The following is a 55994-nucleotide window of genomic DNA, read 5'->3' on the forward strand; positions in this document are numbered from 1 at the left end:
GTGCTGACCAATAAGCCGACCTCGATCAAGACCGTGATACAAAATCCGCTGCCTCTGCCGCGCGACGTGATGGCGCAGGACTTTGTCGAGCTGCGCGAACATGTGACCGATCTGATCAAATGGTGGTAACAAAGGAGGAAGCCGCGTGAAAACGATCTTTATTCTCTGCGATACGCTCAACCGCCGCATGCTTTCGGCCTACGGCGGGGACGATCCGGCCATGACGCCCAATATCGACCGGCTGGCCCGCCGGTCGGTCGTGTTTGACAGCCACTGGTGCGGCTCCGCGCCTTGCATGCCCGCCCGCCGCGACATCATGACAGGGCGGCTGAATTTTCTGGAAAAGCCTTGGGGCGCAATGGAGCCGTTCGATCAGTCGCTGCAAAGCGTGCTGAGCGCGGAAAAGAACATACACACCCAAATGTTTTCCGACCATGCGCATTACGTCATTCCCGGCGGCGAGAACTATACCAAGGGCTTTACCGCGTGGGAGGTCAACCGCGGGCAGGAGGGCGACCCTGTTTGGACGCGCCCGTGTGAAAGCGGCATCCGGCCGGATACGCCGCCCGCGGGTTTCAAGGGCACGTGGTCGGAGGCGGAGCGCGAAAACCGCTCCCGCTTCCGCACCGAGTATGATTATCCGAGTGTTAAAACCATGTGGCACGCCGCCGAATGGCTGGAGGACAACCATGGGGCGGATAACTTTTTCCTATGGGTAGAAGCGTTCGACCCGCACGAGCCATACGATTGCCCGAAATATTATCTGGATCTGTACGAGAAGGAGGGGGACTATGATGGGCCGGACTACACGCACCCCTCCTATGCGCCCAATGAGTTCACGCCGGAGGAGACCGCGCATTTGCGCCGCCGCTGCAAGGCGCTGACCACGATGACCGACCGGCACCTCGGTGAGATACTCGACGTGCTCGACCGGCACGATCTGTGGAAGGACACCATGGTCGTGCTGACAACCGATCACGGCTATCATTTGGGCGAGCACGGCTTCATGGCCAAAAACTATATGGCGCCCTATAACGAGGTGTTTCACATCCCGCTGCTGATCGCGGCGCCGGGCGTGTCGCCCGGCCGGTGCGGCGCGGTGACGCAAAATATCGACGTGATGCCCACGGTGATGGAGTACTTCGGCATTTCAGGGCAGACGCTGCAATACCCGCTGCATGGCCGCAGCTTGCTGCCGCTGCTGCGTCGACAGGCCGAAGCCGTGCGGGACGGCGCGCTGTACGGCTATTTCGGCAAGCAGGTCGCGTGGACGGACGGAAAATATACCTATTTCCGCGCCGCAAAGGATAAGCAAAATCAGCCCCTATACGTATACACCGCCATGCCGACCGTGCTGCGGCAGACCTACGGCGCGAACGACGCGGTTCAGGTTGCGGATTACGGCAGGATCGAAATGGGGCGTTTCTTATCATGGACGGATTACCCGGTCTACCGTTTCCCGGCGGATATCATCCATTGGGGCAACGCTTCGCAGGAATTTGTCGGCCGCTCGCCGTATAATGAGCAAACGCTATTGTTCGATATCGAAGCGGATTATGCGCAGGAACGTCCCGTCAAGGACGCGTCGCTGGAGGCTGAAATGGCGCAAAAGCTGCGCGCCTGTCTGGCCGCGCACGACGCGCCGCCCGAACAATATGAACGGCTGGGGCTGTAACGATGCCGAAAAACATTTTGCTGCTGATGACCGACCAGCAGCGCGCGGACTACGTCGGTTATGCGCCGGGCGGCAAAGCAGTCATGCCGAACCTCGACCGGATTGCGCGCGAGGGCGGCTGGTTCTCCGGCTGCCAGACGGTAAACCCGATCTGCACGCCCGCGCGCACTTCGCTGATTACCGGGCGGTACAGCCGTCAGATCGGCACGCTGACCATGTCGGGCGATCTGTTCCCCCAGATCCCCACGGTGATGCAGGCGCTGCAAAAGGCGGGCTATGTGACGTATGGGATCGGAAAATTCCACTATACGCAAACGCACCCGTGGAACACGCCGCGCGGCATGGGCATGCCGCTTTATGCGATGCGGGAACAGATGAAGGCGTACGGGTATGACTTTGTATGGGAAACGGGCGGCAAGCAGCAGCTGGATAAATGCTATGACCACTATGCCAAATACTTGGATGATAAGGGCTTATTGGACGCGGTGCGCGATTTTATGACCGCGTGCGGCGGCGCCAACGGCGATACCGCCGACCACAATTACGACAAGGCGCTGCCTTGGGCGTTTGAGGAAGCGGATTATGTGGACGTGGTGACCGGCCGCGTCGCGGCCGAGCGGCTGCGCGAGCACGACCCAGCCAAACCGTTTTTTATGAAGGCGTCCTTTTGCGGGCCGCATAAGCCCTACGAAGCGCCGCAGCGGTACCTCGACCTATTTCCCATACAGCGGGAGGACGATTTTCTTCTGCCCGATGGGCAGTCGCTGACCGGCGCGCAGAAGGAAGCGCTGTGGAGACAGCGCCGCGCGGCGCGGGCGATGCTCCGGCTGATCGACGATCAGATCGGTATGCTGCTGGCCATATTGGAGGAGCGGGATATGCTGGAGGATACGCTCCTCCTGTTTACCTCGGACCACGGCGATATGCTGGGCGACCACTTCATGCTGCAAAAGGGCGTGCCGTGGAGGCAAGCGCTGAACGTCCCGCTGGCGATCCGCTTGCCGGGCGCAGCGCCTATGGGCGAGAACACAGCGCCGGTGGAGCTGAGCGATCTCGCGGCGACGATGCTCGACTACGCGGGCCTTGCGCCCACACAGGCGCTCAGCCGAAGCTGGCCCGCCTATAACGATATCATCCCGAGCCGCTCGCTGCTGCCGGTTTTGCGCGGTGAAACAAACGCGGTGCGCGCGTTCGCTTTTTCCGAATGTGATTTTACCGAGGAACGCGCGCCCGGCGTGACGGCTGAAGCGGTGATGCGCAGCCGAGGCGGGCGCGGCCGCTCAAACGCGTGGCAGTGTATTACCACCCATGGAAGCAAATATATCAAGTATCTGGGTTACCGGCTGGGCGAAGCGCCTGCCGAAGAGTTTTACGATCTGCTGCTCGACCCGGACGAAACGATAAACCGTATCGCGGACCCCGCGTATCGCGCGCCGGTCGACGAGGCGCGGCAGCGCCTGCAATACATGGTCGACCACTATCCGCCCGCGCAAAAAACGTGGGCCGAAGGTTTCTTACCCTGTTAAGCTTACCTCTTCTTCTTCTTTTTCTTTCTATTCGGGCAAAGCCCCGGCGGACCAAACGGTCCGCCGGGGCTTTGCGGGTTTTCGCACGCTTAACGCGGGGCGTTCGCGGCGCGCTGGGCAAGCACGCGGCGGGCCGCGTCCATAAATTCGGTTTCACGGGCGGAGAAAAAGGCGCGTATGGCGTCGCAGTAAAAATTTAGCGGCGCGCCGCCATCGGCCGGCGCGACACGGTCCCGGCGGCAGCCGTTGCGGCAAAGCGCGCCCCAGCGGCATGCACGGCACTGTTCTGGAATGGGGTGGGACGCGTTAAGAAAACGCCGGGCCGTTTCACAGGCGGCGAGCTCGGCCAGCGGACGCTCGCCCAGCGTGCCCAGCCGCCACTCGTCATATACATAGAAATCGCACGGATAAACGCCGCCGTCGCCCTCCACCACGAATTGGATGCTGCACTTGCCGCACATGGTGCATACCTCGGGCGCTTCGCCCAGCGCGAGCAGCAGCCAGTTATCCAAATGGCGGATGCTGACATAGTCGCCGCGCAGCAGATCGGCGTACCACAGATCAAAAATACGGATCAGGAAATGACCGTACTCCTTGACGGATAGATGGTAGGGTTCGCTGCCGCGCTCCCGCTCGAGCGGCTCCAAGCAGGGAATAAACTGTAAGTACCGAAAGCCTTGCTTGCGATAAAAACGGTAGATTTTTTCGATCGCCCGCGCGTTGCCGCCGGTGACGACGCAAAGCACATTATAATCCACCCCGTGCTGCTTGAGCAGCCGGGCGGCGCGCATGACGCGGCTCCATGTGCCCTTGCCCTCCGCGTCGATACGGTTGCGGTCGTGGATTTCCGCCGGGCCGTCCAGCGAAAGGCCGACAAGAAAATGCTCGTCATGCAGGAATTTCACCCATTCCTCGTCGATCGCCAATCCGTTAGTCTGCAAAGCGTTGGAAACGGCAAGCCCTGGCCTTGCATACTTTTTTTGAAGCTTGACCGCCTTTTGATAAAATGGCAGACCGGCAAGCGTGGGTTCGCCGCCTTGAAACGCAAAGGAACACAAGCCGTCGGCATATGCCATACCGCTTTGGATCAGGTGCTCGAGCGCTTCGTCCGACAGCATGCCTTCAAACGCGGTGTCTCTCGCGCTGGCGATCGCGTGATAAAAGCAGTACTTGCACCGCATGTTGCACGCGGAGGAGCTGGGCTTGGCCAGCAAATTGACCGGAGGCATAGAAGCACCCGCCTTTCCAATATCCTATTATGATCATTATAAACGAAAACGCGCCTTGCCACAAGCGCGGGGTTTGTCAGCCAGTCATAAAACCGCGCGGCCATGGCATATCCTTTGGCAGAGGATGTATTTCCAAGGGGGTATTGTTTTGGAACTCGGTTATCGGCGCGTAATCACGCAAGCGATATGCGCGGTGCTTATTCTGTGCGGGCTGATCGGCGCGGGCAGACTGTGGGATGGCCGCGCGCAAATGGCGTTTGGAGAAGCGGATGGGGTGCGCCTGCCGATCCTGATGTATCACAGTATATTAAAGGACGGCGCGCGGCAGGGCAAATATGTGCTGCATCCGGATGCGCTGGCGTCCGATCTGGACTATTTGAAAAAAGAGGGCTATGAGACCATCACTGTGAACGATCTGCTCGCCTATGTGGGGGAGGGAACGCCGCTGCCCGACAAGCCGGTCATGATCACCTTTGACGATGGGTATTATAACAACTATGTCTATGCCTATCCGCTGTTGCAGGAGCGCGGCATGCGCGCGGTGGTTTCGATCATCGGCAGCCAGACCGCGCTGTATACGGAGAACGGACAGGAAAACGCCTATTGGTCCCATCTGAAGCTGACGCACCTCGGTGAGATGGACGATGTGTTTGAGGTGCAGAACCACTCTTGGAATTTGCACGAATACGGCGAGCGGCGCGGCTGTTTGCGCCGCCGCGGCGAGGATCAGGTGGGTTACGCCAGCTTTCTGCGGCAGGATACCGAGGCGACCCAGCAACTGCTGATCGAGGCCGGACTGCCCGAACCGACCTGCTATACCTATCCCTTTGGCGCGTGTTCGGACGAGAGCGAGAAGGTCCTAAAGGATATGGGCTTTCAGTGCACGCTGGGCTGCGAGGAACGGGTGAACACCGTGACGCGGGACCCGGATTGCCTTTACGAAATGGGCCGCTTCAACCGCCCGGCCGGCGTGAGCACGGATACCTTTATGGAAAAGCTGAAAAAGGAGTGAGCGGAATGGAGTGTATGCGGTTTTCCGAGCTGCACTGCCGCGAAGTGATTAACTTGTGCGACGGCGCGCGGCTGGGCGAGGTTTGCGACCTGATCTTTGACCCCGCGTGCGGCAGCATCACCGCGATCGTCGTGCCCGGACGCGGCGGGCTGCTCAGCATGTTCAGCAGGGAAGACTGCGTGATCCCCTGGAACTGCATCGAAACCATGGGCGAGGATTATATCCTTGTCCGCTGGCGCGAAGGCCCGCCGCCGCGGCCGAGACATTAAAACCGATGGATAGCGCAGGGCGCGAAGCCGCGATAAGCGGTCTTCGCGCCCTTTTTATACCTGTAAAAAACTGCACAAAAACAGTGAAAAAGGGGGAGCATACCGTAATAATAGACAAGTTTCGGCACCTGAAACACAGCAATCCTACAAAAAGCGGGAAAAAGAAAAATAACTGTTGCCAAACAGAAATATCGGTGATATATTACAAATATAGAACAGATATAAATATAACGCAACACACAAATAAAGGAGGAATTGCATTGATGAGACCGGCACTGAATGGCGCGACAGCGATGAAATACCCGCTGGAAACCGAGATACCCGCGGCTGCCGCCGCCGGCTTTGAGGGGCTCGAGCTGTGGTGGGACAAGGTAGTGTCCTTTATGGAAGCGCACACGGCAAAGGAACTGAAAACGCTTTTGGAGGAAAACCGGATCAAAGCGATCGGCATTTGCCCGTTTGCGTTTTCTCCGTTCCGGGAGACCGCGCAGTGCCGGGCCGATATCGCGCGCGGCCTAGAGATCGCTTCCGTGATCGGCTGCGATATGCTGACCATTTGTCCCTACGGCAGGCCGATCGAGATGAGCAAGGAAAAGGCGCGGCAGGCCTACGCCGAGGAGCTGCGCGTGCTGACCGCGATGGCGGCGGAGCACGGCGTGCGTCTGGCGATCGAACCGATCAGCGGCCACACGCTGATTCCCGGCCCGCTGGAAACGCTCGACCTGATCGGGCGGGCGGGCAATCCCGATAACCTTGGCACGCTGGTCGATACCTTTCACTATTCGCGCACGGGCGTGGATGTGGAAACGGTGCGCGAGATCCCGCTGGACAAGCTGTTCATCGTCCATGTGAACGACAGCGAGGCGGGCGAGGGCGAAAGTCTGGCCGATCCGGACCGCCTATATCCGACCGAAGGCGTACTCGACCTCGCGGGCTATATGGAGAACCTGCGCGCGACCGGCTACGACGGCTACCTGTCGGTCGAGGTGTTCCGCCGCTCTTATTGGGAAGAGCCGATCGAGACCATATGCGACAGAGCGATGAAGAGCTACAAGGCCATTTGCGCGCTGTAAAAAAGGAAAAACCGCCGGGCGAGGCACCGGCGCTATAAAAAAGGAGGAAATGTCATGTTCTTAGGAGGCACTACCTGGGTGTTCAGATGGACGCCGCCATACGAGGGAGCCATCGATCAGATTGCCATGCTCGGCTGGAAGGGCGTGGAGTTGACCGTGTGGAGCGAAGAAGCCATGCAATACTACACCCCGGAAAAGAACAGAGAGCTGCGCCGCCAGATCGCGGACCGCGGCATGGAGCTGACCGGCGTGTTCTTCGGGATGAGCGGTTCGTCCGACGCGGAGGCCGCCAAACGCGACGAGTTTGTGGAATTTTTCAAGCGCGCGACCGATATCGGCAATCAGCTCGGTTCGCCCAAGATGATCATCTGCGCGCCCCCACCGTTTGAATTTGCCTACCCCAAGGAAATGGGCCGCCCGAATATCCAGACCTTCTCGCTTGATATCCCCAAGGGGCTGGACTTTGACCGCAACTATGAAGACTTCATCTGCTCGGTCCGCAAGCTGGCGGATGTGTGCGAGGAACTGGACAACCGTCTGGCCTTCGAGCCGCATCCCCACCGCTACATGAAGAACGCCGATTCCATGCTGCGCATTCTGGAGCATGTCGGCTCCGACCGGGTCGGCATGAACATCGATCCCAGCCACCTGTTCCCGATGGGCGAAATGCCCGATCAGGTCGCGTACCGGTTGGTGGGCCATGTGTTCGGCGTGCATGTTTCGGATAACGACGGCCTGACCAACGGCCATTGGCGGCCGGGCAAGGGCAAGATCGACTGGAACGCGTTCTTCCGCGCGCTGAAGGCCATCGGCTATGACGGCAACATCACCGTGGAGCTGGAGGACGTGCCCGGCGCGGCCGGTCTGCCGTCCAGCCCGTTCGAGCCGGTTGACCCGCTGGCCAAGCCCGCCAACGCCGATCCCGTGCGTATTGCGAAGGAGTACAAGCTGACCGAGCAGTTCTTAAAGCAGATCTGCCGGGAAGAGGGCCTGACGCTCGTATAACTACTGAATAATTTAGGAGGAGATAACATGGTCTATTCGGCTGCCGTATGGGCGTTTGACTGGGCGCCCCCTTATGAAAACGCGATCGCATCGATCGCAAAAACCGGATGCAAGGGCGTGGAACTGCGCATTCGCACCCGCGAAGAGCTTGCACAGTATTATACCGACGAACGCGTGAGCGCGCTGAAAGCGCAGCTTGCACAAACCGGACTGGCGCTGACCGCGCTGAACGTAACGCCGCAGGGCGCTTCCAGCGTGGATAAGAGCGAGCGGGAACAGGCTGTCCGCGATTTTCGCCGGGCGGCGGACATTGCCGAAGCGCTCGGCGCCAAGCTCATCACGGTCGCGGCGTCCTATCCGTTCGATGTGGAGATCATCGACGAGCACTACAAGCCCAGCATGCAGGTCTGGGAGGTAAAGCTGCCGGACAATCCCGATTTTGCACAAAACTACGAGGATTATCTCGATACGCTGCATCAGTTCGCCGCCGTCTGCCGCGAAAAGGGCATGAAGCTGGCGATCGAGAACCAGCCCACCTCTTGGGCGCGCAATACGGACGCCGTGCTGCGCCTGCTTGAAAAGCTGGGCGAGGACAATGTGGGCGTGACCTATGATGTGGCCAATCTGACGATGGTGGGCGAGCTGGCTGAAATTTTTGCTTACCGCGTCAACAAACATATTTTCAATGTGCAGCTGGCCGATAACCACGGCCTGAGCAACGTGCACTGGCGGCCGGGCAAGGGCAAGAACGATTTCAACGCTCTCATGCGCGCGCTGGCCGACGTGGGCTACGACGGCCCCTATTGTCTGGAACTGGGCGACGCCAAGGGCGCGGCCCGCAATCCGGCGGCTTGGTATGAGCCGTTCGGCGATCACGACACGCTGGTACATGAGCATGAGCTCGCGATCGCGGAGATGGAGCGCGTGTGTCGGGAGGAAGGTGTATGAATTACACCATCCGTCCGCTGAACACGGGACACCAGTATCTGGATAAGGGCGACTACGCCACCTTCCGGAACGGCCACGGGACCATTCTCGATTTGCCGGTGTTCGCATTCCTGATCGAAGGCGGCGGAAAAAAATATCTGGTCGATACCGGCATGGCGGACACCGAGCGTTCGGTGAAATACCATCATGACGGCTTGCAGGAGGAGGGACGGGCGATCGACGCGCTGCTCGCGGCGGAAGGCATCGCGCCCCGCGACATCGACGCGATCCTGTTCACGCATCTGCACTGGGACCATTGCTCCAATCTGGAGAAGTTCCCGGACGCCGCGCTGTACGCCAGCCGGATCGAATATGAGTTTGCGAACGACCCGCTGCCCTTCTACTGGGCTTCCTACGAATACCCGGCGGCGACCGGGCTGACGCCGCCCTTCGCGGGCCGGACGTTCACGCTGCTGGACGGCGAGACCGAGGTGTTCGAGGGCATCCGCATGATCCCCACGCCGGGGCATTCCCCGGGACACATGGCGGTATCCGTGCAGACGGAAAACGGCGTTTACTATCTGGTGGGCGACCTGATGTTCCTCCGGGACAATATGCGTCCGGAGCCGCAAAAGGGCTGGCCGATCACGCCGCCCGGCCGTTTTTGCAACATGATCGATTTGTGGCACAGCATCGAACTGGTGATGGAGCGCGCGGAGGATACCGACCATGTGCTGATGACGCACGATACCTATCATCTTGGCGTTGCGCAATACCCCTAAACTTACCTGTTTTTCATTCTCTTTCTCATTCTTCTCTGCCCATTTGGGGCAAACTCTCCCACACCGGCGCTTTGGCCGGGGCGGCGCAAACCGCCCCGGCCGGAGTGGGCCGCGAAACTTAGAAAACAATGGCTTTCAGCCAATCAAATATCGATTCACCCACGGGATAAATGGAGGAGTGCATTATGAAGGGCCTAGTCATCAACGCGGATCGTTCGATCGAATGGATCGATGTTTCCGAGCCCCAGCTCAAGCCCGGCCACGTAATCTTGGATGTCGCCGGCTGCGGCATCTGCGGATCGGACATGCACGTGGTGCGCGGCGCGGAAAGCACTTGGCGCTTTCCGATCTTGTTCGGCCATGAGTTTGCCGGTACGATCGCCGAAATGGCGGACGACGTGACCGGCTTTCAGGTGGGCGACGCGGTCACGGTGGAGACCATGACCTATTGCGGCAAGTGCGATATGTGCGAGCAGGGCCGCTTTAATCTCTGTCCGAACGCCGAGCTGTACGGCGCGGAGCTGCCGGGCGGCTTTGCCGCAAGGGTTTCGGTGGACGCGCGTTACCTGATCCGCGTGCCTAAGGGCGTTTCCGCGCTGGAGGCCGCGATCTCCGAGCCGCTCGCGACCGTGATTCACGGCTTTAACCGCCTGCGGCAGAAAACGTTCCAAAACGTGGTGATCTTCGGCGCAGGCGCGATCGGCCTGCTGGCCGCGTCCATTGCGATTTCCCGCTCCAAGAACGTCGCCGTGGTGGATGTGGTGCCCGGCCGCCTGCAAACGGCAAAGGAGATCGGCGCGACGATCACGGTCGATTCCCGCACGGCGGACGTCGAGGCGGCGGTGATGGAAATGACCGGCGGCAAAAAGGTCGATCTTTGCGTCGACTGCGCGGGCATTTCGGCGGTGCGCGAACAGGCGTTCCGCGTGATCAGCCCGGGCGCCGAGCTGCTGTTTATCGCCATGGGTCATGATTTTACCGAAGTGAATTTCCGCCAGCTGGTGAGCCGCGAGCTGACCGCGTACGGCTGTCAGTGCCATTACATGTCCGACTTTGAGCAGGCGCTGGAAGCGCTGCGGGACGGCGTGGTGCGGTTTGACAAGCTGGTGACGACATATCCGCTTTCGGAGGGCCGCGCGGTGTTCGAGGCTGTGCGCGGCGGCGAGGACAAGGGCATCAAGGTGGTGCTGGTACCCGAGAAAGGGGTGTAGGGATGTGAACAAGGTTGCTGTGCTGGCAACGCTCGATACCAAATACGAGGAGGCCGCGTATCTGCGCGATCTGATCGAGCAGAACGAGTGCGAGACCGTGCTGATCGATTGCAGCCTGCGGCCCTCCGGCGGTATCATGGCCAATATCCGGGCGGAAGAGCTGCTGGAGGAAGCCGGCTTCAGCGCGGCGGCGTTCGCCCGCCTCGGCAAGGATGAGGCGATCGCTGAAATGCAGCAGGCGCTGCGCGGCAAGCTGCTCAGCATGCATGAAAACGGCGGGCTGGACGGCGTGATCTCGGTCGGCGGCGTGCAGGGCACGGTCATCGCGACCGCGGCCATGCAGGCGCTGCCGGTGGGCGTGCCAAAGTACATGGTATCCACCGTGGCGAACGGCAACGCGGTATTCGGGCCCTTTGTCGGCGTGTCGGATATGGCGATCATGCATTCCGTGGTGGATATCGCGGGGCTGAACTTCGTTTTGCGCAAGGTGCTGCATGAGGCGGCGGGCGCGATCTGCGGCATGGTCAAGCTGCGCTCCAACGAAAAAAGCTCGGGCAACGTGGTGGGCATCACCATGGCCGGGGTGACGACGGCGTGCGCGACGCAGCTCAAGCAGGCGCTTGAGCGCCGGGGCTACGAGGTGCTGGTATTCCACTGCAACGGCGTGGGCGCGCATGTGATGGAAAATTTGGTCGCGGCGGGCGATATTTCGTATGTGATCGATCTATCCCCGCACGATATCATGGACGGCCTTTGCGAGGGGCTGATGCCGCATTACGAGGATCGGCTGCGCCCCGTGGTGCGGGCGGGCATTCCGCTTCTGTTCATTCCGGGCAGCATGGATTTTATCCTGTTCAACGGGGTGGACAAGGTGCCGGCGGACAAGCGGGACCGGGCGTACTTTAAGCACAATTCGATCCACACGCATGTGCGCGCCAGCGGCGAGGAGCTGCGGGCGGCCGGGCGGTTCGTCGGCGAGCGCCTTGCGGACGCGGGCGAACAGGTGCGCGTGCTGATCCCGGCGCGCGGCTTCAGTCAGCAAAACTGCGAGGGCTGCGCGCTGTACGATCCCGAGGCGGACGCGGGCTTTTTAGCGGGCCTAAAGGACAGCGGCGGCGATCTCGCGGTGGAAACCGTGCAGGCGCATATCAACGACGAAGCGTTTGCCGCGCGCTGCATGGAAGCGTTTGAGGAGTTGGCCGCGCGGCGCGAGACCCCGGCCGCACTGGGAAGCGCATAAAAAGGGAGGCGATGCGCGTTGAAAGAACAGACGAATACGAGGGAACCGATCCTGATGCTCCGTGGCATACGGAAATCCTTTGCGAACGTCGAGGTGCTGCACGGCGTCGATTTTGACCTGCTTCCCGGCGAGGTGCACGCGCTGATGGGCGAAAACGGCGCGGGCAAGTCGACGCTGGCAAAGATCATATCCGGCGTATACACCAAGGACGCGGGCGAGTACACGATCGAGGGCGAGGTGGTCGACTTTAAGACCACCAGAGAAGCGATCGATCACAACATTTCCATCATGCATCAGGAGTTCAACCTGATCCCGGCGTTCAATGTAGCGGATAACATTTTTCTAAGCAACGAGCATATGAAAGGCCCGTTCGTCGATGAGAACGAGCTGATGGAGCGCGCGAAGGAGCTGGCCGAACAGGTCAAGCTGACCGTGCCCCTGACCCGACTGGTGCGCAACCTGACCGTCGCGCAGCAGCAGCTGGTGGAAATATCCAAGTGCCTGTCCGTGAGCAGCAAGGTGGTCATCATGGACGAGCCCACCGCGCCGCTTTCCATAGACGAAACGGAAAAGCTTTTCTCCCTGATCACCGAGCTGAAAAGCAAAGGGATCGCGATCATCTACATCTCCCACCGCATGGATGAAATCTTCCGCATTTCCGACCGCGTCACCGTCATGCGCGACGGCGAGCGGGTCGGCACCTATCTGACGCGCGAATTGACGCGCGACAGCCTGATCCAGCACATGGTGGGCCGCGATCTGTCCGGCATGTACACCCATACGCCGATGACCGTGTCGGACGAGGTCATGCTCCGCGTGACCGGGCTAAACTGCAAGGCCAAGCGGCTGCGCGATATTTCCTTTGAACTGCACCGGGGCGAGGTGCTCGGTTTTTCCGGCCTTGTCGGCGCGGGCCGCACCGAGCTGATGGAATGCGTGTTCGGCCTGCAACGGTTTGAAAGCGGCGAGATCGAGCTCAAGGGCCGGCAGATCAAACGGCCGAAGATCAGCCAGATGATGAAGCTGGGCATGGGCTATGTGCCGGAGGACCGCAAGAAAAACGGCATCATCACCAAAATGAACGTGCGCGAAAACCTGACCCTCGCATGCCTGAAAAAATGCGTGCGCGCGGGGCTTTTGTCGAAAAAACGCGAACTTGACATCACGCAGGACGTGGTGAAAAAGCTGAACGTGCGCTGCGCGCGGTATACGCAAAAGCTGGTCAACCTTTCCGGCGGCAACCAGCAGAAAATCTCAGTGGGCAAGTGGCTGTCCTCCGATATGGACATCCTCATTCTGGACGAGCCGACGCGCGGCGTCGACGTGGGCGCCAAGGCGGAGATCTACAAGATCATGAGCGATATCTGCAACAGCGGTATCTCGATCATCATGATATCGAGCGAAATGCCCGAGATCATCGGCATGTGCAACCGCGTGCTGGTCATGTGCGAGGGCCGCATCACGGGCGAACTGCAAAAGGATGAATTAAACGAATTTGAAATTATGAAGCTGGCCGTCACCCGCGAGACCGTGTCGCAGGAACCGACGGCGCAGCAGGCGTAAAAGGGGAGGGCTCCATGAAACAGAAAATTGCTAAATTTAAAGTGAGGGATATCGGGGCCTTGCTGAGCATCGGACCGATCCTCAGCCTGATTGTGCTCTGCCTCATCGTGGGCTCGCTTTCCGATAAATTCTTCACCGTTTTGAACCTGATCAACGTGGTCAAGCAAATTTCCTGCTATGCCGTGCTCGGTATCGGCATGACGTTTGTCATCGTCGGCGGCGGCATCGACCTGTCGGTCGGCTCGCAGGTCGGCCTGTGGGCGGTCGTTTCCTCGCTGATCGCGGTGAACACCGGTTCGGTGGCGCTGGCGGTCGCGGTCATTCTGGTGCTTGGCGCGCTCGTCGGTTTGACGCAGGGCTGGGTCATCGCAACGCTCAGCCTGCCGCCCTTTATCGTCACCATGGCGGCGCAGATGGTGCTGCGCGGCTTTGTCACCGCGCTGACCAACGGCCAGCCGGTCACCGGATTGCCCGATGGGCTGCGTTGGTTCGGCATCGGCCATGCGTTCGGCATTTCCGCGCCGATCTTCATCTGTATCGTCCTGTTTTTGATCGGCCATATCATCCTGACCAAGACCCGTACCGGCCGTTATATCTTTGCCTTGGGCTCCAACCCGCAGGCGACCAAGGTCACGGGCATCAATACCGTCAAGTATCAGGTGATCACCTACGTGGTCGCGGGCGTTTGCGCGGCGATTGCCAGCCTGATCCTGACCGGCCGTCTGGGCTCCGCTTTAAGCAACGGCGGCATCAATTACGAGGGCGACGCGATCGCGGCCACCGTGGTCGGCGGCACCAGCATGTCGGGCGGCGAGGGCAACCTGCTCGGTACCTTTATCGGCGCGGCGATCATGGGCGTGATCCGCAACGGCCTGAACCTGCTTCAGGTGCAGGCGGCGTGGCAGGATGTGGCCGTGGGCGCGGTCATCCTGTTCTCCGTGATACTCGATCAGCTGCGCGTGCGGCGCAAAGAGTGATAAACATACCATGACAGACTGATGGGGAAGGGGGAAAGATGCAAGAGCCAGCGCGGGAAAAGAAAACAAAGCAGAATTAAAAGGAGGAGAATTATGAAACGCAATAGGATTCTGGCGATACTGATGGCGATGAGCATGCTGCTTTTGGCTGCGTGCGGAGGTGGCAAAACGGGCGACGCGCCCGACGCCGCGGACCCGCAGAGCGAGGCGGGCGCGTCCGCCGAGGGAAGCGGCGATTACACAATCGCTTACATCACCCAGACGGTGACCAACCAGTATTGGGATACCGTGGTAAAGGGCTTTGAAGCGCAGTGCAAGGAACTGGGCGTCAAGTATATCACCTACGACTCCAACGCGGACGCGGGCACCCAGCTGACGCAGATCGAGGACTGCATCAGCATGGGCGTGGACGCGATCCTTCTTTCGCCGATCGACGACGAATCCGCCTCCGCCATGATCGATATGGTCAAGGAAGCCGGTATTCCGATCTTTATCGTCGATATCGGCGCCAAGGACGAGGTCGACTGCGTGATCATTTCGGATAACTACGGCGCAGGCAAAATGCTGGGCGAGTACGCCTATGAAAAACGCGGCGACGATCTGAAGACCGTGGTCATCTCCACCCCGCCCGGCGTGCTGCTGACCGAGCAGCGCAGAACCGGCTATACGGATTTCTTCGACGAGAAAAAGCTGCCTTACGACATGCTGACGCTTAAGCTCAACTATGACCGCGCGGACGTGCTCAAGATGGCGGAGGACTCCATCACCACGTTCAAGGACATGAACACCGTGTTCGCGCCGAACGACGACGCGGCGATGGGCGTGATCGAGGCGCTCAAGGCGGCGGGCCTGACCGATGTGGACGTGTACGGCTTCGACGCGACCGACGAAGGCCTTGCGGCGATCGAGGCGGGCACGTTGACCGCGACGATCGCGCAGCAGCCCTATCTGTTCGGCGTGGAAGCGGTCAACGAGGCCCTCAAATGCATCAAGGGAGAGGACTTTAAAAAGAACGTCGACATGCCCTGTCTGGTGATCAATAAGGATAATTTGGAAGAGTACAGAGCCTCGCTCAAGTAAGCGAAAACACGCACTGGATCAAGAGCGGACGGCGGCATGGAACGACCGTGCCGCCGCCCTAAAATAAACTACTAAAAATATCCTAATAACATAGCAACTGTGATATAATACTCCTATATCATGCACATTTCAGCGCGATGCGCGTGAGGCATCGGGATAGGAGAAAGCATTATGCGAAAAGAAACTTTAGCCGAAAAGGCTTATCGAAGCATTAAGGATTGGATTTTATCGGGAGAAGTCGCGTTCGGCGCGTCGATCGATCAGCAGGGGCTGGCCGAGCGGTTTGGGTTTTCCAGCATCACGCCCATCCGTGAAGCGCTCATTTTGCTGCAAAAGGACAATTTGGTCGATATCATCCCGCGGAAAGGCGTGTTTGTATCGCGCATGTCGCTTGAAGCGGTGCTCGAAAACTTTCAGCTGCGCGAGATCTTGGAACCGACCGTTTTGTCAGCGACGGCCGCCAGCGTTCCTGCCGAGGTGCGGGAAAAGTATCGCGCGCTCTATCTGGATTGGACGCAAAACCCAGCCGGCTTTTCCATGCACGAATACCTAAAGGCGGACTGTGCGTTCCATCTGGCGCTTTTGGAGCCGCTGCGCAACAAGAGCCTAAACAAAATTCTGGAAACCATTTACGAGGAAAACACCAGATACCGCCTGCTCAGCCTGAAAGAGCGCAACTTTGGCGGCTCGATGCAGGAGCACCTGCAAATTTTGGATGCGCTGGACGCGGGCGACACGGCGGGCGCGGTGGCGTGCCTGCGGGTGCACCTGCAAAACTCGAAAACCGCCCTGTTCCACGCGAACATGGCGATGCCCTATTAAAATCCGTTTGCTTAAGAAATAACACGCCGCAAAACCGGCGTTTTTGAACCGAGCGGCGCCATAAGGGAGACAGCGTTTTTTTCCTTCCTAACCCCTCCCCTTGTAGGGGGAGGATAAGCGCGCGGAAAGGAAGTGTGCCATGGGGCGGTATGAATCGATTTGGAGCGACCTGACGATCGCGGCGCACCGCGCCTACACGCGCTGGTTACAGGCGGGCAGCGGCGGCAACCTGAGCGCGCGCCTGCCGGATGGGCGGGGGATGATCGTAAAATCCTCCGGCGGTTCGTTTGGCGATTGCGGCACGTGCGGCGAGGGGTGGACGGCAATCAGCTTTGACGGCCGGCCGCTGTCCAGCGGCGCGGCGAAGCCGACGCGCGAATGGCGGCTGCACGCCGCCCTGCTGGAAGCGCTGCCGGACGTGGGCGCGGTCGTGCATTGCCACAGCCCGTGGGCGGTCGCGTGGAGCGCGGGACATGCCGAAATACCGGCCGCGACTTGGCAGAGCGGCTTAAAGCTGGGCGGCGCGGTGCCGGTGCTCGATTGCAAGGCGGCCGTGGTGCCGCCCGAAGAGCTGGGCCGGGTGCGCGGATTGTTTTTGGATATCCCCGGTCTGTCCGCGTTTATTCTGCGCGGGCACGGACTGGTCGCGGTGGGCAAGACCGCGGTGGAAGCCGAGCACACGGCCGAGCTGGTCGAGGAGACCGCCAAGGTCTGTGTGCTGCAAGCGCTGCTGCGGGCCGCGGAACAGAAAAAGGAGGAGGACTATGCGCTTTGATCATTTGCCCTTTGGACGGAGCGAGTCGCTTGGCGAGCCTTCGGTGATCGCCACCTATGCGGCCGATCAGCTCGACTGGGCTTCGGCGCTCGAACGGGCGGGGCGGTTCGCGGTCGGGCAGACCGTGGGTACCTGGATCAGCGTGCCCGGCGTTTCGGACGATATGGTGACGCATTATCAAGGCCGCGTGCTCGGCGTGTACGATGCCGGCCCGGCTGAGGCGCCGTCGTTCTTGCTGCGTATCGCGTTCCCGGCGGCCAATTTCGGCGGCAGCCTGACCATGCTGCTCACCGCGCTGCTGGGCAACGATGTATCAACGGCGCTGCGCGACAGACTGATCGATCTTGAACTCGCCTGCGGCGCGGACAAGCTGTTTGAAGGCCCCCGGCAGGGGATGGACGAGCTGCGCCGTCTTACCGGCGTGACGGGCCGGCCGCTGGTGCTGAACATGATCAAGCCGTGCGCGGGCTTTTCCCCAAAAGAGGGCGCGGGGCTGTTCTATCAGGCGGCCATGGGCGGCATCGATCTGATCAAGGACGACGAACTGCTGGCTTCGCCGGATTACAACGATGTGCGGGCGCGGTTCGCCGCTTACCATGGAGCGGCGCGGGCGGTGTACGAAAAAACCGGCCGCGAGACGCTGTACTTACCCAATATTTCGGGCGCGCCCACACAGATGCTGGACAACGCCGCGGCGCTTGTCGAAGCGGGGGCGAAGGCATGCCTTGTCAATTTCGTATTCGGCGGGCTGGACGCGCTGGGCGAGCTGGCGCGACGCTTTGGGGATAAGCTGTTCATCATGGCGCACTACGCGGGCGTGGGCGCGTTTTGTTCGCGCGCCTGCGGCGTGTCGAACGCGGTATTTCTGGGGCTGCTGCCCCGGCTGGCCGGGGCGCACGCGGTCATGACCATGACCCCGCCGCCGGGCGACGCTTACGCCCGCTATGATTTTCGCAAGACCGTGCAGGCGCAGCGTCTGCCGCTGGGCGGCCTGCGCCCGGTGGTGACGGCGGTGGGCGGCGGCGTGACGCCGTGCAGTCAGGCCGCCTACCAGCGCGAGCTGGGGCCGGACTGCATCATCGGCATTGGCGGCGCGGTGCAGGGGCATCCCATGGGCACTACCGAGGGGGCGCGCGCCGCGATGGCAGCCGTACAGGCGACGGCGGACGGCGTGCCGCTCGCCGAGGCGGCTCAACGCTGCGAAGCCCTTGGCCGCGCGATGGACCTATGGGGCGCGCCGGAGGGGCGGGCATGAAGGCCGGCGTACTGCTTTCCGGCGTTTCGCGCGACCCGGCGTGCGCGCTGCGGCAGATCCGGAAGGATGGCTTTGCCTATGCGGAGATCCAATACGCGTGGGGCGCGGAGGACGGCGACCGGACGGACGAGCAGGAGCGAACGCTAAAGCGCTTGTTTGCCGAAAACGGCGTGACCTGCACGGCGATTCTGCGCAATTTGTTCAGCGGCCTGCGCTTGAGCCAGACCGGGCCGGACAGTCCTGCGTTTCTAAACGAGCTTTCGCATCTGCGCGGTGCGATCCGTTTGGCGCGTTATCACGGCTGCGGGCTGGTGCGCATCAATTCGTTTGACAAGCAAAACGTGCTGTTCGGTTATGGCGGCGCGGAAAATCATCTGGCGGACGGGGGCGCGTGGCGCGCGTACCTGCGCCTGATGGAGCCGGTGTGCCGGATCGCCGAGGACGAGGGTATCGACCTGATGGTGGAAACCGGGACAAACGGCGTGCTGCATACGGCGGCGCTGGCGCGGCGCGCGGCGGACGAGCTGAAAAGCCGCCGCTTCCGCATTCTGTGGGACCCGGCCAACTGCCTGTACAGCGGGGAAGAACCGCTTCGCGCCTATGCGTGCATCCGCGAAAGCGTGGCGGAGATTCACATCAAGGATTTGCGCTGCCGCCGCGCGTTGGCCGAAGTGACGTATTGTCCGTTGGGGCGCGGTCTGATGGCGCCGTGGCTGGACGAGCTGGCCGCGGCTTTGCGGCAGGACCGGTTCGGGGGCGCGGTGATTTTGGAAAATCAGGTCACGCCGCCCGGCAAGACCGAGCTGGACGGATACCATAGCAGCGCGGCCCTGTTCCGCGAGCTGTTTGGAGAGCCGGAAGGAGGGAAAACCATATGACGAATCCGGTCGTAAATATAGCGGTTGTCAATTTTAAAACAGTCTGGGGCGATAAAAACGCGAATTTGGAGCGAATCTGCGCCTATGCCGAGCAAGCGGCTTTGTGCGGGGCCGACATCATCGTGCTGCCCGAATTGGCCCTGACCGGTTACGATGACGAAGCGGACAAGCCGCTGCATCAAAAAATGCAGACCCTGCTCGCCGAGACGATTCCGGGCCCGGCGACCGATCGGGTAAGCGAGATCGCAAAGCGTACGGGCGCCTACATCCTGTTCGGCATGCCCGAGGTGGATCGGGACGATCCGTCCGTCACGCGCAATTCCGCCGCGATCTGCCTGCCGGACGGCGGCGTGCGCTCCTTCCGCAAGGTCCATATGCCGGCGGGCGAGGCGAGCTGGGCGCGACGGGGGGACGAACCGCTGTTCCTCGACACGCCGTTCGGCGTGATCGGCGTCGGCATTTGCTACGACAGCTACAAATTCCCCGAGCTGGTGCGCATGACCAAGGCGCGCGGCGGCCAGCTTTTCATCAACGTCACCGCGCTGCCTTTTGAGGATATCCTGCCGAATGTGAACCGGGAGGATCTGGAGAGCATGGCGCTGGCGGACAGCATTTATCTGGCGAGCGCCAATCTGGTCGGCCTAGACCTTTACAAGCACTTTATGGGCGGCAGCAGCGTGCTGGGGCCGGGCGAAACGGTGGGTGAAACAGCGTATTACGCGGGCTATCCCTTTGGCGATCCCGCGGGCCAGCAGCCCGGCGTGTTCCTCGCGGCGATCGACCTTTCGCTGGCGGAAAGCGAATGCTGCCATACGCGCCGCCTATTCACGGCGGGACCGGAAGGACAAGCGCCGGGCTGGCGGCCCGCGATCTATCGGGAAATGTGCGATACGGTGCTCAACGATCCGGATTGGCAAAGGAGGGTGCGAGCGCATTGAAGCAGATCATTACGCTGGCGGCGGTGGGCCTGCCCGCCTGCCATGAAAATACAGCCGGACGCATGGCGGGCTTTGTGCGCGCGGCGGCCCGGCAGGGCGCGGAGCTTGCGCTTTTCCCCGTCGTTTCGCTGGATGAAAAAGACGTGCGGGCGGTTGCGCGCGCGGCGGCGGAGCATGGCGTTTACGCGGCCTTTGGGCTGGAAACGGGCGGCGCGGTCTGTTCGCCGTCGGGCGATATTTGGCGCGGCACCGGCCTCTGGCAAAGTCCGTGGGGACCGGCGGCGCTGCTGACCGGCGCGGAGCCGGACGAAGCGCAGGCGCTTAACGCGCTGCGGCAGGGGGCGCGGCTGCTGCTTTGCCCCCTGCGCGGCGGCGCGTCCCGCCGCGCCGATACCAGACTGACGGTCTGCGCGGCGCGCGCCGTGGTCGCTGCGGCGGGCAGCGCGGGCGGCGTGCTCGGCCCGGTGGGCGCGGGCGAAGGGCCCGTATGGTATGTGGGCGGCTTGTGCGGCGCGCCCGGGTTACAGCTTTATACCGCCGATCTTTCCATATCGGAAGGGGGCGCGACGTGATGCAGGCTTGTGTCAAGGTATCGGTCGTGAATTTTCGGGCGGATACGGGCGGCGGTCTGGCGCGGCTGCTCGAATATACGCGCGCGGCGGCGCGGCAAGGCAGCCGCATCATCCTGTTTCCGGCGCTGGCGCTGGCCGGGGCGGGCGCGTTGGATGCGTCCATGGAAAGCGGGGCCGAGCCCGTGCCCGGCCCTGCGAGCGAAGCCATGGCCGCGCTGACGCGCGAGCTTCAGGTCTACGCGGCGTTCGGCATGCCGGTGCGCGAGGGGGATGCGGTGTACAGCAGCGTGGTCCTTTGTGGGCCGGAAGGGCTGCTGGGCCGCTATGATGCGCTGCACCTGTCGCCCGTCGAGGCGCGTTGGGCCAGACCGGGGCGCTCGCTTCCGCCCTGCTTTGAAACGCCGTATGGCCGCGTGGGCCTGCTCAGCGGCGAGGATTGCCTCTATTATTTTGAAGGCCTGCGCTATTTAAAGGCAAGGGGCGCGCAGCTGATTTTGAGCGCGTCGGCAGTCAACGAACCCGCCATGTGCGCGGCGTACCAGAAGATATTGACGCGTCGCGTCGGCCTGAACACCATTCCTATCGCGGTGGCGAACCTTGTGGGCGCGGGCTTTGTGGGCGGCAGCCATATTTTATCGCCCGCCGAGCCCATCGAACAGGCGCAGGTCGCCGCGGGCTGTCCGCTGGACGGCGCGCGCGCCGGTGCGCCCGGCCTGTTTTCCGCTGTGCTGGATATGACCGCGGGGCGCACCATGCCCCATTACCCGTATTTTGAATTTAACCAAAGGGTCGGCTCGCCCGACTGGCGGCCCGACCTGTACCGTGAAATGTATGAAGAAACGCTGCGCGCGCCGCTTTGGCGGTAGGCCGCGCAGACCGGATGTGGAAAGGAAGCGCAAAAATGAGCAAAATCGCACTGGTGGGCGCGGGCGGCAAGGTGGGCCGCCGTCTGGTGGCCAAACTGAAGGACGACCCCGCGTATGAGATGACCTATGTGGAAAAAAACGCCGCCGTTCTCGCGCCGTTCGGCGTGCAGCCGCAGCCTCTGGAGGACGCCGTGCGCGAAGCCGACTATGTCATCCTCGCGGTGCCCGACCGCGTGCTGCAATTCGTATCAAAGGATGCGGTCGCCAACATGAAGCCGGGCGCGGTCCTGATTACGCTCGACCCGGCGGCCACTTATTCGGGCGCGATCCCCGAGGTGGAGCACCTGAAATACTTAGTCATCCACCCCAACCACCCCTCTGTTTTTACATCGAGCGACGATCCGGCGGTGCAGAAGGACTACTGGGGCGGTGTTGCGCCGATGGACATCGTTTGCTCGCTGGTGCGCGGCGACGAAGCGGACAAGCCCGGACTTGAAGCGCTGGCGCGCATCATGTTCGAGCCGGTTTTAAAGGTGTTTTGGATCACGCCCGAGCAGATGTGCATGCTGGAGCCCGGCGTGGTCGAGCTGGTCACCGCGCCGCTGTTTGAAGCCATGCGCGAGGCCATGGAGGTTATTATCGACATGGGCGTGCCGCGCGAGGTCGCGCATTCCTTTGTCACCGGCCATCTGCGCCCGCAGCTGCACACCTCCTTCGGCGACGCCGATCCGGACAATATGTCGGACGGCGCGAAAGCCGCGCTGAAACGCGGCATGGAGCTGATCATGAAGCCGGGTTGGAAGGAAGAAGTGCTGAACATAGCGTTCATCCGCGAATTTACGCGCGAGATCGCGGATTTCCATTCGTAAGACGCAAAGAGGTCGAAAATATGAAAAAAAGCGCGAATCTGGAAATGCTGTTCACCGAAAAAACCTTTTTAGAGCGCTTTCAGTGCGCGAAGGACGCGGGGTTCGACGCGGTGGAGTTTGCCGGGTGGCTGGAAAAGGATATGGACGCGGTGATCAACGCCGCCCGGCAGGCGGACATCCCGATCGCCGCCTTCACCGGGGACGAGCTCTATTCGCCGATCGACGGCGCGCGGCAGCAGGAATATATCGAGCTGGTTTGCCGTTCGGCCGAGATGGCGCGCCGCGCGGGCGCGCGCATGCTGGTCACGCACTCCAACGCACTGGGCGCGAAAAGCGAGGTGCTGTGCCGCCACGACGAATTGACGGCGACCAAAAAGCTGCTGAACATGTACGATACCTATAAAAAGCTAGCGCCGCACATGGAGCGGGCGGGGATCATCCTGTTGGTCGAAGCGATCAGCGGCACCGAGCACCCCGGCGTGTTCATGGAGCATGTCGATCTGGCCGCCGAAATCGTCGAAACGGTGGGCAGCCCGAACGTGCGGCTGCTCTGCGACCTGTATCACATGCAGCAAAACGGCGGCAGATTGGTCGAATCGCTGCGGCGCTACCGGGATATCACGGGGCATATCCATTTTGCCGATGTGCCCGGCCGGCACGAGCCCGGCACCGGCGAAATTAATTTTGCCGCGATCAAGCAATGTTTGACGCAGATGGACTATCAGGGCATGGTGGGCTTCGCGCTGCAGCCGTCCGAGGGGACGGAACGCGCGGTGCGGGCGATCATGCGGTACTGAGTAAACGAAGGGAGGAAAACAGCATGCGCGAGATCGTCATTGGGTGCGACAACGCGGGTTTTGATATGAAAAACATCATCCGGGAGCAGCTGCAAAAGCTGGGCTGCACGGTGGAGGATGTGGGCTGCGATTCGGCGGCGGACGACACGCTCTATCCCCATATCGCGGGCCGGGTGTGCGACAAGGTGATAGCGAGCGGCTTTGCCAAACGCGGCATTTTGATTTGCGGCACGGGCATCGGCATGTGCATGACGGCCAACAAGTTTCGCGGTATTCGCGCGGCGGTCGGGCACGATCTGTATTCCGCGCGGCGGTCGGTCCTCAGCAATAACGGCAACGTGCTGTGTATGGGCGCGCGCGTGATCGGGCCGGAGCTGGCAAAAATGATCGCGTCCGATTGGGTGCAGCTCGAATTTGCGGACGGTCCCTCCACGCCCAAGGTGGAGGCGATCATAGAGACCGAGGCCGCAAACTTTCACTGACCGAAAGGGGCTTAGCGACAGATGAGCAAGCTGTATATCGGCACCAATACGAAAATGTATAAGAATATCGCGCAAACGGCCTCGTTTCTCGAAGCGCTGGGCCGCCAAACGGCGGATCTGAGCCGGGAGAGCATGGAGCTGTTCGTTATCCCATCCTACACCGCGCTTGACCGCGTGAGCGTTACGGCGCGCGCGGCGGGCATTCGTTTGGGCGCGCAGAATATGGGCTGGGAGGATGAAGGACAGTTCACCGGCGAAATTTCGCCCATCATGCTGGCCGAGGTGGGCGTGACCATCGCGGAGATCGGCCATTCCGAGCGGCGGCATGTGCTGGGCGAGACCGATGAAATGGAAAACCGTAAGGTGCACGCCGCCCTGCGTCACGGTATGACGGCGCTGCTCTGCGTCGGCGAGACCAAGGCGCAGCGGGCGCACGGCATTGCCGACGAGGTGCTGCGCACACAGCTCAAGGAAGGGCTTTTCGGGGTGGACGCCGCGCGGGCGGAGCAGCTTTGGATCGCTTACGAGCCGGTCTGGGCCATCGGCGTGGGGGGCGAGCCCGCAAGCGCCGCCTATGCCGAAGCGCGCCACGCCGCGATCCGGCAGGCGCTTTTTGAATTGTTCGGCGCGGCGGGCGCGAAAATCCCGGTGCTGTACGGCGGCAGCGTCAATCCGGAAAACGCTGCGGCGCTGGCGGCGCAGCCCGATATCGGCGGACTATTCATCGGCCGCAGCGCGTGGGACGCGGAGCGGTTTGCCGCGATCATACGGCAGGTACTGCCCATTTTCGCGGACAAAGCGGAAGGGAGGCGCCGGTCATGAAGCGTTCCGCGATCAACCGGATTCTGCAAAATGCCGCGGAGTTTGTCAAAGAACAGGGCTTTTATCTGCCGCCATGGGCGTTTTGGCCGCCCGCGCAGTGGGCGCGGGCGGGACATGACTGCGATGAGATACGAGACAACATGCTGGGCTGGGATATTACCGATTACGGACACGGCGCGTTCGAGCGCGTCGGTCTGGCGCTGTTTACGATCCGCAACGGCAGCATGACCGACAAGAAGTACCCAAAGCCCTACGCGGAAAAGCTGCTGATCTCACAGGAGGGACAGCTTTCCCCGAACCACTTCCATTGGAGCAAGATGGAGGATATCATCAACCGGGGCGGCGGCAACTTGATGGTGCAGGTTTGGAACGCGACGGCAGAGGAGGAACTTGCGGATACGCCCGTTACCGTGCGGCTGGATGGCATGGAACGCACGGTGCCCGCGGCCTCCGTTTTACGGCTGACGTCTGGCATGAGCATCACGCTGCCGCAGCGGCAGTACCACGCTTTCTGGGCCGAACCGGGATACGGGCCGGTGCTCATTGGCGAGGTATCCATGGTGAATGACGATCATTTGGACAACCGTTTTTATGAGCCGCAGGGCCGCTTTCCACAGATCGAGGAGGATGAGCCGCCGCTGTATCTGCTCTGCAACGAGTATCCGCCCGCCGAAGAATAATAAAGAAGTACGCTTTCATACCAACGGAAGCGTACTTCTCAGACTGCCAAAAAACAATTTTTGACAGTCTGTCGATCGAAACAAAGCCCCATTTCGATCGAGAATTCCGGCTTCTGCGCGCGCCTTACAGGCACACTTGAAGTCGGTTTGTATAGCCCGTAGGCCTCTATCCACTGACCGCCGCCGTGCGGCGATTAAATGAGAGCAAACCGAGATACGTGCTCCCGGTTTTTATGAATTTTGCCACTTGCGGCAAAATTCGATTTTATGCGCGCTGCGGCGCGAGGGGTTCTTTGACACGCTGAAAAGACGCGCTGCGTGTTGCAGCGCGTCTTTTTGCTTGCGGCGTTTCCCGTTTTTGCAGATATGAAAATAGTTTTAAAAATGTTTTTTAAGAGATCGGATCAAAATCAGGCGAGCCCCCCCCCTGGCTTTTTAGGCGCGTTTTTGATATAATATAAAAAGACAAGATTGGAACGGAGAAATTAGGAATGCCTACTTATGTTGATCTATTTGCAGGGGCCGGAGGATTTAGCGAAGGTTTTTTGCAAGCCGAAGAGAACCAAAAGTATTTTGACTTTCTTTTGGCCAGTGATATCAATGCAACCTGCGAAGTGACGCATAGGATGCGATACAACCATCAACTGGGTCTAAAGACAGAGTTTTTAACAAAGGATATCACCTCGCCCGATTTTATAGAAGAACTATGTGGAAAAATCTATCATAGCTTCGGGAAGATTGATGTGGACGTACTGACGGGGGGGCCCCCGTGCCAGTCCTTCAGCCTAGCCGGGGAACGGAGGAAGAACGATAAAAAGGACGACCTCTTCTCGTATTATTTAAAAGTGATCGCCGCGCTCCATCCCAAGTATTTTGTGATGGAGAACGTTTCCGGCATCCTCACAAAAGACAAGGGCAAGGTAAGGGAGCGTATTTTAAGAGAGATCAGAAATATTATGGACTATCGGGCGCTGGCGTTGCTGATCGAAGCGTGCCAAGCGTTACCCGCCAAAAAATCATCCGGCATGGGGGCGCGGCAAACCGAATTTGATTACGCGGTGCGCGTTTTACAAATCTGCTTCCAGCATGAAGCCGATATGCAGGTAAGGCGCGAAGATTATATTGCGGCGATGGAAAAGCTGCATGCGCTGGAGCTTTCGGCCAGCCAACGCGATTTCATGCAAAAAGCGTTATTGGAAAATAAGAACGACGTACCCAATCGCATGCTGCAAACGTTTTGCGCCGCCCTATCCGATATGTTTGTCGAAGCGTTCAGAAATAATAAGGAAACGCCGGAAGACGATAGAAACGTGATACGGCAAGCGCTGAATTTGATTGCAAGAGAGGATAACATCACCCATATCCGCGAAAAAGTGAAGTTTGAGATCAACACCAGCCATTTGAACCGCAGCACGTACAAAGAACGCTTTGACCGCATCACCGATCACCTGAGCCTGCCGGAAATCGTTAAGATCGCAATCCAGCAATGCGATCTGATCGTGGCCTCATCCCATAGCGATAAGGCGGTCGCCGCGACCCGAAACATCAAATTGGCGCTGGAGATCATGTGCGAAGGCGCGTTTGCGACGCTGAACCGGGTGCTGACGATCGTCTCTACCTGCTGCGACCAAGCGACATGCGCCGAAATAAAAAAACTCGCGGATCGGGTCGCGCTCTATCGAATCGATAAAGAGATCGTCCTCAACGCCTCCGATTTTGGCGTTCCGCAAAACCGCATCCGCGTGGTGTTTATTGGATGCCGCAACGATCAGGAGCTGATCACCCATATCCCGGGCGCTGTGCCGGACGGACAAAAGGTCACCGTAGCGGAAGCGATCGGCGATTTAAACTATATTGGCATCGGCGATCATCAGCTCACGTATTCCAAAGAATTTTGGGAAAAATTTACGCATAGCCCGGAAGGCTCGGTTCGCCGCGCGGTGGACGGCACGCCGCAAGCGCTGGCCGGCGCAAAACCATGCCTTACGTATGCGGAATGGAGCAAGCGCGGAAGGCTCGATGCCAGAAGATTTCCCGCGCTGAAGGATCATCCCCCCGCCTATACGGCGGCGAACGCCGCGGAAGAAATGCCGAAATGCAAAAAGCAATATGCGGAGCTGCATAACCATGAAACCTCCAAGCACAATGATGAGGTGCAAAACCGGTATGCCTTGATCCGGCAATACGGCGATTACGCCGTCGCGAAAAGCAAGGAACCGCAAAATCCGTTGTTGCAGACGAACAAAAGAAATTACACATGCCTGCGCGCCGACCGGCCGAGCACCACCATTGTCACGCTGGGGGATGATTTTACGCACTATGGCGCGAACCGTTCGCTGACCGTGCGGGAGATGGCGCGGCTGCAATCCTTTGACGATAGTTTTGTGTTCCAAGGCAAACGAACGACCGGCGGCGACCGCCGTAAACTGGAAACGCCGCAGTATACGCAGGTAGGCAACGCGGTGCCGCCGCTTATGGCGCGCGCGATTGCCTCTGAAATTTTGAAAAAAATAAAATAACCGGGCAAACTCCCTAGACGAAGATGCTGATAGCTTTCATGAGGAGGCGCGCAAAATGATTTTTACCCCTTATCCAGATGAGATGGAGAAAATCAACCTGATCCAGCGATACAACAGCGGAGACTACGCGCTGCTTCGCCTGACGTTCACCATGATCGACAAAAACAATCTGGATGCAAACGGATTTTTTCGGGATATCCTGCTGCAAGCGGGCATTGTCGACTATGAAGCGCTCGATCACGGCGGCAAAAACGGGAAATCGGTCATGGCCGATTTCATTTTGCCGGGTAGGGTGGATGGCGTTAAAATGAATTTTTACCGCGTTGCAAACGCGCGCGGCGACCGGCGCTTTTCCATCGAGTCGATCCGGCAAAAGGCCAAAGATCAATGGATCAATGAAGGCGATCTGCTGTACTTAGCGTGTACAAAAGGGGGAGAGGGCCAGCCCAAAGTCATGATCATCAATCTGACGCATCATTTCCCCGCGGCGTCAGATCTGGAAGCGCGGCTGGGCGTGGATGATGTTTATCAGTATTTGGAGGAACTGCGGCCCAAGCTGGTAAGCATTGTGCGTTCCGGCTACCACGACAACGCAAAGGGCGCGGGGAAGATATCGCCCAAGGATGTGGGCGATACGCTGGAAGCGCTGCTTGGGATTGAAACCAATAACCGTTGCGACGCCGATTATAAAGGCCGGATCGAGATCAAAGCCAAGGCGGGAAAAACGCTGGATACCTTATTTACGCTCCGGCCGTGCTTTGAAGGCACGCCGATCGCGGCGTACGAGCCGAACGACCGCCAGCGCGTATCGGCCTTTGCCCGGTATTACGGATACGAATCCAGCAAGCATCCCGGCGCGAAAAGCCTTTATATCACAATAGGCTCCGAGGCGGCCCCACAGAACACACAGGGCTTTTACTTAGAGGTAAACGAAGAGGACCGGCGCGTGGAACTGCGCAGAACGCGTGCGGCGGCGAAGAAGAGTGAACTCACGGCATTCTGGACGTTTTCGGCACTCAAAGAGGAACTATACCGCAAACATCCCGCCACGCTTTGGGTCGCGGGCAAGGCCCGTATGCACGAAGGAATCGCGCAATTCCAATACGAAAAAATACTGTTTTCCAGATCGCCGCAGTTTACCACATTCCTCACATTGATCAAAGAGGGCGTCGTGACCTACGATTGGCGCGGCTATACTTCCGCGGATGGGGAGTATCAAGGCAAAAACCATGGCAACGCATGGCGGATCAAGGCAAAACGCAAGGATGATTTATTCGGCACATTGGAAACTTTGGCAATATAGGAACAGGGGGACGTTGCGGCGTCCCCCTTGATCTTCATCCATTTCCCTTATGCGGTTGCGGTCGGCGGTTGCCGATCTTTTGTTATTGCATTGCATATGTGTATGAATCGTGATACAATTCATATAAATAAGAATAGGAGGTAAGTGACCATGCCAAAATCAGAAACATTGCATATTCGTATCGATCCAGAGATTAAAACCAGCGTAGATGCAACTTTAAAGCCCTTAGGCTTATCTACCACAGAGGCTATCAATATTTTCCTCCATCAGGTTGTATTAAACGGCGGCCTTCCTTTTGCCATAAGAATGCCAGAACCTAATATGGAAACGATCGCCGCTATGAAGGAGGCACAAGACATTTCCTCTGGCCGCATCAAAACAAATGCTTACCACAGTGTGAAACAACTGATGGAGGATTTGTGTAGCGATGCTGACGATTGAGAAAACCACGCGCTTTAAAAAAGATTTTAAAATGATAGTAAAACGTGGTTATGATCCTAAGCTATTTGAGTATGTTGTAACAGAATTAGCCAATCAGCATCCTCTGGGTGCGAAATACAACGACCATGCGTTGTCGGGAAATTGGAAGGGATTCCGAGAATGTCATATGCAACCGGATTGGTTATTGATTTATTTAGTGGAGAATGAACGTTTAACTTTAACGCTTGTTCGCACAGGAACGCATGCAGATTTATTTCATGCTTGATCGTAAAAAGGGAAGCACTGCGGAAATTCGCAGTGCTCCCCTCAGACTGTCAAAAAACTATTTTGACAGTCTGTCGATCGAAACAAAGCCCCATTTCGATCGAGAATTCCGGCTTCTGCGCGCGCCTTTTAGGCACACTTGAAGTCGGTTTGTATAAAATCCGAGATACATGCTCCCGGATTTTATGGATTTTGCTCTTGCGGCAAAATCCTATTTTCTGCGCGCTGCGGCGCGTGGAGGTTCTTTGACAAGCTGAGGGAAGCACTGCGGAAATTCGCAGTGCTTCCCTTTATTTGAAATGCGGATCAAGAAAACCACCGGTGCCCAAACCGGCCGAGAAGCGCGTCTGCTTCGAGCGGGCCGGGGGTGCCGGACTTATAGGAAACCACGGGCAAGTGGTCCTCCCGGTACAGGCGGCGCAGGTTTTCAATATAGTTCCATCCCGTCTCGATCTGATCCCACTGGGAAAACCAGAACCGCTCGCCACGGATGCACGCGCCGAGCAGCCGTTCATAGGCTTCGGGCGTGTTGATGCGGTTTTCCAGCACGCAGGATTGGCAAAAATCCATTTTGGCTTGCGTGATCTCGTCCGTGTCGCCGGGCTTTTGAATGTTGAACTGCAAGTACACGCCCTCGGTCGGCTGAATCTTGATGATCAGCACGTTATGCGCCACATCGGGGCGCGGACGGCGGAAAATAACGGCTACCTCCATTTCCCGGCGGCCCAGCTTTTTGCCGGTGCGGATGTAGAAGGGCGCGCCGCGCCAGCGGTCGTTATCGATAAACAGGCGCAGGGCGGCGTAGGTTTCGGTCTGCGAATAGGAACCGACCTGCGCCTCGGTGCGGTAATCATCGTACTGGCCGAGCAGCAGCGTGTCGCGAATCGGCTCCGCGCCCGCCGGGCGCAGCTCGCGCAGCACGCGAAGCTGCTCGGCGTGCATATCCGCGCCGGAAAACTCATAGGGCCGCTCCATCGCAACAATGGAAAGGATTTGGAACAAGTGGTTTTGCACCATATCCTTCAATGCGCCCGCGCCGTCGTAATAGCCGCCGCGCGTTTCCACGCCGACGTCCTCCATGGCCGAAATCTGCACGCATTCGATAAAGCGGGAATCCCATAGGTTGGTAAACAGGGGGTTGGAAAAGCGGATGGTCTCGATATTGCGTACCATTTCCTTTCCCAGATAATGATCAATGCGGTAGATACGCTCGCTGGTAAAAATGGCTTCGAGCCGCTTGTTAAGCGCGCCCGCGGCCGCCAAGTTTTCGCCAAACGGCTTTTCAATGATGACCTTGCCCTGCGGCGCGCCCTGCACATGGCTTAAGCCCTCGGCAATGATGCCGAAGAAGCGCGGCGCGACCGCGAAATAGAAAATATGCTCGCTGATATTCTGCGCGCGGTAATACTCGTCCAGCGCCGGGTAATTCGCGCTGTCGGAAAAATCCATCCGGTAATAATCCACCCGCGCCGCAAAGCGGTCGAACGCCGCGTCCTCATAGGGCAGGCGGGCAAATTTGCGCACCCAGTCGCGCGCGAGTTCGCGGTACTGCTCGCTTGTATATTCCCGGCGGCCAATGATGATCACGCGGTATTCGGCGGATTCCGCGCCGAGCACGCTGCCGTTATACAGCGCGGGCAGCAGCTTGCGGAAGGTCAGGTCGCCGGTGCCGCCAAAGATGGTCAGCGCCTTCATATGGTTTTCCCCCATTCGTGGTGGAATGTGCCCTCGCGGTCGGTGCGCAGGTAGGTGTGCGCGCCGAAGCAATCGCGCTGGGCTTGAATCAGGTTCGCGCCCACATGCGCTGCGCGGAACGCGTCCAGATAGGACACGGCGCTCGTCATGGCAGGCAGAGGCAGGCCGCTTAAAATACCGGTCGCCGCGATTTCGCGCAGGCTATTCTGGTTCTTCTGGATACGCGCGCGGAAAAATTCATCCAGCATCAGGTTTTGGAGAGCGGGGTCGCGCTCATAGGCGGCGGTGATATCGTTTAGAAAGTCGGCCTGAATGATGCAGCCCGCGCGGAAAATACGCGCGATCGCGCCCAGATCGAGCGACCAGCCGTAAACGGCCGAAGCGTCGCGCATCAGGTCAAAGCCCTGCGCATAGGCCGCGATCTTGGCGGCGTACAGTCCCTCGCGCACCTGCTCGGCAAAGGCCGCGCGGTCGCCCGCTGTTTTGGGGGCGGGGCCGGTAAGCAGTTCAGCCGCCTTGGCGCGCCGCGCAAGCTGGTTGGAAAGCACGCGCGCGCCCGCCGCCGCCGTGATCATGGAAATATCGACGCCTTGCTTCAGCGATTCGATGCTGGCCCAGCGGCCCGTGCCCTTTTGCGCCGCGCTGTCCACGATATGGTCAAGCAGTTCGCCGGTCGCAAGATCGTCCTTTTCGCGAAAAATGCCCGCCGTGATGCCGATCAGATAGCTTTTCAGCTCGCCCTCGTTCCACTTTGCAAACAGGTCGGCAAGCGCGGCGTTGGAAAAACCGCCCACGTGCTTTAAAAGCAGGTAGCTTTCCGCGATCAGCTGCATATCCGCGTATTCAATGCCGTTGTGCACCATTTTTACATAGTGGCCCGCACCGTCCGGCCCGATATAGGTGCAGCAGGGCGCGCCGCCCGCCTGCGCGGCAATGGCTTCAAAAATGGGGCGCACGGTCTCGTAGGCCGCCGCGTCGCCGCCCGGCATGATGGAGGGGCCGTTGCGCGCGCCCTCCTCGCCGCCGGAAATGCCCACGCCGAAATAAACGATGCCCTGCGCCTCCAGCCCGTCGCGGCGGCGGCGCGTGTCCTCGAAGAAGGAATTGCCGCCGTCCAAGATCATATCGCCGGGCTCAAGCAGCGGGACGAGCTGGTCGATCACAGCGTCCACCGCCGCGCCAGCTTGAATCATCAGCATGACCTTGCGCGGTCGCCGCAAGGCTTGCACGAGTTCTTGCAGCTCGTAAAACGGCGCGAGATTTTTGTGCGGATGCTCACGCATGACCGCGTCGGTCACCGCGCGGCTGCGGTTGTAACCCGCGACACGGAAGCCGTGATCCGCCATATTGAGCGCCAGACTGCGGCCCATTACCGAAAGGCCGACCATGCCGATATCAAATAATTCCATATGAGTACCTCCTATACTGGTTCGGTGATTGATGCGTCAAACAAAATACTTACTGCTTCGGGCGCGGGCACGCGGCAAAGCTCTTTCCCGATCAGGCCGGAACCCGTATCCACGGCAAAGCTGACAAGCTCGCCCGAAAACCGGTTGGCCGCGAGCAGCAAGCGTCCGTCCGGCGAAAGCGCGATATCGCGCGGGTGGTCGCCGCCGCTGCCGGTCAGCTGAAGCAGCGCGAGCCGTTCGCCCTCCACCGCGAGCACCGCGAGCTGGTTTGCGCCCCGCACGGAAACGTAAAGAAACCGTTCGTCCGCCGAAAGGCGGATGGCCGCCGCCGTGCTGCCCGGAAACGCGCCGGGCGGCAGCAAAACCACCTGATCCGCATAAGAAAAGCCGTTTTGCGCACGGTAACTATATACCGCGCATTCCTTTTCCTCCACCACAAACAGCCGTTCATGCGCCCGGTCAAACACGCCGTGCCGCGGCCCTGTGCCGGGCGCAAAGGCGATTTCGCCCGCCTGCGCAAAATCCGCGCTTTTATCGATCAGGCAAATGCGGTCCTGCTCCATGCAGGGCACCAGCAGGGTATCGCCGTGTACCAGCACCTGATGGCAGCCCGCGCCCGCGCCAAAGGAAAGCCGGGTATGCAGAGAAAGCGCATTTTCGGCGCGGCGGTAAACCGAGACCGTGCCCGCGTGAAAATTAGCGGTATGGATATAATCGCCGTCAAAAACGACGTGGCAGCCGCCGCTTTCCTCAGTCAGCAGCGTTTGGGCGCGCGGCGCTCCGGCCGCAAGGTCGATCAGCGCCAGCCCCGCGCCTTTTTCGCCGCGCACGGGCGCGGCCAGTGTTCTATCCCGCAGCGCCAAATATTTCGCGTCCGGCGCGTCGCAGAATAGCGCGGGCACGGAAAGCGCGCCGGAATCTGTTTCCACCGTAAAGTGGAACACGCCCGCGCTTTTCGGCGAGCGGTAGGTGCCTAAATAACCGGTCAGGCGAGCCATAACGGTATCCCTTCTCTCCTTTGGTTTAGCTTTTCGCGCAGCGGCCGTTTTATCCAGCGACGGCGAACAAACAAAAGCATCTTCTATCTGTAATTATAGTAGTTACAGATAGAAGATGCAAGGATTTTAATTGAGAAAGATTACTAAATAAAACATACGATTTTTGTGGGGATTTACAGAAGGGGCAATAGCGCGGTTATTTGCTGGAAGCATTGCCTTGTCTGGCAAGCGAATCGCGCTTGTTCCATTGCAGCACGCTTTTGGTTAGATCGTCATACCGGGCGGCGACGACGCTTTTAAAAAAGTTCATAATGGATTCTCCTTATCAAAGTTATGAGGGCAGGGGGCAGTCTATGCAAAGAAAGCGGCGTTTGTTCCATCCGTTTTTTCTTGGCCGTTTTGGCCTTTTCTGCTATACTATAGAAAACCGGACCAAGGGGGGTATCGCCGTGCCGCAGCGGCAGCCGTCAGCGTCCGACCCGCCGGGACGGACGGAGATCCGCGTTTTTATAAGATTTTGAGAATCGCGCGCAAAAAGCCCCCGGAAACAGAATCCATCCTGTTTCCGGGGGCTTTTTTCCGGTTTGTATCCGCGCGCTTACAGGTCCTTTTTCCAAAGGCCGTGCAGGTTGCAGAATTCGTATACCGCGATCGGCTTTTCACTGTGCAGGCAGAAGGTCGCCACGGGCTCGCCGTCATGCGGCAGCTTGCGGCGGTAAACGCCCTTGTCGGTCTCCAAAATGATCCAAGAGATGTGGTGCTCGTCGCCCATCGGGTGCGTCACCTCGCCGACCGAGGCGGTGACCTTGTCGTTCGCCACCGTTACCACCGGCACGTGCTTTTCTTGCGCCGCGTCGGTAGAACCGGCCTTCATCAGGTCCATCTTTTTGCCGCAGCACATCAGCGGCACGCCGTGGTCCTCCACCATTTCAACGATGTTTCCGCAGATCGCGCAGCGGAACAGCTTTAATTCGGTTGCCATAAATGTTCACTCCTCTCGGCGTTTAGTATCCCCGTTTCCCGTCCAAAATATCATCGTGGTAGATCCAATCGCGCACGGGGATTTCATCGTATGTATCGGCGGAGCGCCGGACGACGACCGTCTCGATGCCCGCGTTGATGATCATGCGTTTGCACATGGTGCAGGAATTGGCGTCCGGCATGATCTCGCCCGTTTTCATATCCCGCCCCACAAGGTAAAGCGTCGCGCCCAGCATGCGTTCGCGCGCGGCGGATATGATCGCGTTGGCCTCCGCGTGGACCGAGCGGCAAAATTCGTACCGCTCGCCGCGTGGGATATTCAGCTTTTCGCGGATGCAGGAGCCAAGGTCGATACAGTTTTCGCGGCCGCGCGGCGCGCCCGTGTAGCCGGTGGAGACGATCACATCATTTTTGACAATGACCGCGCCGAAGTTGCGCCTGAGGCAGGTGCCGCGTTCCAGCGCGACCTGCGCCATGTCCAGATAGTAGTTTGCCTTGTCCCGTCGCTTCATTGTTGCCGCCTCCTGAAATTTTCAAATTGGTTTGATTAGGAAAAAAGCTTGCCGTGCTCCAGCCGCAGGCGGCGTTCCGCCCGCTGCGCCGCCGCGCGGTCGTGCGTGATCAGAATCACTGTGTTGCCCCTTTGGTGCAGCGAACCAAGCAGATCGAGCACATCGGCGGCCGCGTCCGGGTCAAGCCCGGCGGTGGGCTCGTCCGCCAGAAGCACGCTCGGTTCCGCAATGATCGCCCGCGCCACCGCGACGCGCTGCTGCTGCCCGCCGGAAAGCTGGCCCGGCCGGTGCGCCGCGCGGCCCGAAAGACCGACGGAGGCAAGCGCCTGCTCGGCCCGGCGCAGCCGTTCGCCCTTGGGCACGCCCGCGAAAACGAGCGGGAGCGCCACGTTTTCCAACGCGCTCATGCCCTCCGCCAGCTGGAACCGCTGGAACACAAAGCCGATCTTTTGTCCGCGCCGCCGCGCCAGCTCCTTGGGATGCAGGTGCGACACGTCCTCGCCGTCCAGCAGGTACTGCCCGTCCGAAAGGGTGTCCAGCAGGCCGAGCACATGCATCATCGTGGATTTACCGGAGCCGGAAGCGCCGATGATTGAAATGTATTCGCCGTTCTGGGCGGAAAAATCGATCCCGTCCAGTGCCTGCACGCCGCTCTTATCATATATTTTACTCGCATGAATGAGCTTTATCAAGGTTTATCCCCTCCCTAATTGCAGTTTGCAAAAAAGGAGGGGATTTATACACAGTTCTCTTATAAAAGAGGCAGGTTTTTCTTCCACACGCCCTTGCGGTAAAAATAAACCGAAAGCCCCGTGCCGAGGAACCAGCCGAGCGGCCAAGACAGCCAAATGCCGAATTCGCGCCAGAACTGGAACAGCACGATCGAAAGCACGACGCGGATGATCAGATCGGAAAAGGTGGTGATCATAAACGGCCGCATCGCGCCCGCGCCGCGCAGCACGCTGTCGCACACGAATTTTATGCACACGATTACGTAAAACGGCACGACGACGAACAGATACTGCCGCCCCACCGCGATCACGCCCGAGGTGGAACCGGCGGGCACGAAGACGCCGACCAGCTTATCCGCGAACAGCAGGTAAACGGCGGTAAAAACAACGGCCAGACCGATCGAGTACTTGGCGCCCGCCCGCAGGCCGGGGCCGATGCGGTCCAGCTTGCGCGCGCCGATGTTCTGCGCCACAAAGCTCGACAGGCCGCTTGCAAACGACATGCAGCACATCAGCGCGAACGAGCCGATCTTGATCGCCGCTGAATAGCCGCCCATAACGGCCGCGCCGCAGCCGTTCACCAAATACTGAATGATTACGTTGCCGACCGAGACAAAGCTTTGCTGCGCGATCGAGGGCACCGCGTAGTTGACCAGCCGCCGCAGCATTTCCGTGGAAAACAGCAGAAAGTGTCCGCCGGTCTCAAATTTATGCGTGCGGCGCAGCAGTAGCAGCAGCGCGAGCACGCCCGCCGCGCCCTGCGCGATAAACGTCGCCCAAGCGACGCCCGCCACGCCCCAGCGGAAGCCCGCCACGAACAAAAGATCGAGCGCGACGTTCGCGATCGAGGAAAGAACGAGCAGAATCAGCGGCGTTCGGCTGTCGCCCATGGCGTTGAAAATACCGGTGCACACATTATATATGAACAAAAACAGCAGGCCGAACACATAGACCCGTAAGTACAGCGCGCCGTCCGCGAACACATCCGTCGGGGTCTGCAAGGCGGCCATGATGCCGCCGGTGGCGAACACGCCGATCACCGTCAGGATAAGCGCGATGGCCACGGTCGTGAGCAGGGCCGTGGATACCGCGCTTTTCATGCGCAGGTATTTTTTCGCGCCGAACAGCTGCGAAACCAGCACGCTCGCGCCGATATTCACGCCCGTCGCCACCGCGACGAAAAGCTGGGTGATCGGAAAGCTCGCGCCGACCGCGGCAAGCGCCAGCTCGCCAGCGAACCGGCCCGCGATAATGGAATCGGCCATTTGGTAAAGCTGCTGAAAGGCGACGCTCGCCAGCAGCGGCAGGGAGAACCAGAACAGTTTTTTCGAGGGCGACCCCTCGGTCAAGTCGGTAATCAAAGAAATTCCTCCAAGTGTAGTTTGTATTGCGATTTGCAGGACAAAAGAGCCCAAAACATCCGGGCACGCATAAGCGTGCCCGGATGTGAGCGTGTCAAAGAGTGCCCCGCGCCGCAGCGCGCAATAAAATTGAAAATTGAAGCTTTGCTTCAATTTGACCAAAAACCGGCGGCGAAGTGTGCCCAAAGGGCGCGCGCCAAAGCCGGAATTCTCGATCGAAATGGGGCTTTGTTTCGATCGACAGACTGTCAAAAGCTTATGAGGAGGCCTTTTTGTTCTTTGCCGTCAGGAACAGCGCCAAGACGACCAGCAGCGCCGCGCCAATGGCAAGGGCGATATAGCCGCTGCCGGTCAGGCCGCCGACCAAATAGCCGACAAAGCAGATCACCGCGATCATCAGCGCGTAGGGCATTTGCGTCGAAACGTGGTCGATATGGTTGCATTGCGCGCCCGCGGAGGCAAGGATGGTCGTATCCGAGATCGGCGAAACATGGTCGCCGCAGACCGCTCCCGCGAGGCAGGCCGCGACCGTCATCACCAGCATGTTGCTGGGCGAATCGCCGAACACCGCCACCGCGATCGGGATTAGGATACCGAACGTGCCCCAGCTGGTGCCGGTGGCAAACGCCAAACCGAGCGCGACCAGGAAGAAAATGGCGGGCATCAGCATATGAACGACCGAATCGCCGCCCACCACGCTCTGTACGTAGCCGCCGATGTTCAGGTAATCGCCCGAGCACACGCCGGACAGCGTCCAAGCGAGCGTAAGGATCATGATCGCGGGCACCATGGCCTTGAAGCCCTCGGTAAAGCTTTCGCAGAACTGGCCAAAGGTAAGAATTTTGCGCGGGAGATACAGCAGGAAGGTGAAAATAAGCGTGGTAAACGAACCGAGCACCAAAGAAGTCGAGGAATCGCAGTTGGCGAACGCGTCGACAATGCCCACGCCGTCCATGATGCCGCCGGTGTAAAGCATGCCGCCGATGCACAGAACGATCAGCACCGCGATCGGCAGAATCAGGTCGAGCACCTTGCCCGCGCCGCCGACAACGTGGGTCTGCTCCATATGGGAGAGGTCGTCGCCGTTATGGGCGCTTTCGTATTTTTTCATCGGGCCGAAATCGAAATCCGCCGCCATCAGGAAGATGAGGAAGGCGAGCGTCAGCAGGGCGTACAGGTTGAACGGGATGGTGCGCAGGAAAAGCGAAAACCCGTCCATCGAGCTGCCTTCGGGCAGGGAAGAGCCCACGGCCGCCGCCCAGCTTGAGATCGGCGCGATGATGCACACCGGCGCGGCGGTCGCATCGATGATATAGGCGAGCTTGGCGCGCGAAATACGGTACTTGTCCGTAACCGGGCGCATAACGGTGCCGACCGTCAGGCAGTTGAAATAGTCGTCCACAAAGATGAACATGCCGAGGAACGAGGTCGCGAACGACGCGCCGCGGCGGCTTTTGATCTTGCGCACGGCCCACTCGCCGTAAGCGCGCGACGCGCCCGATTTGGTAACGAGCGATACCAAAATGCCGAGCAGCACCAAAAAGATGCAGATGTTGATGTTGCCGCCCAGCTTGTCCCCCATGACGGTGAACGTGGTCTCGAGCGCGTGCAGCGGATGGAAGCCGCTGAAAAGCAGCGCGCCGGTCAAAATGCCGATCAAAAGCGAGGAATAGACCTCCTTGGTGATCAGCGCCAGCGCGATCGCGATGATCGGCGGCAGCAGGGTCCAGACAGTTGCAGTCAGATCCATATCGAAATTTCCCCCTTTATTTTGGGCCGCGGCGCGGTTAATCCCCCCGGCGCCGCAGCCTATTACTTTATTTTACCCTGCTTTTCTCTATCTGACAAGGTAAAATTTCACGGGTTTCGCCTAAATAGGCCGCTTTTTGCAAGGCGTTTTTGGTACCTTTTCCATTCGCGAACGACTTCGCCCGAAAGCGCGAGCACGCCGAGCACGTTGGGCAGGGCCATCAGGCCGTTGAAGGTGTCCGAAACCGCCCAAGCGAGCGAAAGCTCCATTGTGCATCCTACCACCGTCATACAGACGAACACAAACTTATAAACAGGCGCGATCCGCTCGCCGAACAGGTATTCCGCGCCGCGCTGTCCATAATACGACCAGCCGAGCAGGGTGGAAAAGGCGAACAGCGCGAGCGAGACCGATACGAACGCGCCGCCGAGCGAACCAAACACGGTGGAAAACGCCGTGGCGGTCAATCTGGCGCCGGTGGCGAGCGAGGACATGAGCGGCGTGCCCGCCGCAAGGCCGTAACGAATTGGGTCGTACGCGCCGCTCGACAAAATGACCAGCGCCGTGACCGTGCACATGACGATGGTATCGAAAAACACCTCGAAAACAGCCCACATGCCCTGCTCGCAGGGCTCGCCCGCCCGCGCCGCCGTGTGTACCATGACCGAGGAGCCCAGCCCGGCTTCGTTGGAGAACACCCCGCGCGAGACCCCGCATTGCAGCGCGCGCATCATGCCGTACCCGGCGGCGCCCGAAACGCCCGCCCGCAGGTCGAAGGCGTCGTGGATGATCTGTCCCAGCGCCGCGGGCACGGCGGCGTGGTGAATGACCAGCACCGCCGCCGCGCCGCCCATGTAAAACAGCGCCATGAGCGGCACCAGCCGTTCGGTGACCGAGGAAATGCGGCTAAGCCCGCCCAGCATCACGAGCGCGATCATCGCCGCGGTCGCCAGCCCGGTGGCGAGCGGAGGCACGCCGAAGGTGCCGGAAAGCCCTTCCGCGATTGAGTTGCACTGGCTCATGTTGCCGATGCCAAAGGAAGCCAGCACGCAGAACAGCGCGAACGCGCCGGCCAAAAACGGGCTGCCCAGCCCGTTTTTCAGGTACAGCATGGGTCCGCCGCGCGGCGCGCCGTCAGGGCCCGTTTCGCGGTAGAGCATGCCGAGCGTGTTTTCGGCAAAGGCGGTCATCATGCCGAAAAACGCGGAGACCCACATCCAAAAGATCGCGCCCGGCCCGCCGAGGGTGAGCGCGGTCGCAACACCCGCGATATTGCCCGTGCCGACCGTCGCGGCAAGCGCCGTGCACATCGAGCCAAAGGGCGAAATGCCGCCCTCGCCGCCCTTTCTCGCCGCGCCGCCGCCAAAGCAGGAAAATATTGTTTTGCGCAGGCACAGCCAGATATGGCGCACCTGAAAAAAGCCGGTGCGCACTGTGAAATACACCCCCGCGCCGACGAGCAGCGCCAGCATGACCGGCCCCCAAACAAACGAGCGGATCAAATCGTTGATCGCCGTGAGCTGTTCCATTGGCATCCACATCCCTTCCGTTCGGGATACTATATGCCTTGACTTTTTGGTTCTTTCCGATTAAAATAAATTAGCTTGCAGCAAAGCGGTGCAAGCCGCCAATTAGATAAAGGACAGTTCGCAACCATCCTGTCCCTAAACAAAACTATGGAATAAAGCGGTGCCGTTTGTTTGCGGCACGGCGGTTTGATGGTGCGCCCGTTTTTGGGCACGCCTTATTTTTTTGCCAAAAAAGGAGCATTCTAATTTTATGGACGAGCTGACCCGATACTCGGTCGTCACCGATAAAAATCCGCGCGAGATCGCCCTGCTGCGCGGGCGCGGCTGCGCGTGGCGCAAATGCGCGTTTTGCGATTACCATCTGGACTGTTCGCCGGATGAAAGCGAGAACTTTGCGCTCAATCGCGCGGTGCTGCGGCAGGTCACCGGCCGTTTTGCCCGGCTGGAGACGATCAACTCCGGCTCGTTCGCCGAGCTGGATGGAAATACCGTGCATTTGATCGAGCAGGTGTGCCGGGAAAAGGGGATAGGCGATCTGCACATCGAAAGCCACTGGCTGTACCGCGACACGCTGCCCGCGCTGCGCGAACGGTTCGCGGCGCAGGGAATCACACTGCACGTGAAGATCGGCGTGGAAACCTTTGACTACGATCACCGCGAGCGGGTGCTGCGTAAGGGCGTCTCCGAAGCAGACCCCGCGCGGATCGCCGCCCTGTTCGACGATTGCTGCCTGCTGTTCGGCCTTGCGGGCCAAACGGCGGAAAGCATGCGCCGCGATGTGGAGACCGGCCTTGCGCACTTTGACCGCGTTTGCATCAATTTAATGACGCCCAACACCACGGCGGTCTCGCCGGATGGGGCCGCCCGCGCAGCGTTTCTGCGCGAGGTCTATCCGCGGTATCAGGCCGAACCGCGCGTGGATATTTTGCTGCACAACACGGATTTTGGCGTGGGAGGGGTGTAAAAATGCCGGTCAATGAACTTTTACTTGCGGCGGCGGTGGTCGTCATTTTCGGCTCGGTGCTGCTGTGGTACCGCCTGTTCGGCGATACGGGGCTGATGGCCTTTACCGTGTTCGCCACCATCACGGCCAATATCGAGGTGCTCATTTTGGTCGACGCGTACGGCATGGAGATGACGCTCGGCAACATCCTGTTTGCCAGCACCTTTCTTGTAACCGACATATTAAGCGAGGTTTCGGGCAAAAAGGCCGCGGAGCGCGCCGTGCGGCTGGGCATTTTGACAAGCGCCTTGTTTATCGTGGTTTCGCAATCGTGGCTGCTGTACCGGCCCGCGCCGAGCGATTGGGTATCGCCCGCCATGCGCGAGGTTTTTTCCAACACGCCGCGTATGATGATCGCCTCGCTCGCGGTGTACGCGATCGCGCAGGTGTTCGATGTTTGGCTGTATCATAAATGGTGGGCGCTGACCGAGCGCCTGTCGGGCGACCGGCGGCGTTTTTTGTGGCTGCGCAACAACGGCTCTACCCTGATCAGCCAGCTGCTCAACGCCATTTTGTTCACGCTTTTCGCGTTTTACGGCACGTACGACGGTAAAACGTTGGTCTCCGTCGTTTTGTCCAGCTATGTCATCTTTATCGTCACCTCGCTGCTCGATACGCCGGTCGTCTATCTAGCGCGGCGCATCGCGGAAAAGCGCGCGGATGGACAAAATACGGTTTGACACCCGCCCCTCGCCGCCTGTATACTAAGGGTAATGAATGAAAGCAGAGGAATATATGTATGGCAAACGATAGCCGGTTCGCCGTTTTGATCGATGCGGACAACATTTCCGCCAAATATATCAAGGTAATTTTAGACGAAATATCCAAAGACGGCGTGGCCACCTACAAGCGCATCTACGGCGATTGGACCAACCCGGCTCTGATCTCGTGGAAATCCACGCTGCTGGACAACTCTATCCTGCCGTACCAGCAGTATAGCTACACAACCGGCAAAAACTCGACCGACTCGGCCATGATCATCGACGCGATGGATATCCTCTATTCGGGGCAGGTGGAGGGCTTTTGTCTGGTTTCCTCGGATTCGGATTTTACCCGTCTGGCCGCGCGTCTGCGCGAATCCGGCATGACGGTCGTGGGTATGGGCGAGCGGAAAACGCCAAAATCCTTTATCGCTTCCTGCAACCGTTTTAAATTCCTCGACATTTTGGCCGATGTGGAGGAAAACGAGGAGCGACACGCCGAGGACGAGCCCAAGCCCGCCAAAGCGGAAAGCCGCCGCTCCGGCCGCGCCAAGGCGCAGAAGGAAGCCGAGCCCGCCGAGCCGCCCCGCGCGGAGCCTACGCAGTCGCAGACCAGCCTGCGCACCATCAAGCGCGCGCTGCGCTCGATCGTCGCCGAGAACTCGGACGAGGACGATTGGATGTTCATCGGCAAAATGGGCAACCTGCTGATTAAGCGCTACCCGGATTTCGACGTGCGCAATTACGGCTATTCCAAGCTGACGCCGTTTGCCGAATCGCTGGGCCTGTTTGATTTCAAAACCGAGGGCGAGGGCGGCAAGCGCAACACCTATGTCCGCCTGCGATAAAAGTTTGTCTTCGCGCAAACGATTGGCAAAACTAACGATAATCTAACGCTGCATTTGGTATCCTTTCCTCAGTACTTCGCGATCACCGGCCACGGGGCCGGCGCGGAACAGGAAAGGATATTCATTTATGATCAAAAAATTTACAGCGAAGCTGACCGCGCTCATGCTTGCGGTCACATTGGCGCTCAGCGGCTGCGCCGCCCCGCGCGCCGGGCAGGAGCCGGCGGCGGAAGCCTCCGCGACGCTTGGACAGCTCGCGGATTATTTTATAAAAGCGGCGGATGATTACAAGGGAAACGCTGACCGCGCCGCGGTGCTGGAAGGTTTTTCGGAAAATGACCGCGCCACGCGCCTGCAAATGCTGGTGCTTGCCGGCCGCGCCTTTGGAAAGTTGTCCGCGCCAACGGGCCACGCGAAAGACCTAACGCCGCCGAAAGCCGATCTGACCCACGCGCCCGACTGGGCGCGGGAGCAGCTGCAAAACCTATCCCACGGCGGCGTGCTGGCGCCGTCCGATCTCGAAGCGCGTGCAACCGAAAAGACGGTCACCCTGCGGGACGCGGAGATCCTCGCGGCGCGGTTTTTCGCCCGCTATGGCAGCAACCTGAAGGATAATTTTTACACTGCTGTGAACAAAGCCGCGCTTGAGACCCTCAAGGTGCCCGCGGGTTCGACCATGACGGGCGGCTCGGCCACGGTGGCGGCGAACACCGACCGTCAGCTGCACGATCTGATGAAGGAGATTGTAAACAGTGAGCAACGCTATGCCAAGGGCAGCCCGGAGCAAAAGATCCGCGACCTTTACCGCAATGTGATGAATATAGAAGCGCGCGACAGCGCGGGTATCGCGCCGCTTCGCAAATATCTGGACGCGGTCGACGCGGCCGGCGACTTTACCGAGCTGTACGCCGTGATCGCGCAGGCGGTCAACGAACTGGGCAACGCGGCAAACGGGCTGTTTCCCATGGTGGCCGTTACCGATACCAAGGACAGCACCCGCCGGGTAATGCAGCTTTTCACCATAACGCCGATGATGCAGCAGAGCGATTACGACGATCCCGATAACGAGATGCGAACGGAATACCGTGAAACAACGATTAACCAGCTTATGGCGGTGGGCGAAAGCCGAGCGGACGCGGAGCGCCACACGGATGAACTGCTCAAGATCGAGCGGGCGCTGGCCGGTCAGGCGATGAGCGCCGAGGAACTGGGCGATCCGGAACGCAGCGGCGCGCGCTATACGCCGCGGTCGCTCGACGAACTGATGCCGCGGGCGAAGCCGTCTCAGCTGTTTAACGCGATCGGCCTGCCCATGGACACGCCGATGCAGGTGTTTGATAAGAAGCAATTCGCGGCCTACGCCGGGTGGTTTACCGAGGAAAATCTCGATATTTTCAAATCCACACAGAAAATCGCGCTGCTTGTGGGCTATAGCCCCTATTTGAGCGTATCGCTCGGGCAGGCCTATGGCTATCAGAGCGGCACGGCGGAGGAACAGGCCAATGAAGCGGTGCAGAGTATGCTTTCGGACGAGCTGGGGCAAGTATATGTCAACCGGTATTTCCCCGGCGATTCCAAGGCCGCGGTCGAAAAGATGGTGCATCAGATGATCGAGGCCTTCAAGACCCGCATCGGCCGCATCGATTGGATGCAGGAAAGCACGAAAAAAGAGGCGGTCAAAAAGCTGGATTCGCTGACGGTGCTGATCGGCTATCCCGATACGTGGGATATGAACCCCGCGGAGATCGCAAGCGCCGCCGAGGGCGGCAGCTACTTTGCAAACGCCGCCGCCTCGGAGGGCGAAAAATGGAAAAAAACCGTGCGGTCGATGAATGAACCGGTCGATCCGCGCCGATTCGCGCTGGCGGCGTTTACGGTCAACGCGGCAGCCAGCCGGAACACCAACACGCTGATTTTTCCCGCCGGTATTTTACAGGCGCCTTTTTACGATAGGAACGCCCCTTTTGAAGAAAACCTAGGCGCGATCGGCAGCACCATTGCCCACGAGATCACCCATATGTTCGACGACGGCGGCGCCAAGTACGACGCGGCGGGCAATATGCGGGATTGGTGGGGCAAGGAGGATTACGCGCACTTTCAGGCGCTTTGCGAAAAGGCACAGGCGTTTTACGAAGGCCGCGAAGCCGCCCCGGGCATACCGGCGAATGGGAAAGAGACCTTGAGCGAGAATATTTCCGATATCGGCGGTATCGCCTGCGGCTTGGAAGTGCTGTCGACCATGGAAAACCCGGATTACGACGCATTTTTCCGTAGCTTTGCCCGGCAGTGGCTGCGCGTTTCCGGGTACGAGGAGAAAAAGGAACAGGCGGAAATTGACCAGCATGCCCCCAATAATCTGCGCACCAATCGGGTGCTCGCAAATTTTCAGGAATTTTTTGATACCTACGGCATCGGCCCCGGCGACGGCATGTATGTAGCGCCGGAGGACCGCATGCAGATCTGGTAACAGAACGGGAGGACCGCGCGACATGAAATTGCTGCTGGTGGAGGATGAAGCGTTACTGTCCAAATCCGTGGCCAAGGGGCTGGGGCTGCTGGGTTACGCAGTCGACTGCGCCTACGACGGCGAGCAGGCGCTTTACCTGTATGGGCTGAACGAATATGACCTGATGATTCTGGATTTGAACCTGCCCGGACTGGACGGCATGGAGGTGCTGCGGCAAATACGGGAGAAGGATGCGGATTTTCGCATTCTGATCCTGTCCGCGCGCAATTCCCTAGAGGATAAGATCAGCGGTCTGGATAGCGGCAGCAACGATTATTTGACCAAGCCCTTCGAGTTCGCGGAGCTGGAGGCCCGCATCCGCAGCCTGCTTCGGCGCAGCTTTACGACAAAGGATGTAACGCTTCGCTGCGGCCTTCTGCGGCTCGACACCGCCGCGCGGCAGGTGTGGTACGGACAGCGGCAGGTCGAACTGACCCGCAAGGAGTATACGCTTTTGGAATATTTGATGACGCACTCCGGGGAGACCGTCGCGGCGGAAACGCTGATCGAGCACGCGTGGGACAGTGAGACCGACCTGTTCTCCAACTCCTTTCGGTTCCACATCCACTCGCTGCGAAAAAAGATGGAAACGGCCGGCGCGGGAGACTATATTGTGACAAAAAGGGGACAGGGCTATCGCCTGCAAGCCCCGGAGGAGGGCGCGCCGTGAAAAAATACACCTTACGGCTGCGGCTGACGGCGATCGTCGGCGTGATTCTGCTGGCGGCCTGTGCGCTGCTCACCACAAATTCTCTCTTTGCCGCGCACACCTATTACGGGGATTACGCGGCGCTTTTAGACAGCGGGCTTGCCGATATCGACCCCGCGCTATCGGGAGAGGTCGAGATCGATCCCGTGATCAAAGAGCCGGAAAACTATTTTCACGCCGCTTCGCAGAAATTTTCCGCGCAATCGCTTGCGGCCATGGCGCTGATCGTGGCGCTGGCGCTCGCCGGCACCTATTGGGCCACGGGGCGGGTGCTGCGGCCGCTGAAAAAGCTGACGCAGTCGGTGCGCGCGGTGGATGACCGGCATCTGGACCGGCGCGTAGCCGTAGAGCAGGCGCGGGGCGAAGTGCTGGCGCTGACGGAATCCTTCAATCATATGCTGGACCGGCTGGAGGACGCGTTTCTGATCCAGAAAAGCTTTGCATCCAATGCGGCGCACGAGCTGAAAACCCCGCTGGCGGTCATGAAATCCTCTTTGCAGGTGCTGGAAATGGACCCGCATCCGGAAACGGCGGATTACCGGGAATTTATGCAGGATACCGCGCAGAGCTTGGATCGTATTATAAAGACCGTGGACGGGCTGCTGGCGCTGGCGGATATCGGCGCCGTGCCCGCGGAGGAGACCGTTCCGCTGCGCCCGCTTTTGGAACAGGCGCTGCGCGAGCTTGCCGCGCGGGCAGCGGAACACGGCGTGCGGCTATCGCTCGATAACGAGCAACAGGCGGCGGTGACCGGAAACGCCAGCCTGCTTTACCGCGCGTTTTTCAATCTGATCGAAAACGCCATCAAATACAACCGGCCGGGCGGCAGCGTCACGCTGTCGTCGGAACCGGCGGGGGATACGGTGCGCGTCCGTGTCGCGGACACCGGAATCGGCATGACGCCGGAGGAGCTGCGCCATATCTTCGAGCCGTTTTACCGCGCCGATCAGTCGCGCTCACAGCGCATTCCCGGTTCGGGTCTGGGGCTGCCGGTCGTGCAAATGATTTTGCAGCGCCACGGCGGCGGCATCGCGGCAACGAGCGAGCCCGGTTCCGGCTCCGCGTTTGTGGCGACGCTGCGCATGGCGCAGGGCGCGCAAACCGAATAAAGCGCATAAAAAAGATCCGCACGGCGAAACGCCTGCGGATCTTTTGTTGTATCCTTATGAAATGGGAACGGGTAATTACTCCGCCGTGTAGGGCAGCAGAGCGATATGACGGGCGCGCTTAATCGCGTCGGTCAGCTGGCGCTGATGACGTGCGCAGGCGCCGGTCATGCGGCGGGGCAGAATCTTGCCGCGCTCGGACATATATTTGCGAAGCTTGGCCACATCCTTGTAATCGACGCAGTCGATCTTATCGACACAGAAATTGCAAACCTTTCTGCGGCGACGGCCGCCGCGCTGCGGACGGTCGGAACGGGGCGTATATTCTCTCTTGTTTTCTTCCATTGTCACTTTACCTCCTTAGCTCAGAATGGGACATCGCCGTCATCATCGGCAAGCTCCTGAAAATCCGAATCGCCCGAGGGCAGATCGAATGCGGGAGCCACCTGCGATGCGGCGGGTTCGGGCCGCATTTGCGAACCGTCGCCGTAGCCGCCGGCATAACCACCGTTTGTTTCGCGGGACTTTTTGGTCTCGCCGAAGGAAACTTCATCGCAGTTTACTTCGATTGCGGTGCGGTTGTTGCCGTTCTGGTCCTGCCATTGGCGGGACTGTACGCGGCCGACTACGATCGCCATAACGCCCTTCGCGAACCACTGCGCGACGAATTCCGCCTGACGGCCCCATGCGACACAGTCGATGAAGTCGGTCTGGCGTTCGCCGTTCGGGCCCTTGCGGTCGCGGTCGATCGCAAGGCGGAAGGAGCATACGGCCATGTTGCTCTGCGTGTGACGCAGCTCGGGATCCCGGGTCAAACGACCCATTAAAATCGCCTTATTGAGCATGCTGCACCCGCCTTAGTCGTCCAGACAGACGATCAGCGAACGCATCAGGCCATCCGTGATCTTGTAAATACGGTCCAGCTCAGCCGGGAAGGCCGGGGCGGACTCGAAACGGATCAGGGTGTAGTAGCCTTCGGTCTGGTCGTTGATCGGGTAGGCCAGCTTGCGCTTGCCCCAATCCTCAACCTCAACGTTCGTGCCGTTCGTCTCGACGAGAGCCTTGAACTTGTCCGCGACAGCCTGAGCGGCCGCCTCCTCCAGCGTGGGAGTGACAATGAAGATTGTCTCGTACTTGCCAGTAATCTTTGCCATGCTTTTAGCACCTCCTTTTGGACTATAGGCCCATATCCACTGATATGAGCAAGGATACCTTTCTATTATAACGGAATGCGAGGAAAAGTCAAGAAAAAACTAAAAAAAGATTGACGAGAAGGAAAAACCATGGTACAATATCAAGGCTGACAAAATGATAGCGGTTGAAATAGTCAAGCACAAAAATGCTTGCGCAGGTCATCGGCTATTTATAAAAGGCATTCTTTTCAAACCGCCAAATCCGTGGTATACTAACAAACAGAACGAGGCGGAGATGGCCTGATTCTCATAAATGCTTGTGTGGCTCAGTTGGTAGAGCAGCGCATTCGTAATGCGCAGGTCATCGGTTCGAGTCCGATCACAAGCTCCAAGAAAACCCGCTATTTCGTATGAAATGGCGGGTTTTTCGTACTTTTCGTACTAATATGGAAAACAGCAAAATACTTTTGTCCGTTATTTGTCCGTTACGGATAAAAAGACGAGCGCGGGATCATCTGACTCCGCGCTCATTATTTTATGCTTTTTTTCTGACAGGATGCAGCAAATCATCAAGGGTATCGGCTGCGGCTGCATCGGCAGATTGGATAGCATGTGCGTATATTTTGGCTGTTGTACTGAAGTTTGCATGACCCAGCCGGGAGGATACGGTTTGCAAATTCGTGTTGGCAGCGATCAGCAGCGATGCGTTGGTGTGGCGCAGGCTGTGCAGGTGGATCGGCGGCAGCGAGCTATCCTTTATGAAGTCATGAAACCAGCCAGAAAGCGTATCTGGATGCATGGGTTTTCCGTTCCATGTAGTAAATAGCCGGTCATAGTCTTGCCACTGGTCTCCAAGCTGCAGGCGCTGCTCCAACTGCCACGTTCGATAGGCCTTCAAGAGTGTAAGGGCGGAGGCCGGCGCCCTGATTGCACGGCTGGAACTGTAATTCTTTGTTTCGTCGGTAAACACGCCCTCGCCGGGAAGGTACTGTGAGGTGCGGCGGACTTGAATGACGCCCGTTTCAAAATTGATATCCTTCCACTCCAGACCACAGAGCTCGCCGCGCCGCATGCCCGTGTACAATAGGAGCTCGACCGCAACACGATATTGCAGCGGGGCGGACTGCAGTAGATCGAGAAGCTGCAAGGCGTCCGATTCCTGTAAATATTCTGCATCCTTATGCTGCGATCGCGGCAGTTCGACACGCTCGCAGGGATTTGAGAAAATGACTTGCTGCTTGACCGCCGTATTTAAAATAGTGGATATCACAGCATGATATTTCCTTACGGTTTCGGGTGCGAGCGGTTCGGGCGATTCCGTGAGGGCAAACAGTTTATTAATAGGTCTGCCCAGCGCATCAGATATTTTTTGCGCCGTCTTGCTGGCTACGGGTTTCCCATGAACTGCCGAACGCACCGTGCATTGTGCAAGCCCTGTCTGGTTGACAAGCTCGTACTGCTTTAAGCCGACTTGTTTCAGGATGGCGGACAGGTCAACGCAAGCCTTACAGTGCGCATTCTGTCGGATCCCTTCCTCCATCAGGTTTGCATAGAATTTTGACAGATGATGCGGCTGTAGCTTATCCAGCCGTATATGTCCAATCGCAGCATTGATTCGCGTCAAATACGATTTATAACTGTGTAGGGTGCGCGGGCGTAAAGTAATCTCGCCACGCTCCTTGATCCACATCTCCGCGTAGTCAGCGAAGCGGACCGATCCGTCCAGCACCTGACCGGTGCGGCAGCGTTCCTCGAATAAAAAGGCTTGTCGGGCAGCTTCCTTGTCGGCCTGTCGCTCCGTCATATTTGCGGGCGGCCGCCAAGTGCAGTTGCGTTCGATTTGCTGGCCGGCTATATCATAGCCGCAGTAGCAACGCAACAGGTAGCTGGTGCCCTTCTTGCCTTTTCGCTTTGTTACGGTTGCCATAGCAATTCCTCCCTTTATTTTTGCTTTTGGGTATGGTACAATAAAGGGGCAGAATGCCTGTTCAAAGTTTCTGCCCCCTGTCCCGCTTACCGGTTGCAGCCGGTGGGCGGGATTTTTTATTTGTTTAAAAGCGCTGCAAGCTTTTGAAGCTCAGGCAGGTAGGACTTCTGAATTTTACCTGCAATTACCGCGGCGGTATGGTCGTCATAGATATGCGAGGTCGTATTGCGGGCGTTGAGCATGTCCAGCCAAATGCTGTCGCTGCTGATCAGGCTCGTAGCATAGGCTTCGCGCAATACCTGTTTGGGAAATTGCAGCGTGTTTTGTACGCCTGCGTCGATCATATACTCCTTAAGGGCTTTCCACGCCAATTCAAAGGTAAATTCAAACCGCTGGATCATCCCGTCCCGAACAGTATCGTTCGGGATGTTCTTATAGTCCGTAACGGCTTCCGCCAGACGCTGTACCGCGTCGAGGTAGTTGTCGCGCTTAGATTTATTGGGCTTCATAGAGGGTCACTCCATCTCGTTTGATTTCGTCCAGCAGGGCGGGGCTGGTGTGGGGGCTGATAAACACGACGTCAAATTTGAGCAGCGTGGGTAGTTCGTCAATACCGTCCAGAAAGGCTGCTTCTTTGCTTTCAGGCAAGCCATAGACGGCAAGGTCGATGTCGCTGCGCTCATGGTTGTCGCCCCGCGCGCGGGAGCCGAATAGGACGATACGCTCTGCGCCGCGTGAGCTGCCGAGGGCGGCTATGAGATTGTTGAGGTTAGGTTGCATGGGCATCGTCCTTTCCTTTACAGCCTGTCAAGCGTAATTGTCGTAGAGGATACTCGGGATGCTGCGTCATTTGCTATTTTCGTTATCACCAAGTAAAGCGTCTCTCGATTCTATTTCTTCAGAAAGCCAGTTTAAATAGCTGTAGTCAGAACCTACGTAGGCGTCAACAGTAGTTGAAAATAAGTCATCCAACTGATATTTGCAAAGGTCAATATATGATTTTCCGGTCACAACATACCAATCTGGTAGGTTTTTTAATCCTGACTTACTAGCAAATATAGTGTCCAGTTTGCTGTTGCTTATAGCGTCGGATAAGGTATCTGCAAAACGAAAATAGGCATTCTCAATGGGTGTATCGCCGTTGTTTAAAATATCGAAATAGTATTGCGACTTTGCATGTGATAGAAGACTAATGCCACTAATTATACTTGCAATACTCCCATCAGACAAAAAGGCATCAAATACTTCGGCTAAATCAGGAACTTCTGTAATTTTTCTTATTTCTTCAATGGCTTGATCGCTTAACTTTAATGCGGAAGATATACTAACGTTTTTAACCGTTCTCACGTTTGATAAACCCAAAAGGTAGTCCGATGTAACATGGAAGTACCTAGCGAGTTTAATTAACAAAACTGCATCAGGCTCACGACCGCCACGCTCGTAATTTCCTAATGCAGATTGGGATATATCTAGTTCTTTTGCAAGCTGCGCCTGCGAAAGCTGTGCTTCCTCCCGAAGCATCTTTATTCGAGCACCGACCATAGATCTAACCTCCGATTACTGCTGTTCGTGCTTATCATACCACAAATAAGCACGAATGAAAAGAAAAACTTGACGAAGCACAAACGTGATGGTAATATAGTAATTAAGCACGAACGGAAGCGGATAGCTGCTGCCGGTTTTTAAGTTTTGTGCCCTCTTAACAATATAGCCAACGAAATCGGACTTAAAACGCTTAAAATCGCATAAAAATCACATATTTTACAATGAAATAACCGGGGTATTTTGTTTGAGTCTAAGCTTTGACGGTGGTATTATAGGGTAAAGAAAACAGAGTTAACGTTTAATGATTGAAGGGAGCAAATTATGACAGGCAATCAGACAAAGAGAGAAGGACAGGCGGGACTGCCTGTACATAAAGCGTTCGACAAGCACGAATATGAGCGAAAGATTACGGATGTCGTTTCCAGTATTCGTAACGAACGGTCGTTGAAAATGGCATACCAATATGTTTTGAATCTAACAAAGTAAGAAGGGCAGCGGGAAACCGCTGCTTTTTTTTTATTTGCTATTTTGTTCGCTTAATGTCTTGATTAACTGCTGTATAATGGCTTTTCCATTTTCATCTAATTTCCAGTAGCTCCTAAGAGCTTTTTTGGTCAGATCGTCATTGGAGCAAGATATTTCTCCACAAAGAGCAGCAAACTCTTCGTCTGGGGTAAGCTCGACGAACATTTCTCCTTCACCAGTGCGTAGCCATATCTCGTTTACATTAAATATCTCACAAATGACAATAAGCATTTGGTCGGTTAGCTGATTTTCATTGTGTTCCAATTTAGATATAGCGGTATTTGTAACACCAAGTCTTTTCCCAAATTGTGCCTGATTCAATTTTAAGGCTTGTCTTATCTCACGTATTCGTTCACCCATTAAAACTCGGCTCCTTTCATCTGTGATGATTTCATTTTAACGCCTAGATTCCCTTTAGTCAAGTTTTTTCTTAAAAAGGCTTGACTAAATTGACTTAAGGGATTATGATGTTGATACAATCAATGATTGGAGGTGAAAAAGTGGAAAGAATCAAATATCCGATCAAGGACAAAGAAGCTAAACTGCGACACCTAGAGAATATAGCTAGTTGCCTTGAACGATTACCCGCGGATAAGTTGCTGTACTTGGCCGGATACGTTGACTGCCTAAACAGTGTGCAAGAAGCGGACAAGGAAGAAAAGGAGGGCAAAAGCCATGAACACAATCAAAGTAAACAACTATGATCTTCCCGTTCGGGAATTTCAGGGCCAGCGCGTGACGACGTTCCGCGACATTGATGCGGTACATAATCGGCCGGAGGGAACGGCACGAAAGCGGTTCAACGACAACCAGAAGCATTTTTTGGAGGGTACGGATTACTTCGTCCGAAATCCGGACGAAGCAGCTCGGGAGTACGGAATCATCGCTCCCAATGGGATAAAGCTCATCACCGAATCCGGCTATCTGATGCTGGTCAAGTCGTTCACCGACGACCTCGCATGGATGGTACAGCGCCAGCTTGTCAACGGATATTTCCGGGCTAGGGTGGACGAAGAGCGCAAGCGCGTATACCCGGTCAAGGCGTCCTCGCTGGGCGAAGCGGTCAACTGGGCCAAGCTGCAGCACACTGTCCAGAAGGAGCAGGGAAGCGCGGCATGGAAGCGCGCGGCGGCCTTTGAACGGACGGCACAACAGTTTGGTATCGACATCATTCCTGACTTTGTGGAGCCGCCCAAGTGGGAGGATCAGCAGCTTGCACTGACCGCCGCGCCGACCATGCTGATCGGGCACGTGGACACGATTGCAATGGGACAGCAGCAGGTCAGCCAAGGCAAACAGGAATGACTGAACATGAAAAAGCCCTATCAGAGCAGCAACTCCGACAGGGCAAAGAACAAAATATCCACTTACCTAATAGCCGTGTTGGAGGCGGCTGTCAAGATGAACAATTTAGTACCTATTGAACGTGAAGGCCAGCGTGTACTTCTGACTAACCAACTCGCGGAGAGCTATGAGACCGAAACCCAAGTCATTACTAACAATTTTAATCGCAACAGGGAGCGTTACAAAGTAGGCAAGCACTTTTATGCGCTTGAGGGCGAAGATAAGCGTGACTTTATCAACCTAACTCAAATTGATTTAGGTTCGGCCAAGAACAGCAAGACGCTCTACCTTTGGACGCAGCGCGGCGCACTACTACATGCGAAGTCACTCAACACCGATCGTGCATGGGAAGTATATGATGAGCTGGTAGAGACCTATTTTAAGGCGCAGGACATGAAGGCAAATCTCAATAACCTTTCCCCGCAACTCCAGCTCTTAATCGGCATGGAGATCGAGCAGAAGCGGCAGGCCGCGGAGTTAGTCGCGGTAAACGACCGACTGGACAATATCAGCGATATCGTTTCACTGGATGCGAACGCATGGCGCGACCGTACCAAAAAGATAATTGTGCAGATCGCCGACGCTTGGGGCGGCGCCGCTTACATCCAAGAGGTACATAACGAATTATATCGTTTATTGGAGCAGACCGCGCGGGTTGATCTCAAGCGCCGCATGGAGAACCGCCAGCGCAGGATGGCCGAGGAAGGTGTGTGCAAATCACGACGAGACAAGCTGAACCGGCTGGATATTATTGCGGACGACGCGAAACTTGTGCCAATCTACCTTGATCTGGTCAAGCGGCTGGCGATCAAAAACAGAATCGACATTCAAGGGATGTTTGAAGGAATGGAGGAGTGATTATGTTTTACATCAAAGAGCGGACCGAGAACGGCGAAGTCAAATTTGATATCACAGACGAGAATGTTTTTACAACTTGTCCCGGCTGCGGCGGTGAGCATCAAGTCGATTTGGCTGGCGTATTCGACGAGGACGAAAAAATAGATCTTTTTGGAACGGCAGTATACTGCGAAGCGTGCAGCAAGAAGATGGCTGGCATGCCCCACAGGGATAGAGATAATTTTGATGCCAAAATGGATCAGCTGATGGAGCACTTCCTCGACACGACAAACCGCGACGGCCCGAACAGCCCGGAAGCGAAAGCGGCCGGCGAGCGGCTCAAGACAGCGCTGAAAGAAGGAAAGCGATATGGCTGACTCATTCCACCTACCACGCATCCGAACCGCGCAAGCTGCCTTGGCCGAGGTGAAAAAGCTCGATCCGAAAACCGCGTTGAAACTATATCATCTACAACGACTAATGAGATCCGGCGTCGTACCAACGATTAGAGCGGGGAACCGTCTGTTCGTCAACCTCGATATGCTGATCGAGTACATAGCCAGACATCCGGACTTAGACCTGACCGACGACCATACGGTCGAGGGTATACGAGCCGTACCAGAGAGGGCGCACCGATGAAAACGTCACTCTGCTTCCTCGGCCTACTCCTGACCGGCTGCGTGTCGGACGCGGACAAGCTTCCGCTCGGCGCGGTGGCCGTTCTGGTGGCGGCGCTTACGATAGGGATGGTCGTTTTCGCAAGAGAAAAGCCGTCCAAGTGTACCAGCACTCGGACGGCAGACAGAACGACGGATTGAAGGCCCGTTTTTCTGTCTCCATTATAACCGATATTGGAGGTCTTTACAATGGAAAACGTAAATAATTCGCCTACACCGAACCTAGATCGGGTTGTGCGGTACTTGTGCCAATGCAAACACAGAAAAGAAATTCTAGAGGTTCTTACGCGATGCGCAACGATGCGGTTCCCAGCC

General features: G+C 58.2%; 59 protein-coding genes and 1 tRNA gene (1 of these 60 only partly in view). 42 read left to right on the plus strand and 18 right to left on the minus strand.

Features of this window, described 5'->3' with window-relative positions:
• The 3 genes in view from NE562_RS05240 to NE562_RS05250 are tightly spaced (at most 16 nt apart) and all read left to right on the plus strand, a layout consistent with a single transcriptional unit that may run on beyond the window.
• On the plus strand, window positions 1-129 hold the final stretch of the coding sequence (locus NE562_RS05240) for an ABC transporter ATP-binding protein (RefSeq protein WP_280961348.1). 621 nt of this gene lie to the left of the window's left edge; only the last 129 of its 750 coding nucleotides appear in the window; its start codon lies beyond the left edge, outside the window; its stop codon occupies window positions 127-129.
• A gap of 16 nt (window positions 130-145) precedes the next feature.
• Window positions 146-1675: a sulfatase gene (locus NE562_RS05245; RefSeq protein WP_280961349.1), complete on the plus strand. Its 1530-nt coding sequence runs from the start codon at window positions 146-148 to the stop codon at window positions 1673-1675.
• A 2-nt stretch (window positions 1676-1677) separates the two neighbouring features.
• Window positions 1678-3201 (plus strand): sulfatase, encoded by a 1524-nt coding sequence (locus tag NE562_RS05250; RefSeq protein ID WP_280961350.1) that lies wholly within the window; start codon window positions 1678-1680, stop codon window positions 3199-3201.
• An 89-nt stretch (window positions 3202-3290) separates the two neighbouring features.
• Here the strand turns inward: NE562_RS05250 and NE562_RS05255 are convergent, their stop codons facing one another.
• Window positions 3291-4430: an anaerobic sulfatase maturase gene (locus NE562_RS05255; protein ID WP_280961351.1), complete on the minus strand. Its 1140-nt coding sequence runs from the start codon at window positions 4428-4430 to the stop codon at window positions 3291-3293.
• A gap of 148 nt (window positions 4431-4578) precedes the next feature.
• Here NE562_RS05255 and NE562_RS05260 point away from each other — a divergent pair, with 148 nt between their 5' ends.
• From NE562_RS05260 to NE562_RS05390, 27 genes are all read left to right on the plus strand, one after another.
• Window positions 4579-5442 carry a polysaccharide deacetylase family protein gene (locus tag NE562_RS05260; protein ID WP_280961352.1) on the plus strand — a complete coding sequence of 288 codons (864 nt, stop codon included), beginning with the start codon at window positions 4579-4581 and terminating at the stop codon, window positions 5440-5442.
• A 5-nt stretch (window positions 5443-5447) separates the two neighbouring features.
• Window positions 5448-5711 (plus strand): PRC-barrel domain-containing protein, encoded by a 264-nt coding sequence (locus NE562_RS05265; protein WP_280961353.1) that lies wholly within the window; start codon window positions 5448-5450, stop codon window positions 5709-5711.
• A 263-nt stretch (window positions 5712-5974) separates the two neighbouring features.
• On the plus strand, window positions 5975-6784 hold the full coding sequence (locus tag NE562_RS05270; protein WP_280961419.1) for a sugar phosphate isomerase/epimerase family protein: 810 nt from the start codon (window positions 5975-5977) through the stop codon (window positions 6782-6784).
• A 78-nt stretch (window positions 6785-6862) separates the two neighbouring features.
• The gene (locus tag NE562_RS05275) at window positions 6863-7789 is read left to right on the plus strand and encodes a sugar phosphate isomerase/epimerase family protein (RefSeq protein ID WP_280961354.1); all 927 of its coding nucleotides are present in this window, start codon (window positions 6863-6865) and stop codon (window positions 7787-7789) included.
• Between the two features lie 27 nt (window positions 7790-7816).
• On the plus strand, window positions 7817-8737 hold the full coding sequence (locus NE562_RS05280; RefSeq protein WP_280961355.1) for a sugar phosphate isomerase/epimerase family protein: 921 nt from the start codon (window positions 7817-7819) through the stop codon (window positions 8735-8737).
• On the plus strand, window positions 8734-9498 hold the full coding sequence (locus tag NE562_RS05285; RefSeq protein ID WP_280961356.1) for an N-acyl homoserine lactonase family protein: 765 nt from the start codon (window positions 8734-8736) through the stop codon (window positions 9496-9498). Before NE562_RS05280 ends, NE562_RS05285 begins: the two co-directional genes overlap by 4 nt.
• A gap of 185 nt (window positions 9499-9683) precedes the next feature.
• Window positions 9684-10709: a zinc-dependent alcohol dehydrogenase gene (locus tag NE562_RS05290; protein ID WP_280961357.1), complete on the plus strand. Its 1026-nt coding sequence runs from the start codon at window positions 9684-9686 to the stop codon at window positions 10707-10709.
• Window positions 10710-10713: 4 nt separating this feature from the next.
• The gene (locus tag NE562_RS05295) at window positions 10714-11949 is read left to right on the plus strand and encodes a Tm-1-like ATP-binding domain-containing protein (RefSeq protein WP_280961358.1); all 1236 of its coding nucleotides are present in this window, start codon (window positions 10714-10716) and stop codon (window positions 11947-11949) included.
• Between the two features lie 18 nt (window positions 11950-11967).
• Window positions 11968-13512: a sugar ABC transporter ATP-binding protein gene (locus NE562_RS05300; protein ID WP_280961359.1), complete on the plus strand. Its 1545-nt coding sequence runs from the start codon at window positions 11968-11970 to the stop codon at window positions 13510-13512.
• Between the two features lie 14 nt (window positions 13513-13526).
• Entirely contained in the window at window positions 13527-14489 is a 963-nt protein-coding gene (locus tag NE562_RS05305; RefSeq protein WP_280961360.1) for an ABC transporter permease, read from the plus strand.
• A 93-nt stretch (window positions 14490-14582) separates the two neighbouring features.
• Entirely contained in the window at window positions 14583-15569 is a 987-nt protein-coding gene (locus NE562_RS05310; protein ID WP_280961361.1) for a sugar ABC transporter substrate-binding protein, read from the plus strand.
• Between the two features lie 171 nt (window positions 15570-15740).
• Window positions 15741-16391, plus strand: coding sequence for a GntR family transcriptional regulator (locus tag NE562_RS05315; RefSeq protein ID WP_280961362.1), 651 nt, complete (start codon window positions 15741-15743; stop codon window positions 16389-16391).
• A gap of 139 nt (window positions 16392-16530) precedes the next feature.
• Window positions 16531-17166, plus strand: a complete 636-nt coding sequence (locus tag NE562_RS05320; RefSeq protein ID WP_280961363.1) for a class II aldolase/adducin family protein — start codon at window positions 16531-16533, stop codon at window positions 17164-17166.
• Entirely contained in the window at window positions 17156-18421 is a 1266-nt protein-coding gene (locus NE562_RS05325; RefSeq protein WP_280961364.1) for a RuBisCO large subunit C-terminal-like domain-containing protein, read from the plus strand. The genes NE562_RS05320 and NE562_RS05325 overlap by 11 nt, the downstream gene beginning before the upstream one ends.
• Window positions 18418-19299, plus strand: coding sequence for a sugar phosphate isomerase/epimerase family protein (locus tag NE562_RS05330; RefSeq protein ID WP_280961365.1), 882 nt, complete (start codon window positions 18418-18420; stop codon window positions 19297-19299). Before NE562_RS05325 ends, NE562_RS05330 begins: the two co-directional genes overlap by 4 nt.
• On the plus strand, window positions 19296-20237 hold the full coding sequence (locus NE562_RS05335; protein WP_280961366.1) for a carbon-nitrogen hydrolase family protein: 942 nt from the start codon (window positions 19296-19298) through the stop codon (window positions 20235-20237). The genes NE562_RS05330 and NE562_RS05335 overlap by 4 nt, the downstream gene beginning before the upstream one ends.
• On the plus strand, window positions 20234-20809 hold the full coding sequence (locus NE562_RS05340; protein ID WP_280961367.1) for a hypothetical protein: 576 nt from the start codon (window positions 20234-20236) through the stop codon (window positions 20807-20809). Before NE562_RS05335 ends, NE562_RS05340 begins: the two co-directional genes overlap by 4 nt.
• Window positions 20809-21675 (plus strand): carbon-nitrogen hydrolase family protein, encoded by an 867-nt coding sequence (locus NE562_RS05345; RefSeq protein WP_280961420.1) that lies wholly within the window; start codon window positions 20809-20811, stop codon window positions 21673-21675. Before NE562_RS05340 ends, NE562_RS05345 begins: the two co-directional genes overlap by 1 nt.
• 35 nt (window positions 21676-21710) lie before the next feature.
• Complete coding sequence (locus NE562_RS05350) at window positions 21711-22544, plus strand: phosphogluconate dehydrogenase C-terminal domain-containing protein (protein ID WP_280961368.1); 834 nt, start codon at window positions 21711-21713, stop codon at window positions 22542-22544.
• Window positions 22545-22564: 20 nt separating this feature from the next.
• Entirely contained in the window at window positions 22565-23341 is a 777-nt protein-coding gene (locus NE562_RS05355) for a TIM barrel protein (protein WP_280961369.1), read from the plus strand.
• 23 nt (window positions 23342-23364) lie between these two features.
• The gene (rpiB, locus tag NE562_RS05360; RefSeq protein WP_280961370.1) at window positions 23365-23823 is read left to right on the plus strand and encodes a ribose 5-phosphate isomerase B; all 459 of its coding nucleotides are present in this window, start codon (window positions 23365-23367) and stop codon (window positions 23821-23823) included.
• Window positions 23824-23844: 21 nt separating this feature from the next.
• Complete coding sequence (locus NE562_RS05365; protein ID WP_280961371.1) at window positions 23845-24645, plus strand: triose-phosphate isomerase; 801 nt, start codon at window positions 23845-23847, stop codon at window positions 24643-24645.
• A complete protein-coding gene (locus NE562_RS05370) occupies window positions 24642-25325 on the plus strand; it encodes a D-lyxose/D-mannose family sugar isomerase (protein ID WP_280961372.1) in 684 nt (227 codons plus the stop codon). The genes NE562_RS05365 and NE562_RS05370 overlap by 4 nt, the downstream gene beginning before the upstream one ends.
• A gap of 491 nt (window positions 25326-25816) precedes the next feature.
• Window positions 25817-27844, plus strand: coding sequence for a DNA cytosine methyltransferase (locus NE562_RS05375; protein ID WP_280961373.1), 2028 nt, complete (start codon window positions 25817-25819; stop codon window positions 27842-27844).
• 55 nt (window positions 27845-27899) lie between these two features.
• Window positions 27900-29147, plus strand: coding sequence for an MvaI/BcnI family restriction endonuclease (locus tag NE562_RS05380; RefSeq protein ID WP_280961374.1), 1248 nt, complete (start codon window positions 27900-27902; stop codon window positions 29145-29147).
• Between the two features lie 150 nt (window positions 29148-29297).
• On the plus strand, window positions 29298-29588 hold the full coding sequence (locus tag NE562_RS05385; RefSeq protein WP_280961375.1) for a type II toxin-antitoxin system RelB/DinJ family antitoxin: 291 nt from the start codon (window positions 29298-29300) through the stop codon (window positions 29586-29588).
• On the plus strand, window positions 29575-29853 hold the full coding sequence (locus tag NE562_RS05390; protein ID WP_280961376.1) for a type II toxin-antitoxin system YafQ family toxin: 279 nt from the start codon (window positions 29575-29577) through the stop codon (window positions 29851-29853). Before NE562_RS05385 ends, NE562_RS05390 begins: the two co-directional genes overlap by 14 nt.
• Before the next feature lie 305 nt (window positions 29854-30158).
• On the opposite strand, the gene zwf is transcribed toward NE562_RS05390, so the two are convergent.
• The 9 genes from zwf to NE562_RS05435 all read right to left on the minus strand — a co-directional run bounded on the left by zwf (window position 30159) and on the right by NE562_RS05435 (window position 40818).
• Window positions 30159-31547 carry a glucose-6-phosphate dehydrogenase gene (gene zwf / locus NE562_RS05395; protein WP_280961377.1) on the minus strand — a complete coding sequence of 463 codons (1389 nt, stop codon included), beginning with the start codon at window positions 31545-31547 and terminating at the stop codon, window positions 30159-30161.
• The gene (gene gndA / locus NE562_RS05400; RefSeq protein WP_280961378.1) at window positions 31544-32956 is read right to left on the minus strand and encodes an NADP-dependent phosphogluconate dehydrogenase; all 1413 of its coding nucleotides are present in this window, start codon (window positions 32954-32956) and stop codon (window positions 31544-31546) included. Before gndA ends, zwf begins: the two co-directional genes overlap by 4 nt.
• Before the next feature lie 11 nt (window positions 32957-32967).
• Window positions 32968-33954, minus strand: coding sequence for a lactonase family protein (locus tag NE562_RS05405; RefSeq protein WP_280961379.1), 987 nt, complete (start codon window positions 33952-33954; stop codon window positions 32968-32970).
• A 598-nt stretch (window positions 33955-34552) separates the two neighbouring features.
• Window positions 34553-34936, minus strand: coding sequence for a desulfoferrodoxin family protein (locus tag NE562_RS05410; protein WP_280961380.1), 384 nt, complete (start codon window positions 34934-34936; stop codon window positions 34553-34555).
• Window positions 34937-34958: 22 nt separating this feature from the next.
• The gene (locus tag NE562_RS05415; RefSeq protein ID WP_280961381.1) at window positions 34959-35447 is read right to left on the minus strand and encodes a deoxycytidylate deaminase; all 489 of its coding nucleotides are present in this window, start codon (window positions 35445-35447) and stop codon (window positions 34959-34961) included.
• A gap of 35 nt (window positions 35448-35482) precedes the next feature.
• Window positions 35483-36139, minus strand: coding sequence for an ABC transporter ATP-binding protein (locus NE562_RS05420; protein ID WP_280961382.1), 657 nt, complete (start codon window positions 36137-36139; stop codon window positions 35483-35485).
• 59 nt (window positions 36140-36198) lie between these two features.
• The gene (locus NE562_RS05425; RefSeq protein ID WP_280961383.1) at window positions 36199-37539 is read right to left on the minus strand and encodes an MATE family efflux transporter; all 1341 of its coding nucleotides are present in this window, start codon (window positions 37537-37539) and stop codon (window positions 36199-36201) included.
• A gap of 256 nt (window positions 37540-37795) precedes the next feature.
• Window positions 37796-39289 (minus strand): Na+/H+ antiporter NhaC family protein, encoded by a 1494-nt coding sequence (locus tag NE562_RS05430; RefSeq protein ID WP_419195993.1) that lies wholly within the window; start codon window positions 39287-39289, stop codon window positions 37796-37798.
• Window positions 39290-39396: 107 nt separating this feature from the next.
• A complete protein-coding gene (locus NE562_RS05435; RefSeq protein ID WP_280961384.1) occupies window positions 39397-40818 on the minus strand; it encodes an alanine/glycine:cation symporter family protein in 1422 nt (473 codons plus the stop codon).
• 250 nt (window positions 40819-41068) lie between these two features.
• Between NE562_RS05435 and NE562_RS05440 the strand changes: the two genes are divergently transcribed.
• From NE562_RS05440 to NE562_RS05465, 6 genes are all read left to right on the plus strand, one after another.
• Complete coding sequence (locus tag NE562_RS05440) at window positions 41069-41782, plus strand: radical SAM protein (RefSeq protein ID WP_280961385.1); 714 nt, start codon at window positions 41069-41071, stop codon at window positions 41780-41782.
• A gap of 2 nt (window positions 41783-41784) precedes the next feature.
• Window positions 41785-42501 (plus strand): queuosine precursor transporter, encoded by a 717-nt coding sequence (locus NE562_RS05445; RefSeq protein ID WP_280961386.1) that lies wholly within the window; start codon window positions 41785-41787, stop codon window positions 42499-42501.
• A gap of 59 nt (window positions 42502-42560) precedes the next feature.
• The gene (locus NE562_RS05450) at window positions 42561-43370 is read left to right on the plus strand and encodes an NYN domain-containing protein (protein WP_280961387.1); all 810 of its coding nucleotides are present in this window, start codon (window positions 42561-42563) and stop codon (window positions 43368-43370) included.
• Between the two features lie 127 nt (window positions 43371-43497).
• The gene (locus NE562_RS05455) at window positions 43498-45837 is read left to right on the plus strand and encodes a M13-type metalloendopeptidase (RefSeq protein ID WP_280961388.1); all 2340 of its coding nucleotides are present in this window, start codon (window positions 43498-43500) and stop codon (window positions 45835-45837) included.
• A gap of 22 nt (window positions 45838-45859) precedes the next feature.
• Window positions 45860-46546, plus strand: a complete 687-nt coding sequence (locus tag NE562_RS05460) for a response regulator transcription factor (protein ID WP_280961389.1) — start codon at window positions 45860-45862, stop codon at window positions 46544-46546.
• Entirely contained in the window at window positions 46543-47694 is a 1152-nt protein-coding gene (locus NE562_RS05465) for a sensor histidine kinase (protein WP_280961390.1), read from the plus strand. The genes NE562_RS05460 and NE562_RS05465 overlap by 4 nt, the downstream gene beginning before the upstream one ends.
• Before the next feature lie 75 nt (window positions 47695-47769).
• Here the strand turns inward: NE562_RS05465 and rpsR are convergent, their stop codons facing one another.
• Genes rpsR through rpsF form a run of 3 tightly spaced genes read right to left on the minus strand, consistent with a single transcriptional unit; the run spans window position 47770 to window position 48845 of the window.
• A complete protein-coding gene (gene rpsR, locus NE562_RS05470; RefSeq protein WP_280961391.1) occupies window positions 47770-48036 on the minus strand; it encodes a 30S ribosomal protein S18 in 267 nt (88 codons plus the stop codon).
• Between the two features lie 20 nt (window positions 48037-48056).
• Entirely contained in the window at window positions 48057-48536 is a 480-nt protein-coding gene (locus NE562_RS05475; protein ID WP_280961392.1) for a single-stranded DNA-binding protein, read from the minus strand.
• Between the two features lie 12 nt (window positions 48537-48548).
• Complete coding sequence (rpsF, locus tag NE562_RS05480; RefSeq protein WP_280961393.1) at window positions 48549-48845, minus strand: 30S ribosomal protein S6; 297 nt, start codon at window positions 48843-48845, stop codon at window positions 48549-48551.
• A 294-nt stretch (window positions 48846-49139) separates the two neighbouring features.
• Between rpsF and NE562_RS05485 the strand changes: the two genes are divergently transcribed.
• Window positions 49140-49215: transfer RNA gene (locus NE562_RS05485), tRNA-Thr, on the plus strand.
• Window positions 49216-49359: 144 nt separating this feature from the next.
• On the opposite strand, the gene NE562_RS05490 is transcribed toward NE562_RS05485, so the two are convergent.
• From NE562_RS05490 to NE562_RS05510, 5 genes are all read right to left on the minus strand, one after another.
• On the minus strand, window positions 49360-50751 hold the full coding sequence (locus tag NE562_RS05490) for a site-specific integrase (RefSeq protein WP_280961394.1): 1392 nt from the start codon (window positions 50749-50751) through the stop codon (window positions 49360-49362).
• 116 nt (window positions 50752-50867) lie between these two features.
• The gene (locus tag NE562_RS05495; RefSeq protein WP_280961395.1) at window positions 50868-51260 is read right to left on the minus strand and encodes a nucleotidyltransferase substrate binding protein; all 393 of its coding nucleotides are present in this window, start codon (window positions 51258-51260) and stop codon (window positions 50868-50870) included.
• Window positions 51247-51537 (minus strand): nucleotidyltransferase family protein, encoded by a 291-nt coding sequence (locus tag NE562_RS05500; RefSeq protein ID WP_280961396.1) that lies wholly within the window; start codon window positions 51535-51537, stop codon window positions 51247-51249. The genes NE562_RS05495 and NE562_RS05500 overlap by 14 nt, the downstream gene beginning before the upstream one ends.
• Before the next feature lie 60 nt (window positions 51538-51597).
• Entirely contained in the window at window positions 51598-52293 is a 696-nt protein-coding gene (locus tag NE562_RS05505; RefSeq protein ID WP_280961397.1) for a helix-turn-helix domain-containing protein, read from the minus strand.
• Between the two features lie 519 nt (window positions 52294-52812).
• Window positions 52813-53181 carry a helix-turn-helix domain-containing protein gene (locus tag NE562_RS05510; RefSeq protein ID WP_280961398.1) on the minus strand — a complete coding sequence of 123 codons (369 nt, stop codon included), beginning with the start codon at window positions 53179-53181 and terminating at the stop codon, window positions 52813-52815.
• A 140-nt stretch (window positions 53182-53321) separates the two neighbouring features.
• Here NE562_RS05510 and NE562_RS05515 point away from each other — a divergent pair, with 140 nt between their 5' ends.
• The 5 genes from NE562_RS05515 to NE562_RS05535 all read left to right on the plus strand — a co-directional run bounded on the left by NE562_RS05515 (window position 53322) and on the right by NE562_RS05535 (window position 55820).
• Entirely contained in the window at window positions 53322-53525 is a 204-nt protein-coding gene (locus NE562_RS05515) for a hypothetical protein (protein ID WP_280961399.1), read from the plus strand.
• Window positions 53497-54126, plus strand: a complete 630-nt coding sequence (locus tag NE562_RS05520) for an ORF6N domain-containing protein (RefSeq protein WP_280961400.1) — start codon at window positions 53497-53499, stop codon at window positions 54124-54126. Before NE562_RS05515 ends, NE562_RS05520 begins: the two co-directional genes overlap by 29 nt.
• Before the next feature lie 6 nt (window positions 54127-54132).
• Window positions 54133-55023 (plus strand): ORF6N domain-containing protein, encoded by an 891-nt coding sequence (locus NE562_RS05525; RefSeq protein ID WP_280961401.1) that lies wholly within the window; start codon window positions 54133-54135, stop codon window positions 55021-55023.
• Between the two features lie 2 nt (window positions 55024-55025).
• Window positions 55026-55379 (plus strand): hypothetical protein, encoded by a 354-nt coding sequence (locus NE562_RS05530; RefSeq protein ID WP_280961402.1) that lies wholly within the window; start codon window positions 55026-55028, stop codon window positions 55377-55379.
• A gap of 258 nt (window positions 55380-55637) precedes the next feature.
• Window positions 55638-55820 (plus strand): hypothetical protein, encoded by a 183-nt coding sequence (locus tag NE562_RS05535; protein WP_280961403.1) that lies wholly within the window; start codon window positions 55638-55640, stop codon window positions 55818-55820.
• The last annotated feature ends 174 nt before the right edge of the window (window positions 55821-55994 follow it).

Origin of the sequence: Butyricicoccus faecihominis (assembly GCF_024462775.1) — a bacterium.
Classification (GTDB): domain Bacteria; phylum Bacillota; class Clostridia; order Oscillospirales; family Butyricicoccaceae; genus Agathobaculum; species Agathobaculum faecihominis_A.

Excerpts from the sequence above, each read along its gene's own strand:
- NE562_RS05250 (WP_280961350.1), top strand. The coding sequence starts at position 1,678 with ATGCCGAAAAACATTTTGCTGCTGATGACCGACCAGCAGCGCGCGGAC.
- NE562_RS05255 (WP_280961351.1), bottom strand. The coding sequence starts at position 4,430 with ATGCCTCCGGTCAATTTGCTGGCCAAGCCCAGCTCCTCCGCGTGCAAC.
- NE562_RS05265 (WP_280961353.1), top strand. The coding sequence starts at position 5,448 with ATGGAGTGTATGCGGTTTTCCGAGCTGCACTGCCGCGAAGTGATTAAC.
- NE562_RS05270 (WP_280961419.1), top strand. The coding sequence starts at position 5,975 with ATGAGACCGGCACTGAATGGCGCGACAGCGATGAAATACCCGCTGGAA.
- NE562_RS05280 (WP_280961355.1), top strand. The coding sequence starts at position 7,817 with ATGGTCTATTCGGCTGCCGTATGGGCGTTTGACTGGGCGCCCCCTTAT.
- NE562_RS05285 (WP_280961356.1), top strand. The coding sequence starts at position 8,734 with ATGAATTACACCATCCGTCCGCTGAACACGGGACACCAGTATCTGGAT.
- NE562_RS05290 (WP_280961357.1), top strand. The coding sequence starts at position 9,684 with ATGAAGGGCCTAGTCATCAACGCGGATCGTTCGATCGAATGGATCGAT.
- NE562_RS05305 (WP_280961360.1), top strand. The coding sequence starts at position 13,527 with ATGAAACAGAAAATTGCTAAATTTAAAGTGAGGGATATCGGGGCCTTG.
- NE562_RS05310 (WP_280961361.1), top strand. The coding sequence starts at position 14,583 with ATGAAACGCAATAGGATTCTGGCGATACTGATGGCGATGAGCATGCTG.
- NE562_RS05315 (WP_280961362.1), top strand. The coding sequence starts at position 15,741 with ATGCGAAAAGAAACTTTAGCCGAAAAGGCTTATCGAAGCATTAAGGAT.
- NE562_RS05320 (WP_280961363.1), top strand. The coding sequence starts at position 16,531 with ATGGGGCGGTATGAATCGATTTGGAGCGACCTGACGATCGCGGCGCAC.
- NE562_RS05325 (WP_280961364.1), top strand. The coding sequence starts at position 17,156 with ATGCGCTTTGATCATTTGCCCTTTGGACGGAGCGAGTCGCTTGGCGAG.
- NE562_RS05330 (WP_280961365.1), top strand. The coding sequence starts at position 18,418 with ATGAAGGCCGGCGTACTGCTTTCCGGCGTTTCGCGCGACCCGGCGTGC.
- NE562_RS05335 (WP_280961366.1), top strand. The coding sequence starts at position 19,296 with ATGACGAATCCGGTCGTAAATATAGCGGTTGTCAATTTTAAAACAGTC.
- NE562_RS05345 (WP_280961420.1), top strand. The coding sequence starts at position 20,809 with ATGCAGGCTTGTGTCAAGGTATCGGTCGTGAATTTTCGGGCGGATACG.
- NE562_RS05350 (WP_280961368.1), top strand. The coding sequence starts at position 21,711 with ATGAGCAAAATCGCACTGGTGGGCGCGGGCGGCAAGGTGGGCCGCCGT.
- NE562_RS05355 (WP_280961369.1), top strand. The coding sequence starts at position 22,565 with ATGAAAAAAAGCGCGAATCTGGAAATGCTGTTCACCGAAAAAACCTTT.
- rpiB (WP_280961370.1), top strand. The coding sequence starts at position 23,365 with ATGCGCGAGATCGTCATTGGGTGCGACAACGCGGGTTTTGATATGAAA.
- NE562_RS05365 (WP_280961371.1), top strand. The coding sequence starts at position 23,845 with ATGAGCAAGCTGTATATCGGCACCAATACGAAAATGTATAAGAATATC.
- NE562_RS05370 (WP_280961372.1), top strand. The coding sequence starts at position 24,642 with ATGAAGCGTTCCGCGATCAACCGGATTCTGCAAAATGCCGCGGAGTTT.
- NE562_RS05375 (WP_280961373.1), top strand. The coding sequence starts at position 25,817 with ATGCCTACTTATGTTGATCTATTTGCAGGGGCCGGAGGATTTAGCGAA.
- NE562_RS05380 (WP_280961374.1), top strand. The coding sequence starts at position 27,900 with ATGATTTTTACCCCTTATCCAGATGAGATGGAGAAAATCAACCTGATC.
- NE562_RS05385 (WP_280961375.1), top strand. The coding sequence starts at position 29,298 with ATGCCAAAATCAGAAACATTGCATATTCGTATCGATCCAGAGATTAAA.
- NE562_RS05390 (WP_280961376.1), top strand. The coding sequence starts at position 29,575 with ATGCTGACGATTGAGAAAACCACGCGCTTTAAAAAAGATTTTAAAATG.
- zwf (WP_280961377.1), bottom strand. The coding sequence starts at position 31,547 with ATGAAGGCGCTGACCATCTTTGGCGGCACCGGCGACCTGACCTTCCGC.
- gndA (WP_280961378.1), bottom strand. The coding sequence starts at position 32,956 with ATGGAATTATTTGATATCGGCATGGTCGGCCTTTCGGTAATGGGCCGC.
- NE562_RS05405 (WP_280961379.1), bottom strand. The coding sequence starts at position 33,954 with ATGGCTCGCCTGACCGGTTATTTAGGCACCTACCGCTCGCCGAAAAGC.
- NE562_RS05410 (WP_280961380.1), bottom strand. The coding sequence starts at position 34,936 with ATGGCAACCGAATTAAAGCTGTTCCGCTGCGCGATCTGCGGAAACATC.
- NE562_RS05415 (WP_280961381.1), bottom strand. The coding sequence starts at position 35,447 with ATGAAGCGACGGGACAAGGCAAACTACTATCTGGACATGGCGCAGGTC.
- NE562_RS05430 (WP_419195993.1), bottom strand. The coding sequence starts at position 39,289 with ATGGATCTGACTGCAACTGTCTGGACCCTGCTGCCGCCGATCATCGCG.
- NE562_RS05435 (WP_280961384.1), bottom strand. The coding sequence starts at position 40,818 with ATGGAACAGCTCACGGCGATCAACGATTTGATCCGCTCGTTTGTTTGG.
- NE562_RS05440 (WP_280961385.1), top strand. The coding sequence starts at position 41,069 with ATGGACGAGCTGACCCGATACTCGGTCGTCACCGATAAAAATCCGCGC.
- NE562_RS05445 (WP_280961386.1), top strand. The coding sequence starts at position 41,785 with ATGCCGGTCAATGAACTTTTACTTGCGGCGGCGGTGGTCGTCATTTTC.
- NE562_RS05450 (WP_280961387.1), top strand. The coding sequence starts at position 42,561 with ATGGCAAACGATAGCCGGTTCGCCGTTTTGATCGATGCGGACAACATT.
- NE562_RS05455 (WP_280961388.1), top strand. The coding sequence starts at position 43,498 with ATGATCAAAAAATTTACAGCGAAGCTGACCGCGCTCATGCTTGCGGTC.
- NE562_RS05460 (WP_280961389.1), top strand. The coding sequence starts at position 45,860 with ATGAAATTGCTGCTGGTGGAGGATGAAGCGTTACTGTCCAAATCCGTG.
- rpsR (WP_280961391.1), bottom strand. The coding sequence starts at position 48,036 with ATGGAAGAAAACAAGAGAGAATATACGCCCCGTTCCGACCGTCCGCAG.
- NE562_RS05475 (WP_280961392.1), bottom strand. The coding sequence starts at position 48,536 with ATGCTCAATAAGGCGATTTTAATGGGTCGTTTGACCCGGGATCCCGAG.
- rpsF (WP_280961393.1), bottom strand. The coding sequence starts at position 48,845 with ATGGCAAAGATTACTGGCAAGTACGAGACAATCTTCATTGTCACTCCC.
- NE562_RS05490 (WP_280961394.1), bottom strand. The coding sequence starts at position 50,751 with ATGGCAACCGTAACAAAGCGAAAAGGCAAGAAGGGCACCAGCTACCTG.
- NE562_RS05495 (WP_280961395.1), bottom strand. The coding sequence starts at position 51,260 with ATGAAGCCCAATAAATCTAAGCGCGACAACTACCTCGACGCGGTACAG.
- NE562_RS05500 (WP_280961396.1), bottom strand. The coding sequence starts at position 51,537 with ATGCCCATGCAACCTAACCTCAACAATCTCATAGCCGCCCTCGGCAGC.
- NE562_RS05505 (WP_280961397.1), bottom strand. The coding sequence starts at position 52,293 with ATGGTCGGTGCTCGAATAAAGATGCTTCGGGAGGAAGCACAGCTTTCG.
- NE562_RS05510 (WP_280961398.1), bottom strand. The coding sequence starts at position 53,181 with ATGGGTGAACGAATACGTGAGATAAGACAAGCCTTAAAATTGAATCAG.
- NE562_RS05520 (WP_280961400.1), top strand. The coding sequence starts at position 53,497 with ATGAACACAATCAAAGTAAACAACTATGATCTTCCCGTTCGGGAATTT.
- NE562_RS05525 (WP_280961401.1), top strand. The coding sequence starts at position 54,133 with ATGAAAAAGCCCTATCAGAGCAGCAACTCCGACAGGGCAAAGAACAAA.
- NE562_RS05530 (WP_280961402.1), top strand. The coding sequence starts at position 55,026 with ATGTTTTACATCAAAGAGCGGACCGAGAACGGCGAAGTCAAATTTGAT.
- NE562_RS05535 (WP_280961403.1), top strand. The coding sequence starts at position 55,638 with ATGAAAACGTCACTCTGCTTCCTCGGCCTACTCCTGACCGGCTGCGTG.